The following is a 56,790-nucleotide window of genomic DNA, read 5'->3' as shown; positions in this document are numbered from 1 at the left end:
GCTGCGCGGTGGCGGCGGTGAGCTCCGCGACGGGCAGCACGGGGGCGGAGAGCCTGGGCGCGAACGAGGGCGCGGGAATGGCGGCCAGGGTGTCCTGCCAGGCCGTGGAGAAGTGCGTGAGGAGAAGGTCGGTGACGGCTCCCGGCTGCTCGACCGGGGCCAGGTGCGAGGCGCCCGGGACGAGGGCGAGCCGTGCGTCGGGTATGCCCGCGACCAGGGTCCGGGCGTCACCGGGGCCGGTGACCTGGTCCTCGGCGCCGACCAGGACGAGCGTGGGTACACCGATCCTGCCGAGCTCGCCGCGGATGTCGAAGGCCGCCAGGGCCTCGCAGGCGGCGATGTAGCAGCCGGGGTCGGTGGTACGGACCATCTGGACGGCCCACTCGACGATGGCCGGCTGAGCAGCGGCGAAACCCGGCGTGAACCAGCGCTCGGGCGCGGTGCGCGCCATCGGCTCCAGCCCGTTGGTACGGACGATCACCCCGCGCTGACGGAACTCGTCGGCACTGCCGAATCGGGCCGAGGAGGCGACCAGGGCCAGCGAGGCGACTCTCTGCGGGTGCCGCAGCGCGAGGTCGGCACCGATCGCGCCGCCGATGGAGCAGCCCGCGTAACCGAAGCGCTGCACCCCCAGCCCGTCGAGCGTCGCCATCAGCCGGTCCGCGAGCTCCCCGACGGCGGTGGCGGGGTGCGCGGGCGCACCGCCGTGCCCCGGAAGGTCGTAGCGGAAGACTCTCCAGTGCTGGGTCAGCTCGGGTATCTGCCGATCCCACATGTGCCATGTGGTACCGAGGCTTGGTCCGAGCACCAGCACAGGCGCATCCTCTGGCCCATCTACCTGGTACTTCAACGTTTTGTTGTCTATCTGGCTCACAGTCCTACGCTCCCACGTCTCACAGCCGTGTCACACACCCCCCTCCTGAGCACTGTGAAGACCCCGCCATGTCGCAGCGGCTCCGCGAAGATCCTCTACGTCCGGCTTCACGTACCAACGCTTGGTGGTCTTGACGTTGGTGTGCCCCGCCCATCGTGCCAGCAAGTGATCCGGCACCCCATGGTTGGCCAGGTAGGTGAAGCACGACGCACGAGCGTCGTACAGGCGCACACGACGCAATTCCGCCTCTTCCATGAGCTTGTACGCACGGGTGCGGAGTTGCTTGGTTGTGCGGACCTCTCCGGCCTCATTCACGCAGATGTAGCCGGAGTCCAAGTAGTCCTCCCCCAGAGCCAATTTCTCAACCGCCTGGAGAGCCTTGAACCTCTTCAAGGCTTCTTTTACAGGGAGAGGCAGTGGGAGCGCGCGTTCCCCTGCCATGGACTTGGTGTCCTTCTCCACCACTTCCTTGTTGCCCATCATGGTCCGGGTGTTGGCCACGGTGAGCGCGTCAGTGGTCAGGTCGATATCCGACCAACGGAGTCCAACGACTTCCGCCGGACGGAGACCCATGAGCGACAAGAGGAGCGGAGCGTAAAGCCTGTCGCTCTTCACGTGACCTACGAACGTGTGGACTTCCGTGACGTTCCACGGGACCAGTTGAGCCTTGGTCTTCCGCTCAACCTTTCGGGCCTTACGCGGGATGCTCAGTTCCGATGCCACGTTCATTGTCACGAGCCGCTTAGTCACGGCGCGATTCAGAACGTCCTTGAGCCGGGCAAGGCTCATGTCCACACTGGTTACTCCGAGACCCGATCCAGCTTTTGACCCACGAACGCGACCGGCCTTTAGAGACCAGAGCATCCACGCCTCCACATCTTCCTCGGTCAGATCTTGGAGCTTGATGTTTCCGAGCCTTCCTCGACACCTATCCAGAGTGATCCGGTAGTTGTAGATGGTGGTCTCTTCCAGGTCCTCCGCCTTTTTGTCCAGCCATTGATCAATCCACTGATTGACCGTAAGCAGGTGAGGCGGAACGAAGGTTCCCGTGTTCTGCTCGTGCTCGATACGGGATATCTCCGCCTTTACCTCTTTCGCCGTGTCCTTAGTGATGGTGAGTTGCTTACGCTTACCGTTCTCATGCTTTCCGATTCCGATAACTGCGCGATACCGAACTGCGCCGGACGCTAGGACGATCTTCTTCGGTTCGGGCATCAACCCCACCTTTCAGAGTGTGTACTGCAACCCATCGACGTGGCTGCATTGCATCCACAAAGAGCATCCAGTTGACTGCTCGCCAGGCAAGGGGCCGCCTCACGCTGGGCGAAGGACCCCTTCGGCTCCGTCCTTCGCCAGGACGGCCTGGCGCCCTCCATGTTCGCGACGATCGCCGGTTTGGCCAACCGGCGATCGTCGGCTATGTTCCGCGGGCCAAGCCGCAGATCGGCTATCAAAACGACTCCTCAGATACCCCTTGGTGAGCCGCTACCAGAAACCTTCTGTCCGGAGATGTTGTACGTTGACATACCTTCGGAAGGTGTTCCAGTTCTTTGCAGCTCTTCCTCGTCTGCCGTGGGCGAACGACGCTGATGCCCCGAGGCTACTCAGCGCGATGGGAACAGACTTTCCACTCCTACTCGTGGAATCTTCTGTGCGCAGGCACTGGGCGCCTGGGAGTACGAAGGTGCTGCCCACGCAACCGCCGGGTGGAGCAAATGACGCCATCGACGCCAGAGGGTCAACCCATGAAATTCATGAAACCTGCTCCTGCCCGAACTACGCGGACCCCCAGGGCAAGGCAGGACGACCAGCCGCTCACTCGCGCGCCGAGCCCTCCAACTCTCGGGCGGATTTCCCGCCGGTTCGCCGACCTATTCACCAGACGGACCGTGAAGGCACGAGCCTCACAGCATGCATACGCGCGTGGAAGCCATTGCCATCGAGAACGGGAGGATTCTATTGCGTCACCAGGACACCGATGGGCCGGCACTGACCCTTAGCTTGACTCTGCCGGGGATCTTCGAGTCGCCGAGGTCAGCTGCCCAAGGTTCGCCAGGACTTCAGCCGGGGAATGTCGCGTTGGTCGAGGTAGTCCTAGAAGGCGGTCGATCGGCGGGGTGCGGTGGTTTGCTCGTCCGGCGGTAGTCCGCTGAGGCGCTCGATGTTGACGGCGATGGCGGTCAGGACGTGCTGGATGTGGGCTTTCCCTTATCCGCGGTAGCGGCAGCGTCTCATGCCGTGGCCGTGGGCGAACTCGTTGACCGTGCTCTCCACTCCGGAGCGGACCGCGTAGCGGGCCTTCCACTCGGGCGTCTGCTGCTCGGCCGGGCATGGGCGGCACTGGCTCTTGGTGAACCGGGCCACGATCAGAGGTGCCGCGGTGGGCGAGGAGGTCGGGTAGGGGCCGTGCCAGCCCGTGCTGACCTGTCCCTGGGGGTAGGTGACCTGCTGGCGGTCGTAGTCAATGTGGAAGTTGTCCCGGGCGAAGCCCTCGTTCCGACGGTGCTGGAGGGCGGGATTGCTGTTCAGCGGCCCGGTGACGGTGACCTGGTGTTCACGGGCGGCTTGTGACAGGTGGGGCAGGGAGGTGTAGCCGGCGTCGACCAGATGCTCGGCGGGCAGCAGCCCGCGACGCGCCAGTCGGGCGTGGATGCCGGGCAGGACCTTGCTGTCGTGCGTGGTGGCCGCCGTGGTGACCACGTCCGTGATCACGTTTGGGCTGTCGGGTACACAGGTCTCCGTCAGATGAGCGGAGAACCCCTTCCAGCTGATGATGTGCCCGTGGCATGCATAGCGGGCCGAGGTGTCGTAGGGGGAGACGATCGCCCTTGACGAGGGCGGCAGTCCGGGCCCGTCTTCCTTCTCGGCGGTGCGCCCAGCGCAGGTGTCCCGCAGCGTCACGGTGGTAGTTCTGCACCACGATCCGCCGCAGGGCCTGGACGTGCGGGTCGGCTGTGCGGTCTGTTCCGTGCCGGTAGAGGTGTTCCAGGAGTTGGACGGCGTCGTTCCCGGTGGCGAGGATTCTGGTCTTGGGCTTGGTGGGGTTCTTGCCCAGGCGGACCGGGCGGCCGTAGCGGCGCCCCCAGTCCTCGTCGACCAGCTCGTCGAGCAAGTGAGGGGAGCTGCCGGCGACCTCGTCGAGTGCGGCACGGACTGCATCGGTGATCAACTCCAGCCGGGTCCGATCGCGCACGGCGGCCAGGACGTGGGTGGAGTCGGTGCGCTGCGTGGTGCGCTCGCGCACCAGTCCGGCCTCCTTGAGGCGGGCCAGCGGGAGGTCGAGAAGACGGTCGGGCCGGCCGTCTTCGGCGAGGCGATCACGGAAATCGGCTAGCACGCTGTGGTGCAAGCTGGGGTCGTCCAGCTCCATGGCCATGGCGTACTTGAAGTCGATGCGGCAGCGAACCGCTTCGGCGGCCTGCCGGTCCGACAGGCCGAGCAGGAACTGCAGTACGCAGACAGTGGCCAACTGAGCAGGCGAAAGCACCGGCCGCCCGTCTCTGGGGTACCAGTCGGCGAAGTCCTCATCGCACCGAAGCCCGTCCAGCCGGTCACGTACCCATATCGCCGTCGTGCCACCGGGATTGCTCGCAGGCGCGATCCGCGCGGTCAGAGGCGGAACTTGCTCACCGGAACGGGGGCGAAGGACACCGGGCACCTCGACAGCTGCATCGGTCGGCGAAACCACCCGAGCATGCCCGTCGATCATGGTGCCGCACCGGGAAACTCCAAGATCCCCGACGGAGTCAAGCTTAGATTGGTTCCGCCCGGCCCTGTTGCGGCTCACCCCCGACGGGGCGGAGCCCAGTAGTCCGTCAGCATCTGTCCGGGCCAAAGGGGCTCGTGGAGTTGACCACGCGGCCCCATCTCCTGAAAGTATGGCGACAGATCGTAGATCTGCGTGCCCACCACAGCGTCCAGATCAGACACATGGAGCCTTAGTCCGTCGATCTTCAACAGCCGTGGAAAGCTCTGCGCCAACTGGTTCGGGCGCCGGTGGTTGCGATGGGCAAAGGTGCCTGTGGCTGGCCAATCCGGATTCCCGCGAGGGCTACGCGCGTGGTACTCGACATCATCAGGTGATGCCTGGTCAAAGTGCCAGACGACCACCAGGTGGGAGAACTCCTCCAGGCCCTGAACGGAGTCAATCGGAAGCTCGGCCTCGTCGAGCTGGATCACCGACTCAACGCCGCCCCAGTAGTCATCGGCCACCTCAGTGCGCCCTGCAACGACTTCCCCGATCGGCTTGATCTCCAAGACCATGAGCTCAACCCCCAGAATCGAATGTACGGACGCCAGCGATCAATCTACTTGAGCCAGGTAGGAAGCCGCACGGGCATCGAGCTCACCCACCGCGGGGATGCCACGCTTGCGGAACGGCGACAGCAAGTGCCGCATGTCAACGACACTCTGCCGCGCCCTTCCGGAGTAAATCCCGTCCTCCATCGCGTCGAGGACGCTTGCCCACGTTGCGCACGCCTCTTCCACGCCGCCCTGGGCTATCTGCGTCGCCCCCAGGTATCCGAGGGTAACTGCGTGCGTGCGACGGAACGCAGCACCACGCGTGCGCACGGAGCGTCGAAACTCCCTGACTGCGCGCCGATGATCGCCCAAGTCCCGCAACGTGCAGGCAGTTTCGTGGGCTAGCGATGCCTCTCCAAAGAAGAACGTCCGGTCGGGTTCCCTGACCCCGTCACGCGCATTGGCGAGATCGTCCTCAGCCCGCAGCAGGGCTTTGGCGGCCTGGTCGTTGTGGTGATTCGCAGCTAGGGCCCGCGCGTGTACAACCCCCAGGAGAGCTCGCTCCCGGGGGGTAGCGGCTGCGTACCGCTCCCCGCGCACCGACGCCTGAGCGATTTGTAGCGCTTCATGGCGAAATCCCATGTCGAGTGCCTGATGGGCCATAGCTCGCAGGATGTGTCCGCTCAGGGGCGCATCACCGGACCGGGCCGCCAGTTTCACGGCGATATTGAACCGTTGGAGCGCGACGGCGTGCTCGCTGTTATCGAATGCCATCCAGCCCGAGACGTAGGCAAGCTCGGCGGAGGCGGCAAACATGGCGCGACGGGTCCCCTCGTCCGCGAAGCGACCCCGGAGGAATCCGTGGGCTTCATGCTTCAGGTACTCATCGACGGCCCGTCGGCCGTGCCCGCCCCCGCGCCGTTGGTCCATGCGAGAGAACGCCAGGGTCAGTTCCCGTACGGTCTCGACGTCTCCGTGGCCGACCCGTTTCCGAGCCACGGACTCCTCGGTCGGCGGTTCGGCCATAGCCTCCCACCATGTAGCGTCCGGCAAGATCAGGGCCGCCGCAGAGTACACGCTGCCTGCCAGCCATCGCCGCCGGTCCGTGTTCACGTCATACCCCAAGTCGCTCAGCGCGATCAGAGGATCGACGCGCCAGTCCAGCGCCTCCTGCGCTGGCAAGGTGGCAGCTGCGAACCCCGTCTCCTGTGGCGTGATCTCACGCTTCAATCGACGGGTCAGTGCCTGGCACAAGATAGCGGGAGCGATCCCTGATGGCTGAACGCCGCCCACCCACATGCTGACGTGGGAGCGTCCGATCTTGGAGTTCTCCAGTACTTCGCCGTTCAGCGTTTCGACGGCGACACGGTTATACGCCGCTGTGGCCTGAGCTCGTGACCAGCCTGCTTCCAAGAGTAGCGAGGCCAGTCGCTCATTTCTCTCGCGCGCCATTCTGCGCCCCCGGACCAGAAGGTGATCTTTGACCACGTTGACCGACCTGCCTCGGCGAGATAACAACGGACGGTCAGGCAATCAACGTAGTACCCAACTGACGCTCGGTGCAGGGAAGGTGTCGCAATGTCCCATGCTCAGCGTCGTCACTCCGACGCCACGGATCGCAGTCAGCCAGTCGGGCGGATCATCACTGCGAGGCGGGGCGAGGCAGGCGAGGGCTGGCTGTAACCGATGGTCATGTACCCCCACCTTTGGTAGAGGGCTTGCACTTTTCCGTCGCCGGCAGCCTCATTGACCATGAGGGTCACGTACCGCTCGTCGCGGGCCGCAAGAAGCGTGTCGTGGATCCGTCGGGCTACGCCCATACCCCGCCAATGGGGGCTCACACCGATCTCCTTCAGCGCCAGGGCTGGCTGCGTCGTGTACTTCTTGCTGGGCGCCGGGCTTGTGCGCTGCCAGTACCGGTCTCCGTCTTCGATGCTGTTTCCGTAGGCATAGCCGACGGGGTGCTCACCTTCGTAGGCGAGTACGGCCTCAAATCCGGCTTCAGAACCGTGCCGGTCCAGTCGCTCGCCGAACGAGGAGATCGCGTAGTTCGCGAGGTGCAACAGCGGGGCGCGGACTACGGCGTAGACGTCGAGCAAGTCGCCGCGCACGGAGTCCAGCTCGGTAAACGATCGGATTTCGGTGACGGGTGTTGAGGTCACGCTGTAGCCCTCCAGGCGGTGGTGTGCTCGGTCCAGGTGCGAACGCTGACGCTGCCCGGCGCTGTGGCACGCAAGGCGGCGCCGAACTCCTGAAGCATGCGCGATACCCGCGCGTGTTGGGTAGCGGCCTCCGCCGGAACCTGCATAGCCGTGTGGGTCGCGGTGTCGATATCCCCCTGGGCAAGCTGGGCATGAGCGAGACGGCTGGTTGTGATCGCGCGTGAACGCCGCATGTGCGGCTTGAGCGCGGCTAGACACTGGTGGGCGTGGTACTCGGCGGTGGACCATTGGCCGGCGGAGAGATGAGCTGTGAGTGCGAGCGAATGTAGCTCCGCTTCGCCGTAGAAGGCCATCAGCCACACCGGACGGAAGGCAGCTGGGTCGGCTCGGTCAAGAGCTTCCCACGCCTGGTCGAAGGTTCGGGGAAGGCCCGTTCGCTCGTGAGCGATGCCTTGGATGGCCAGCTGCCGGGCCATGCCGAGCGAAGCGAACATCGGGTCGCGCCGGGTGATGTGCAAGTTGCGCGCGACATCGTTCGCGGCGCGGGCATCAGCAGGGAGGCCGAGGTGTCGATAGAGGCTCCCCGCGTGTGACCAGATGCGGAACTTGATGGCCTGGTCACCCGACAATTCAGCAAGGGCCTGCGCTTCACGCATGTGCGGGACGGCGTCCCGGAATCGGCGACCGTCGATGGCAGCCCACATCGCCGATGATCGAAAACTTGCGGCCGTAGCGTAGAGACTGCTGCGTACGCGTTGGGTGGCGCTACCGGAATTCTGCAGGTTCAGGGCCCTGTCCGCGAGGGCAACAGCCCGGGTTTCGATGCCGAGCTGTCCGCCGTGCTTGTGGTCGCTGGCGACCACTGCCTCGAACTTCTGCTGCAGACGCCCGACGTCGGCCATGCCGATTCTGCGGGTTGACGCGGCGCCTGGGGCGGCGGCTGCCACCGCCGCCGAAAGCGATCCGGCGACGAGCGTGCGGCGGTGCATGGGGTCCTCCTGCGGTGGGGCTGCCGTGGATGAGGTTGTGCCCCGTGGCACGAACCCTAATTCGGCGGCAGTACGCCCGGAGATGTACTCAAGGGCTTTCCGCGTGATCGCATTGGGCCATCGGACCCGGCCCGCGCGCCACTCGCGGACATGGCGTCCGTCATAGGTTCCAGGTCTGCCTGCTATGTGCTCCACAGCCGCGTTTGCGGCCTTGGCGAGCCCGTTGGCGCTGTACTGCTGATCGGCCATCCACGCCTCAAGAGCCCTGTTCCGGGTGGCTTCCATGCCCGCAGAGTAGACCTTCGAGTACGCATCGTTAGGCAAAGGGCTCACCAAAACCCCCTAGGGGCCGTGCCGCGATGGCGCCCGAATCCCCTAACCAGCCTCCCTGAAAAGGGGGTTACCTGTTTCAGGCGGCGGCAGCGAAAGGCCGTCGGGCGGCCGAGAACGATCTTTGACCACCTTGACCAGCCCCAAGCCCTTGACCCCATTCCAGGCACCACGGAATAGCGGTTCTCTCTTGTAGGCCAACTACTCGACGAGCGGGAGCACTCCACATGAACGCCTCCACTGGCACATTCGACGCCATAGGCGCCGAACGCCAGGCCATCGTCGACCTGCCGCGGAACCACGTCCTGCTGGGGAGGCCCTAAATGCCCCTCGCCCTTGCCGACAAGCTGACCGAATACCTGGACAGAGCCGCATACGTCTACCAGTGGCCGTTGTGCACCCCGTTGGAACCCTGGAGTTCAGAGCCGGCCCGGCCGCGCAGGACGCCGGCATGGATGGAAGCCGAGCGCCGACCTCCTGAGCCGTGGCGCACGAACGAAGTTCGCATCACGCCCGAACCGATCTTGAGGCTCGGGATCGCGCGACGCGAAGTCCTTGCCCACCGTCTCACGCACCTCAATGCTCACGGGCGAACACCCCGCGTCGCCCTGTACTCCTTGAATCCGCTACGGGAGCGGCCGGCACTCGCGTTCGCTGGGCACCGCGCATACGCGACGGGCGAGGGGTGGCGGATCGCCGCCGACCATTGCATCGCGGACCGGATCCGTAGGACGGACCCAATGCACCGTCCAGGCTGGCGCTGGGCCCTGCACCTGGAACACGCCGGGCCCGTCGATGGCGTCGTGACTGCGGCGCCGACGTGCATCAGCCCGCACCTGGACGAGTACGAACTTCAGCTCGATCTGATGTCCCACTACGGCGGCTTCGTAGCCCTCGTGACATCGGAGAGCTTGATGGCGAAACGCCGAGCGACCCGGCCGGTGGACGCACCCGAGGTCGCGTACGAAGTTGCCGACGGAGAGATGCGTAGTGGGCAACTCAACGGCGCCGCGCAATCTAGCCTCTCCCACGCCCCTCTTCCAGGAGGAGCACAATGAGCCGCGCAGCATCACCGGTCGTCGCTACGGCGTGCGAGAAGCAGTCGGATATCGGCCCTGGATTTTCAGTCGCTTTCGCTCCCGACAAGTGCCAAGTCGCGCAGATGCGCAAGATCACCGCGGTTCACCTGCGGCGGTGGCGGGTGCCGGAGTCGACCGTGGTCGACGTCGTCGTCGCGGTGTCAGAACTGGTGACCAACGGCATCCAGCACGGCCACGGTGCGATAGCGCTGAAGGCGCTCTGCTCCGACGGCGTACTACGGGTCGAGGTAACGGACGGCAATCCGAGCCCTGCCAAGCTCACAGCAGCGGGCGATGACGATCTTTCGGGACGGGGCCTCTTTCTCGTCGCTGTGCTCGCCCACGACTGGGGAGTCGGCGACGGCGGCCGCACCACTTGGTGCAAATTCCGCCTTCCCTCGGGGAGGACATGGTGACCGCCCTGATGTGCGAGAGCTCTGCGCCGCTACCCGTCGCGGCAGTCCCGGGGCTAAGCCGCCATCTCCTGTCGCATGCGGTCGAGCGCTTGCACCGCAGTGCCCCGCACCGTGGGAAGCCGGTGGCCGGCCGTCCGCACGATTCGTTGCAGTTGGTGGGGCAGACGCTGGACCACAGCTTCGGCCAAGGCGGTGTTCAGGAACTCGGCTGCCCCGCCGAAATCGGCGGCGAGAAGTCGCACGTGGGCGATGGTGACCAATTCGATCACTCGCCATTGCGGTGCAACCGTGGTCGTCGAGGCTGGCCCGTGATCGGCCAGGCGTATCGCGAGGGCTGCTCGCCCCGTGCTGACGAGACCACGCAGGCGGATCTCGTGCAGGGCATACGGGTTGAAGAGCGAGGTGTGGGCGGCGCTTTGGAGAAGGTCGTCTGCCTCCTCGATCACGTTGTCGAAGAGGCGAGAGTCCCCGAGTTGGCCTGCGGCACGCGCGTACAGCGGCAGCACCGCCGCTCGAGTCTCCGGGTTCGGTGCCAGGGCAGCAGCGTGGCGCAGTCGGTCGACAGCGGCCCCCGTGATGCGGGCCTTGCGCAGTTCATTTCCGTGCATCCGCAGGGTGTAACTGCGGAATGCTGGGTCGTCGAAGTGGGCGGCGATGCCGAGGCTTTTTCCGGTCCAGTGGGCTGCGGTGGCCAGCCGTTCCTCGGGCAAGATGTTGCCGAGCGCGACGCCGAGCCCCACCCGGGCGTGTGCGAGCAGTCGAAGGACGTCCCTCTCGGAGTGCCCGTCCTCCAGGCGCGCTTCGAGGCGGGCGACCAGGGGCCACAGTTCGGCGACGGCGTCGGAGGCGTGGCCGCTCTGGCGGGCGATCTCGGCGAGGCGGACCGTGGACTGGCCGAACTGGAGCATCGCCCTGTGGTCGGTGTCGGCCGGGTCGGTAACACCCAGGACGTGCGGCGGCAGGCGCAGTTGCTCGGCGACGCGGCGCAGCGAGCCGATGTCGCCCAGCGTCTTCTTCCTGAGTTCGAGGGCCGAGATGTATGTCTTGTCGTACCCCAGGAGCGTGCCCAACTCGGTCTGGTTGAGCCTGTGAACGGCGCGGTGAAAGCGCAGGATCGCGCCGAGGTCGCCGCTGTCCAGAACCGTGCGGGCCTGTGGGGTGGCCCAATGCCACACCACGTGCTGGGCCGAGGGGCGAGGTTCGGGCGTGGCCATGGCCGGCTACATCCGTCCGTACCACGCTGCGATGGACTGCTTGTAGCCGTCGGGCATGGTGAGCGCGGGGACCTCCGCGGCGGTGAACAGTCCGATCTGCTGGTGTTCGTGGCTGACCACCGGTTCTGCCTCCGGTGTGAGCACGGTGCAGCCGTAGGTGATGATCACGACGCGGCGCTCGGGGCGGGTCTGGGGCAGTGGCTGGTAGATCCACGTGTCCAGGAGTGGCCCGGCCTTGACGCGCCAGCCCGATTCTTCGTGCAGTTCGCGTTCGACGGTGTGCTCGGGTCTGGGATCTTCTGGCTCCAGCCGTCCGCCGGGCAGCTCCCACTCATCGCGTTCGTTCTTCAGCAGCAGCACCCTGCTGTGCCTGTCCAGGGCGACGCCCTTTACGGATACGGGCCAGGTGGGGGGCGTGTAGGTCATGCGGTTCCTCGTATTGCGGGGCGGTGCCAGCGATTTCGGACCGTAGCACGAGGCGCGCAACTCTCAGCGGTGTCAGGCGATTTGCCCGAGTCGACAATCTGTCGCTTTACCCGCCGAGCCACCGCTCTCAACAGTGGAACCACTGACTGCCGACGAAGGAGCCCGACGATGCGCCCCGGTGATCTATTCGCTGCGCGCTACCTCGATCACAGAGCCCCGGGCGCTTCGGCCCAGATCGCCGAGCAGCTGCGCGAGGAAGGTCTCGTCACCCTCGACCAGCTCGCTACGCGCAACAACGTACTGGCGTTCTCCTCCCGAATCATGACGATGTCCGCACACCGCGACAGCGACTGCGACGGACTGACCACGATCCGCTGCATCCCACGCCACGCAGGCCGGCCCGGATATGCCGGACTCGGAAACGGCGAACTCGCCCCGCACACGGAACGCTCCGGACTCCCACATCCCCCACGCCTGATGCTGTTGGTCTGCTCCCAGCCCGCCGAGAGCGGAGGGGAATGTCTGCTCAGCGACGGGCTCCGTGTGCACACGGACCTGCTGGAGCACCAAGCCGGTGAGACCGCGGAGGTCCTCGTCCGGCCGCGTACGGCCTACTTCGGCGCCGGTGACGGACATCCGACTCAGGTCTTCACCCCTCATGTCGACGGGCGCGTCTCCATGCGGTTGCGGCTGGACGCGCTCGCCAGGTGGAGCCCTCTCGTCCTACCGCACCTGTCCGAACTCCAGGCAGCAGCCCTTCGTCATCAACGGCCCGTCCGTCTGGAGCCGGGTCAGGCGTACCTCCTTGACAACGAGCGATGGCTGCATGCCCGCACCGGGTTCGACGGAGATCGGGTGCACTTGCGTGGCCTGGGAGGCCCTCGCTTCGTCCTCCCCCGCGGATTCACGCCGGCCCCACCAGCCTCTCGACCCGCCACACGCCCGGAGGTCCTGTCATGGGCGTGACCTCGGCTAGAGGTGAAGTCCCAGAAGTTGCCGTGGCTCCGTTCGAAGGACGCGAGCCTGCCGTCCTGGAATCTTCCCTTCCCAACAAGGTCGAGGTCCTGGCACTCGTCGGGAAGGCACTGTCCTGGGATCCGACCAGTGCCGATGTCCCACCCACTGATGAGGCGCTCGAACTGGCGAGGGTGTTCACCGCCTACGGCCGAATCGTCGCCAACGATCTGAGCGCCGTCCTCGCCGGCATGCCATCCGACTCACCTGATGTCCGTTGCGCACAGGCAACGCTCAGCGAGGCCGGTAGACGTCTCGGCTTGATGCCGCTGGGCCCCACCGTCGCCCCTCGTACGGCCGTGCAGCGCGCCCAGAACCTTGCCCGCCTGGTCCACGCCCTGAACCGTTCGGTCGGCCAGATCAGCGAAGCGCAGGTTCACCCGAGCCCACAATCGGTTCGGCATCAAGGAGCCGGTCCCTCCGCGAGGGCACCGTCAGCTCAGAGCTCTGCCATCCGGCATTCCCTCTAACCCCCTCTTCGGTGGCCTCGACACCCCCGTTCCCCCGTCGGCCACCGAAGAGGGCCTCAACCACACCACCACGTCCGAGAGGACCAGCACCATGTGTCCCCACCAACCTCGGTGCCCCGACGCCGAGGCATCCGATCGCGAAGCAGCCAGATCTGTTCACCGCGATGACCGGGTGGGAGTTGTGGAGCTGTGCAACGGCGTACTGCTCTGGGACGACACCGGCGAGCTGCTTCCAAGCGGGCGGATCATCCCACCGCGACGCCCCATGGACAGTGCGGCATGAGGACCGTCAGCACGCCGGTCCCACCATTGAGGAGTCGGCACTTGCGATGGCTGTACTCCCGCAGGGTGTGGCAGGCAGTCAGCTTCGGAATCGCGATCGGAATGTGCATCCTCGCCGCAGAGACGAGGCGTCGATGACCACCCGCCGTGCTCCCACCCCGCGAAGCGGGAACTCGCAACCACGCGGCACGCATAGGGGCAGGACCGCCACGGCCCGCGCGGACCGGGCGTTCCCCACTCCGGTGATCGCCGCGTTTCCCGACCGCTCCCGGCCGCTCCCGGCCGCTTCGGCGGCTCTGACACCACCCGGTATCCACGGGACCTAACGGAGATCCACACGATGAAACGCCTCCCACTCATCGAGCAGTACGGCTTGATTGGTGACTTGCGGACCAGCGCCCATGTCTGCGACGACGGTTCGATCGATTGGCTGTGCCTGCCCCGCTTCGATTCGCAGGCTGTCTTCGCGGGCCTGCTCGGCACTCAGAAACATGGCACGTGGCAAATCACTCCGGCCGCGTCCGCTGGCCGATCAGCGCCCGACGCGGTTGCCGCGCGCCGGTACTGCGGTGACTCGCTCGTACTCGAATCGGTGTGGCCCGGCCCGACCGGCTCGGCACGCGTTATCGACTTCATGCCGCCTGGCGACGGGGCACCGCAGGTAATCCGGATCGTCGAAGGTGTGACCGGCGAAGTGCCGATGATCTCGGTCATGCGTCCGAAGCCGGGATACGGCAACGTCAGCCCGTGGATCCACGAAGTCGGCGATCGCATGGTCGCAGAGGCCGGCGCGGACGCTTTGTGGCTCGACACCTCGGTCCAGCAGATGGAGAAGGACGGCGTCGTCGTCAGCAACTTCACCATCGCCGCCGGGCAAAGGGTGGCGTTCGTGCTCAGTTGGGGCCCATCGCACGCAGCGGAACCGAAGATCCCTGACCCGGAAGCCGCGCTCGCCAAGACGCTCACTTTCTGGCAGGACTGGGTGCAGGAATGCACCTACGAGGGGCCCTACCGAGAGCCCGTGGTCCGGTCCCTGATCACCCTCAAGGCGATGACGTACGGGCCGAGCGGCGGGATCGTTGCTGCGCCGACCACCTCGCTGCCCGAGGAAATCGGGGGCGGCAGGAACTGGGATTACCGCTTCACCTGGCTGCGCGACGCTTCCACCACCCTCGCCGCTCTGCTAGGGACCGGCTACCGGCAGGAGGCACAGGCATGGAGGCGGTGGTTGCTGCGGGCGGTGGCCGGTGACCCGGAGAACCTGCAGATCATGTACGGAATCACCGCAGAGCGTGATCTGCGGGAACGTGAGCTGCCCTGGCTGCCGGGGTACGAGGGATCAGCTCCAGTGCGGGTCGGAAACGGGGCCGCGGACCAGCTGCAGCTCGATGTGTACGGCGAGGTGATCGAGACCCTGTATCTCGCGCACCGAAGCGGTGTGGCCCATTGCGCCGACACTGCGGTTCTGCACCAGCGGCTCATCGAGCACCTGGCGCAGCGCTGGCAGGAACCCGACGAGGGGATCTGGGAGATCCGCGGGGCACGCCGGCACTTCGTGCACTCCAAAGTGATGGCCTGGGTTGCCGTCGACCGCACCATCCGCCAGATCGAGGCCGGTGCCCTCGATCTGGACCTGGTCGCCCTGGTTGAACTGCGCGAGACGATCCACCGGGAAGTCTGCACCAAGGGTTTCGACCCGGCACGCAACACGTTCACGCAGTCCTACGGCTCCCCGGAGCTGGATGCTGCCGCACTGCTGATCCCTCAGGTCGGTTTTCTTCCCCCCGAGGACCCGCGTGTCATCGGCACCGTGGAGGCGGTACACCGAGAACTGTCCACGCCGGACGGGCTCGTGCGCCGGTACCCAACCGGCGGCGACCACACCGGGGTGGACGGCCTGAAGGGAGATGAGGGCTCCTTTATCCTCTGCTCCTTCTGGCTCGTCGATGCCTTGGCTCTGATTGGCCGTGTCGACGAAGCCCAGGCCCTGTTCGAACGACTTCTCGCGCTACGCAGCGACCTCGGGCTGCTTGCCGAGGAGTACGACCCGGTCCAGCAGCGCCAGCTCGGAAACTTCCCGCAGGCGTTCAGCCACATGGGCCTGATCCAAAGCGCCCGGCTTCTCCATCTGCTGTCCACGCAATCCTCCCCTCCCCGAGGCCCCGTCGCAGTTCCGGCGCCCCGCTCCACCACACGCGGGCCGCGCCCGGCCAGCAAGGACCTGACGTCGCAGCATGCCTAGCCTGCCCTCCCCACCAACGAGGATTGCCATGTCCGACAGCACCTATTCGACACGGCCGGCCGCGACCGGCCACCGCCGACGGCGGCCCCCACCGATCGACGTCTTCACCCTGCGCTGCGTGCGCCATGCCGTGCTGCTGCCCCTGCTGCTTCTTTCGGGACTGCTGGGCGCCGCCTTCGCCCTCTGGTCGGCATCCGCCGTGGCGCTCGGCTGGCTCCTGGCCGGTCTCGCCTGCGGGCTGACGGCCATCGCGATGCTGTCGGCCCGTGGAGCGCGCACCGCAGCTGTTGCCCTGCAGACGGCCGCAGAGGAGCGGCGGGCAGCGGAGCTGACCGCAGTCGCGGGGGTTGCCGCGGCCGTCGAGAAGTCGGTGCAGTGGTCGGCGGACGAGCTGTGCCGGGGGGCTCGCCCTCCGCTGCCGGACATGCACGCGCCGAAGTCGGCCCGTGCGACCTCGGAGATCGACAAGGCGTTGAGTGCACTCCAGGTGCAGGCCGTCGCCGCGCTGATACGCGTGCACGACGAGTCTCAGTCCGCCGTCCTCCTGGAAGTGCTGCGCCGCCTGGCCATGCGGGAACACTCCCTGGTCGGAAAGGCTCTGGAAGCACTGACCCAGCTGGAGAGGCTGACCGACGACCCGGAGCTGCTCGCGAAGATCTTTGAGATCGATCACCTCGTGACACGGGTGCGCCGTCAGGTGGAGAGCACGGCGGTGCTGGGCGGGCAGTCCCTGCGCAGCGTGCGCCGGCCGGCTTCCGTCACGACCACGCTGCGCGGTGCGATCTCCGAAGTGGTGCAGTACCCGCGCGTCGTGGTCGCCGCTGGTTCGGTGGGCGCTGAGTTGGGACTTCCGGGGCATGTAGGTCCGGACCTTACGCATCTGCTTGCCGAGTTGATCGAGAACGCCTGCGAGTGCTCCGATCCCGCGACGAAGGTGACCGTGCGGGCGCAGCGGGTGCCGAACGGGCTGGCGATCGAGGTCGAAGACCGGGCCATCCACATGCATCCGCAGACGCGCGCACAGATGAACCGTCTACTCAAGGCGCCCCACGACGTCGACGTCAGCGGGCAGGTGCGAGCCGGGCAACTCGGCCTGCTGGTCGCCGCGAAGATCGCCCAATCGCATGGGTTGTCCGTTCTCCTGCAGGAGAACGTGACAGGAGGCACCACCGCCCTGGTGGTCATCCCGACACGGCTCCTCGTAGCGATTACCCCCGTCGGTGACGCGGACGCCCGAAGGCGGGAAAGTCACCCCTCCGTGCCACCGCCTCGGCAGCCCGCCGCGCCGGCCGAGCCCTTGGCTGGCCAGGTCAGACGTCCGATAGGTGCAGAGGGGCCGTCAACCGGAGAGGCTGTGCATCCTGCTCTCGCCCCCGACCTCCCCAGGCGCATGCGCCAGGCCGGCTCATTCCGTCCGCCGAAAGAGCGGGAGCAAGCCCCCGCAACTGCGGCAAGCCCCGGACTCGCAGGCGCCTTCCGCAAGGGCATCCAAGCCGGCGAAAACGCCAGCTCGCCCCCCGATCCGGCCAGGCAGCCCCAGCACTGACGCCCATCTCTCCCTCTGCGATCCCAGTGGTGCTCCTAGCGCATCCGTCATCCCATCCCCCGTCTGGAGCGATTCCCATGAATACCCACCCTGAGATGACCAACGTGACCGGTGGCGCGTCCGAACCGGAGACCGAGGTGACGCCGAGCGGAAAGCGGGGCGACATGCTCTGGCTGCTACGGCACTTCGCCGACGAGGTTCCGGGCGTCACGCACGCTGTCCTGCTGTCGCGGGACGGGCTGCGGCTGTTGGACAGCGAAGTCGACAAGGACTGGGCGGACGAACTGTCGGCGGCACTGAGCGGAGTGGCCTCCCTCGCGTCAAACATCACCGGCCCCAGCCACCAGAAGCGGCCGTCCCGGCAGGTCATCATCGAACGAGACGACTGCCTGTTCTTCGTCCAGAGCGCCGGCCACAGCACCGCCTTCGACAACCACCCCGGCAGCCGCGGCGTCGTGGAAACGATCCTCGCCGTCGTCGCCGCCACGGACGCCGACGCCGGCAACGTCGGGTACGAAACAGGGCGCTTGGTACAGAAGTTCGCCCCGTACATGCAGATCCCCGTCCGAGTCGGCACAGGTGAAGAAGTCCGGTGAGCGCCCACGGCGACGCGGCCGAGGACTCGATGTTCGTCCGGACCTACGCGCTGACTCGCGGACGCACCAGACCGCGCCACCTCATGGCCCTGGACACCGTGCTGGACACCGGCCCTGGACGGCCCGGCCCGGGCCAGGCCGCGGAATGCGAAGAGATCCTCGCCCTGTGCCGGGAGCACCGGCGCTCGGTGACCGAGCTGGCCGGACGGCTCAGCCGCCCCGTCACCGCCGTCAAGATCCTCGTCTCGGACCTCCTGGACGCCCACGCTCTGGTCGTCTCCTTCACCGATGCCTATGACTCCTGCGGCACCGAACCGGACGAACGTCCCACCATCCACCTATTGGCGGCCCTCTCGGCGGGCCTGAAGAGGAAGTGGCCCAATGCCACCAACTACCCCCAGGCCAGATAACCCGGACATGGCTCAGCGGAGCCCTTCGCACCCGCAGTCCGCTGCGCCGACTGTGCTGAAAGTCGTGATCGCCGGTGGTTTCGGCGCGGGCAAGACCACCGCCGTGGGCGCGGTCAGCGAGATCACGCCGCTGAGCACGGAGGAGTACCTGACCGAGGCCGGTGCGGACGTGGACAGCCTGGAGGGCGTGGAAGCCAAGCAGATGACGACGGTCGCCTTCGACTTCGGCCGCCTCAGCCTGCCCGACGCGCCTGAGCCTCTGGAGCTGTTCCTGTTCGGCACGCCCGGCCAGGACCGGTTCGTCGACCTCTGGTACGACCTCTCCCGCGGGGCCGTCGGCGCGGTCGTCCTGATCGACACCCGCCGTCTGGAAGGCAGCTTCACCCCCGTCAGCTTCTTCGAAGACATCGGGCTGCCCTTCGTCGTCGCCGTAAATCACTTCGACGGAGCCCACCGCTACCACCCCGAACAAGTCCGCACCGCCCTCGGACTGCACTCCTCCGTACCGGTGGTCTCCTGCGACGCCCGGAACCCGAGCCATGTTGTCGGCGTCCTGCTGACCCTCGTCGGCCACGCCATGAAGAAGGCACTGGCAGGACCCGCTCACCCCACATCCGCAACCACCCTCCAGGACGCCTGATGTCATATCAGACCAACGCCCCTCACCTCGTACCGCGGCCCGCCCCATCCGTACTGCCCTTGCCACAACGCGGCTTACTCAACAGCTCCCAAGGGCTTTCCATCTCATCCGGCACCACCGTCACCGGCGCCCAGCCTCAGCAGGCGAGCGAACTGGCCCAGCGGTACGCGCTGCTGGAGCGGCTGGGCGTGTCCGCCGCATCCAGTCAGGACTTCGATGAACTGGCCCGCGACATGGCCGAGAAGGCCGGGTTCCTGTACGGGTTCGTCAATCTGTTCCTGGAGGAGCAGACCTTCGTCGGACTGCACCAGCCGTCGGCGAACAGCGGATACATCATCGTCACCCGCACCATGAGCCGCGACCACGGCTGGTGCCCGGAGGTCGTGGCCCGCAAGAAGGCCCTCCCGCTGCATGACGTGCACGCCAGCCCCCGCTTCAGCGGCAACCACGTGGTCGACGCGGTCGGAATCCAGTCCTACTTCGGCGCACCGCTCATCCACGAGAGCGGCACTGTGCTGGGCACGGTCTGCGTCATCGACCCCGAGAAGCGGCCTTTGAGCGACGCCCGACGGATCAGAGACATCACCATCAACGGCGGCGCACAGGTGTTGGACCGCATCGCCCCCGCGCCCGTCCGCCGCTAGGCCCGTTTCACCGCCCCCACCCGGGAGCCGCTTGCGATCCCCGGCCGCTCCACCGCGCGCACTTCACCCAGGGAGAGGGAAACGACCATGCCCGCCACACCGCCTCCGGCGCTGCGCCCCTATCTCACCGCCCGCCACGAACTGCTGTGGAACGAGGCGGACGCTTTCGCGGCCGAGCACGTCGCGCCGCGCGCCGTACGGATGGGAGCCGCTCCGGGCAGGGTAGAGCGCAAGGTCGCCGATCTGATGGCCGGACGGGGCTGGTTCGCCGTCACCGTCCCGGCCGCCTTCGGCGGTCTGGGCGCCGGACACGTGGCCAAGACCGTCCTGATCCACCGCATCGCCCGCGTGTCGGGCGCTGCCGCGGCCATCCTGCAGGCCACCCTGATCCCCGTCGGCGCCCTGCTGCACTTCGCCACGCATGAGCAGATGACCCGCTGGCTGCCGGGGGTGGCAGACGGTTCGCTGCTCTTGTCCATCGCGGTGACCGAACCGGACGCCGGCGGGCACATCGGTGGCATCGAGACCACCGCCAAGCGTGCCGGCAACCACTGGGTGATCACCGGCAGCAAGGCCCACATCGGCAACAGCCATCTGGCGGGAGCCCACCTCGTGCTCGCCCGGACCGCCGAGGCGGGCGTGCGCACCTCGCAGGCGCTGACCGCGTTCATGGTCGAATCCGACCGCCCCGGGCTCTCCGTCGCCAAGCATCGTCCTGGCCTCGGTCTCCACGGCTTCTCCGCCGGCCGCCTCGACCTCGACCACGTGCCCGTCCCAGCCGACAACGTGGTCGGCGAGATCGGTGAAGGGCTGAGCGTGGCCCAGAGCAGCAGCATCCTGTACGGCCGCCCCAACCTGGCCGCCGTCAGCCTTGGCATCCACGAGGCGGTCGCAGCCACCACGACCTCCTACCTCAAGGCCCGACCCCGCTACCGGCACGCCCTGTCCGATCTACCGGTCCTGCGGGACCGCATCGGTGGCATGGAAGCCCGCCTGCGCGCCGCACGCATCCTGGCCTACCAGTCCGTACACCTCCTCGACCAGGGCCTGTCCTGCGACGCGGAACTGATCAACGCGAAGTACCTGGGCCACCAGTGGGCCATGACGTCCGCCCAGGACGCCATGGAACTGCACGGCGCCCACGCCCTCGACGGCGAGTACGTCCTCCAGCGCATGTGGCGCGACATCCAGCACACCTACCCGCCCGCCGGAACGGGTGAAATCCAGCGAATACGGCTGGCCGACGCCGCCTTCCAGGAGGACGACATCCAGTGGTCCGAGCGCCTCGCCGCCAAGACCGCCTGGACGCAACCCGACCCAACCGCCGCATGAACCCCCGTGCGCGGCACCCCGTAACTCCCAATCGTCACGCACGGGCCCGTGTCGTCGGCTCCCGTCCCCCGCGGGGGCCGGCGGCACCCCTTCCGGTGACCGTCCGCACAGCCGAGAAAGAGACACCAGTGACCTCATCCATGACGAAGAGCGCACCGATCACACCGCTGAATCCGACTCACCAACGCGTCGCCCAGCACCTTGTGGACGGTCACAACAACCACGACATCGCCACAAGGACCGGGCTGACGCCCAACACGGTCCGTCAGTACGTCCGCGACATCCGGTTGAGCGTCCACTGTCCGCCTCACGGCAAGCCGCAGGTGCTCGCGCATCTCCTGCTGGAAGCAGAACAGGTCGCGCCGCCCATCCCGGAGCGGCCGGCGCCCGAGCTCAAAGCGGAGCAGCTGCAGCTGCTGAGGGCGGTGGCCGAGTACAGCACCCCCGGCGACATTGCCCTAGCTGCCAGGATCGCCCCCGCCGATCTCCGCTCCGCTCTCGACGAACTGCTCGACGAGGCTGGCGCCGCCGACGCTCTCCACCTCGTCGTCCTGTCTCACGCGTGGCACCTGCTGGGTACCAGGTCGACCAGCACGGCGCAGAGCGGAGCGAACCAGTGAACACATCTCCCGCGCAGATGCAGCAGAGTGCGCCAAAGTTGCCAGCCGTGTACGAAATGCGGACTCTGTGCACGGATGCCGAGCGGGACGAGGCCGCCGCGCTCGTCCAGGACCGTCAGCGCTGGCTCACCATGCGCGGCCTACCGGTAACCGCCCGAGCCGATGTCCCCGCCCTCGTCCGCAACCCGCACGCGAAGCTGGCCGGACTCTTCGAGGACGGGCTGCTGCTGGCTTGCATGATCCCGCAGCACGCGCCCGACCTCGGATGGGGCCAAGGATCGTGCCTCTTCCTGAGCTGCATCCACACCCTGCCCGACCGCTCCGACGACATCATCCAGCTGATCACCCTGTGGGCCTCCGACTTCGCCGCACGATGCGAACTGCCCGTCGTGCGCGCCGAAGCCCTAGCCCGCCAGCCCTTCGACGATGATCCGATCGCCCCCTTCCTCAGACGGCTCACCGACATGGGCTGGGACGTCCGAGGATCGGGGACCGGCCAGCACGAGGAGCGGGTCGCTCGCCTCGAACTCATCGCCGAACAACGTTCTGGACTGAGCGCACTCATCGCCTGCCGGGTCCACGAACCGCAGTCCGCCACAGGCAGCCGGAGCATCGCGTGACGGCCGCCGAACAGCTGCGACCGGACCTCGCACGCGAACTCATCGACCGAGCTATGAAGGCGGCAGCGCGAAGAGCCAAGCGCCTGCGCAACGAGCTCGACGCCGTCCATCTCGGCCAAGACCGTCACGCCGACCACGCCGACACCAAGATTCTGCGCCGTCTCCTAGCCGAACACGACTGGCCCGGCCACCGCCTCGTCGGTCCCGACGCGGCACGTGCCGCCTGGAGCCTGGCTCTTCACGCCGACGACGACGCCGACTTCCAACGGGCGGCCACCACCCTGCTGGAGCGCGCAGTCCACGACGGCGACGCGCCCATCCAGCACTGGGCCCACCTCTACGACCGCACCCTGGTCAACAGCGGTCGCCCCCAGGAGTTCGGGACTCAACTGAGGTTCACCGCAGTAGGGGTTGAGCTGTGCCAGGTGCGCACGCCCGACTTCTTGGACCAGCGAAGGGCCACCGTCGGACTGTCACCGATCGCCACGGCCTTGGAGACGGTGCGTCGCCGGTGCGCCCAGGATCACCAGGCCGAGGACTCCTCGACCGTCGTACTCGCGGCGGTCGCAGGGCCCAGCGAGCCCCGTCCACTCCACCGACCCACTGCACCCACCCATTCCCCTCATGCGAAAAGGACCGTTGCTGCATGAAGCTCACCACCGCCGTACTCGCTGCTGGCACCGCAGTCTCCCTCGCGACCCTCGGGGTCGGAGCCGCCCGGTTCCGGCAGGACGCGCGGCATCAGACCGAACGGAACGAGGCGCTCCTCGCGGGCAACCAGCTCGCGTGGCTGGCGCAGGTGTCCACCCATCCTGACCTCGCTGAGATCTGGAAGCCCGAGGACGTGGAGACCGAGGAGTACATGCGGCTCATGTCGGCCAACCGGCTCCTCTGCATGCTCAGCCTGCGCGACCGCCTCGGCTTCGTCCCGAAGGGGCACCTGCCCTTCCACGCCGCGTGGATCATGAAAAGCGACGTCGGCCGCCGGTACTGGAAGCACTTCGGTGACCTCCGCGCCCAGGAGGCCGAGGGCGACGAGCGGGCCGAGCACTTCACCCGGGTACTGAGCCACGCTGCCGAGAACACCCCGCTCACGCCGCCCGCTGCACTCTGACAGCCCGCAGACGCTATGGGCCAATCGACTTCGTCGGCCTGCTCGTCTGGCATCAGACCCCGGGGCCCGACGGGATCCCGGTAGCGCACCATCCACCCCTTACAGGAGGCAAACATGACCGCCACCCAGGCCGAAAGGCCGACCGCTCCCTCGCAGGCCGACCTCGTGAAAACCGACGAAGACCCGTTCGGGCTCGACATCACCTTCATCGAGGGAACGCCGGCGACCGAGACGGTCCTGATGTGCGGCACCGGTGACAACTGCGGCAGTTCCTGCCCCAGCGCCTGCACCACCTCGTAAGCCGGGTCACACCGGTTTCGTGGGCCGGACGGGACTCCCCCGTCCGGCTCGCTCCGCCCGTCACGCCCAGAAGGATGAGGAAAGCGCTGATGACACGGCAACGGCTAAGCCTGTACGAGGCCGCGGGGCAGGCCATGCTGCGCGCTGCGGTCCACACGACCGAACCCGCTATGCCGCCCTGGCCCGCGCGCACGGCACCCGTGGAAGCGTGGCGCACGTGGCTGAGCACGGTGTGGTCCGACGCTGACTTCCGCCATACCGTGTCGCAGGCGAGCCCCCATCTGACGGACCAGGTACAGGCCATCATCGACGGCCGCACACCGAAGGCACGCCGGATACGCCGGGCAGCGCTGTCCACCGCCCGCTATGCGATCCGCTATGCACGTCGCTCTACCCCCTTTGGCCTGTTCGCTGGCGTCGCTCCGCTCGGCTTCTCCCAGACCACGTCCGTCCGCATCGGCGACGAGCACCAGGCCGTGGCCCGCCCCGAACCGACCGGACTCGATGAACTGCTCAGCAACTGGGAGAGCGACTCCGCGCGCATGGCCGATGCGGAGGTCTGTGTCAACACCCTGATCCAGCAGCGCGACCAGTACATCCACGTGCCTTCCGAGGGCGACGCCGAATTCCGCCTCGCGCTGAACCCCGCATTGCGTCTCGTTCTCGGTCTGGCCCGATCACCGATCGGGTACGGCCAGTTATCCGACAAGCTGGCCGCGGAGTTCCCCTCCGTAAATGGCGCCGCGCGCAACCGGCTGCTCGGTGAATTGCTGCGGGTCCGGTTGCTGCGCTCGTCGCTGCGCGCGCCCGCCACCATCGCCGACCCCACCGAGGTCCTGCCGCCCGCGGCGCGCACTCAGGCAGCTGGCCTGCGGACCGCGTGCGACCTGCGGCTGGACGCCGACGTGCGGCTGCCCGAACAGGTGCTGACCGAAGTAGAAACCGCGGCGACCATCCTGGCCCGCCTGGTCACCCACCCGGCCGGAACGCCGACATGGCAGCGGTGGACCGAGCGATTCATCGAGCGCTACGACGAGAACACCATGGTGCCGGTGGACGTGGCCACGGATCCTGACCGGGGCGTGGGCTTCCCGGCCGGGTTTCTCACGGCGAGCGAACCACCCCGGCCGATGTCCCGGCGCGACCGGCTGCTGCTGGAGCTGGCTGGCACCGCCGCCACCGAAGGCAGCCGCACCGTCGCACTCACCGGGGCGATGATCGAGGAACTCGAAGCCGCGGCCGGCGACAAGTCCCACGAACCAGCACCCCACCTCGAACTTGCTGCACAGGTCCACGCCTCGTCCATCCCGGCTCTGAACCGTGGGGACTTTCGGCTGCGCGTGCTGACTGTCTCCCGCTCGGCCGGATCGATGACCGGCCGGTTCTGGCACCTGCTGCCGGGCACTGAGGCGGCGTACGCGAACCTGCCCACCGTCGATCCGGAGGCGGAACTCGCACAGCTCTCCTTCCACGCCGGACGGGTATCGGCCGACCTGCTCACCCGCGCGCCACAGGCCCTGCCCCGCGTCGTCAGCGTCGGCGAATTCCGGCGCCCCGACCCGAACGTCCTCTTCCCCCGCGACCTGTCGGTCACCGTCGCCGACGGCCGCCCCCAGCTGGTGGAGACTGAGACGGGCAAGCCGCTGGAACTGCTGGCCCCCACCGCGCTCAACTTCCTGTGGAACAACTACACCCCGCCGATGGCCCGCTTCCTCGGCGAGATCAGCCGGGCCGCGTCCCCGCAGGTCACTTGGTTCGACTGGGGCGCCGCCTGGGCTCTGCCCTTCACCCCGGCCCTCACCTACCGGCGCACCATCCTCGCCACTGCCCGGTGGAAGATAGACAGCCGCATCCTTCCTGCACGCACCGCGCCACAGCAGCAGTGGACGGACCAACTCCATGCCTGGCGAACCCGGTTCCGAGTGCCGGAACATGTGCTCCTGGCGGAGGACGACCAGCACCTCGCTCTTAACCTCACCCGAAACGTCGACCTGGACCTGCTGCGCGCGCACCTGGATTCCGCCCCCGTCGGTGTCGCCACCCTGCACGACGCTCCCCCGCAGGACGCCGATGGTTGGATCGGCGGCCGGGCCCACAGCATCGTCGTCCCCCTGGCCAGGCGCTCATGACCACCACGATGACCGTGCCCCTTACGCAGGACCTGTCCGAGGGTGCCCTGGGCATGGCCCTGCTCGACATCGAGCGCCATGACCTGTCCACGGCCCGCCGCCACCTCTCCCAGGCCACCGCCCGGGGCGTGAGCACCGGCAGCAACGCCAGTCTCTTCCACGGCGCACCCGCCCTGGAGTTCGTCCTGTCCCGCGCCCACGGGGCCGGCGACGACGTCCGCGCGGCTGTCGACCGCGTCGTGGACGCCCGGCTCGCCGCCGCCCACCGCCGTCAGGCCGGCGGCGCGCTGCCCCACCTCGCCGAGTGGGACCTCATCCGTGGCCTCACTGGGCTCGCCGCCCTGCTGCTGTCCCGCCCCGGCGCGCCCCGGCTGCCCGACGTGCTCGCCTGTCTCGTCTCGCTCGCCCGCCCCGCCCGCGGTGACGGCCGGATGCTGCCGGGGTGGTGGTCGGCAGTCGCACCCGATGGGATGGAGATGGCCGGCGGGCACGGCAACAACGGCATGGCCCACGGGATCGCGGGGCCCCTGGCCGTGCTCGCCCTCGCCCAGCGCGCGGGAGTCAGCGTCCCCGGCCAGGAAGAGGCCATCGGCACGTTCGCGATCTGGCTCGACCGGCACGGCACCCACTACTGGTCTACCGCAGCCCACCTGGACGTCGGCCAGCCGCCAGTCGCGGAACCGGCGCGCCAGTCCTGGTGCTATGGCCGGCCCGGCATCGCCCGCGCGCAACAGCTCGCCGCGCTCGCCCTCGGCGACCCCACCCGGCGCCATGCGGCCGAGGACTCCGTCGAGACCATCCTGACCGACCCACAGCAGCTCGCCCGCATCACCGACTCGACTCTCTGTCACGGCTGGGCCGGACTGTTGACCCTCGCCCGCGCGGTCGCCGCCGACAGCCCCGTGCCCGCCCGCTTCACGCCGATCATCCAAGACCTGCACCGACGGCTGGCCGCCGATTGGGAGCACCTGCCCAAACCTGGCTTCCTGGAAGGCCGCGCCGGAGCCCAACTCGCCTTGCACGACACCGGCACCGCCAGTTGGACCCGCGCCCTCCTGCTCACCTGACCCCCACCCTGCCGCCTCGCAAGGAGTTCACGGCCCATGCCCTTCGACGACGAGAACCTGCCCATCCCACCGGACACCTCCTGGTGGCACGCCTCCGTGGCCTTCCCCGAACCGCGCCACGCCGCCGCCCGGGCCTTGGCGACCGCGCTGTCCGAACGACGGTTCCACTTCCTGCGCAAGGACGCCGGCGTGCGCCTGCGCACCGAACAGGCCGCCACCGCTTTGCTGGACCAGCTCGTCTCCGACGGTGTGATCACCGGCTGGACGGGCGGGATCTACGAGCCGGAGAGCTATGCGTTCGGCGGCCCCGAGGGCATGGCGGTCGCGCACGACGTGTTCTGCGCCGACAGCCCGGCCGCGCTCGCCGAGACCGGTACCCCCGGCGCCCGCGAGCGCAGCGTGATGCTGCTGGCCGCCATGATCCGCGCGACAGGGCTGGACCCGTTCGAAGCCGGAGACGTGTACGCGCGGTGGGCCGCCCTGCGGCACCCCGTCAACCCGCCCCAGGGCCCCGCGCTGGAGAAGGCCGTATCCGCGATGCGGCGGCTGATGAACGCGGACGCCGCCCTTCGGCCGCAGCCGGAAGTGGGCTGGGGCGAGCGCGTCGCCGCGTTCGAGGACGCCGGCCGCCGCCTGCGCCGGCTCGCCGCCGACGGCCGACTGATACGCGGGCTCCGGGGTGTCCTCGCCCATCACGCCATCTTCGCGTTCAACCGCGCGGGCATACCCGTTGACGCGCAGGCCGCCACCGCGTGGCTCGGCCGTCACGTCGCTTTCTCCACCGGAGAAGGCGCAGACGTGTCTACCCGCAAGTCCGCACCGGCGGACCCTAACCTCCCTCGAATGGAGACCACCGTGACACCTGCGAACGACCCCGACCAGCTTCGCGAAGCCCTCGCCCAGCGACTCGTCGACAGCGGCCACCTGCGCAACCAGGCGGCCATCGAAGCGTTCCGCACCACCGACCGGCACGCCTTCCTGCCCGGCGTCGACCTGGAGCGCGCGTACAAAGAGGACGCGGTCCCGATCAAGCACGACGAGCACGGGGAGATGATCTCCTGCATCTCCGCGCCGTCCGTCGTCGCCACCCAGCTCGAACAGCTCAGCGCCCAGCCCGGTCACAAAGTCCTGGAAGCCGGGGCCGCCACCGGATACAACGCCGCCATCCTCGGCCAGATCGTCTCGCCCGGCGGGCAGGTGTGGACGCTCGACGTCGACGAGGACCTCATCGCCGGCGCGAACAAGAACCTTGCCGAAGCCGGCGTGCAGAACGCCACCGCGGTGATGGCCGACGGGGCGGCCGGGCTGCCCGAACATGCCCCCTACGACCGCATCCAGTTCACGGTCGGCGCGGGAGACGTCCCGGTCAAGATCCTCGACCAGCTCGCGCTCGGCGGACGCCTCGTCCTGCCGATGCGCATCCGTGGCAGCATCTCCCGGTCCTTCGCCTTCGAACGCGACGGGGACACGTGGAAGACCGTCTCCTGCGAGATGGCCACCTTCGTCCCGCTCCGCAAGGGCGTCTGCGACGACGTGTACACCCTCGTCCCCATGTCCGGCGAGGGCAACGTCCGCCTGGAGACGTTCAGCGAGCAGGACGTCGACCGCGAGGCGCTGCGCACGGTCCTCGACGAGCAGCAGACCAAGCAGTACACCGGGGTGAAGTTCCGGCAGGGTTCGGCGTGGGAGTGGCTGTACCTGTACCTGGCCTGCGCACTGCCCAACGGTCTGTCCCGCCTGCCGGGCCAGCGCCCCGGGTTCACTCCCCACTTCGGGTGGGGCTCCATGGCCGCCCTCGACGGCGGGGCACTGGCCTACCTGACCATCCGCGAGGGCGAAGACGAGAAGGGCCGGTACTGGGAGGTCGGCGTGATCGGCCACGGCAAGGGCAGCGGCGACCTCGCCGAGCGCGTCGTGACCGAGATCCGCGCCTGGGACACCAGCGGCGGCAATGACGCCCCCGAGCCGGGCTTCCGGATGGCCGTCGCCGGCTCCCGTGACCGGCTGCAGGTTGACGAAGCTCGCTTCGTCGTCGACAAACCCTACAGCCGACTCGCCGTCGACTGGGCGCGCAAGGGCTGAGCCGATGGTCCCTGCGATAGCCAGCCGCATTCCCCTGGTCCGCCGTACCAAGGCGCCCGCGCTCCCCTTGGAAGAGCGCATCAACCACCTCACCGGGCTGACCATCGCACCCGCAGGTGCGAGCCACCACGACCTGGTGGCCCGCACCTGCAGCATCCTCAACTACGCCGCGCTTATCGCCTCCGACGTCGGCCTGCCCAACCTGGCCACCGACCTGTGCTGGAGCCAATACCAAGTTTTCGCCTGCGCCGGACGGCAGAGCGGGCCGATCGCCGTCATGTCGCTGATGTCGCTGGTCAACCTCTCCCGGCTGCTGACACGCGACGGCCAGGGCGAGGCGGCCTATGACCTCCTCACCTGCCTCAACCACGCCGCCCGTCAGCGAGGAAGGACCGAGATACACGGGCGCACCGTCGACTTGTCCTCGCTGACCAGCACCGAGGCCGATCACCGACAGGTGTGCCAGGAGCTGTGGGTCACTCTGCTCGTCGACGGCGCCCGCGCTCTCGCCCGCATCGGCCGGTGGACCGAGGCTGCCGACGCCATGGCTCAACACCGCGGCATCGGCAACCGGCTACTCGACGGCCGCCAGATCAAAGTCATGGCCCTGATGGAGCAGGGACGAAGCCAGCAGGCCCTCGACCTGATCGACACCACCCAGCCGACGGAACCCTGGGAAACCGCCATCGGCCTGCTCCTGCGCACTCACTGCCGTGCCGCCGGCGTACCGATTGCGCCGACCGACCTCACACACACCATGGACGAAGCCACCGCGCTCCTCGCCCCTCCCGATCCGTCGACCGCGGTGTTCCAGACCCGGTCGGGCCTGACCGCCCTCGAACTGGCCCCCGACGGGCAGTACGCGGACACGCTGCCCAAATCCATCGTCAAGGTGGCCCGGCTCGACGCCTATGCCGCCCGCGACGTCCTGCACCACCCCATCGCCGCGTCCGTCCTGGACGCCGGTTCGACCCGCGCGCTCCACGCGGTGATCGCCGCAGCCGGACTGGGATCCGGCGCCCTGCCCGCACACGAGCACCAGGCACTGGCGGGCGCGGTCGCCCACGCCTGTGCAGAGCTGGAAAGGCTGCTGAAGACCGAACCCGAACCCCATTAGGAGCGGACGACCGGAGAAACCGCCGGATCGTCCACGCCGCGCGGCAGTGTCGGCGATTCGGCCAATTCCCGCCCGGAGCCGCTCCAAGCCCGACCAGGGATCCCGCACCCGCCAGCTTCCTCACGCAGGAATTAGCGGGCTTCCCCGCACGACCGAATGACGTGTGTTCGATATCGCAGCCGTGTCGTTAGACCTCACGACTCTGCCGCAGTGACCGTCCTAGGGGGAACCATGACCTCGGCCATTCCACAGGACCAGCCGCCGCAACCACCGAAAGGGACCACGCCGCACGAAGAACCGCAGGAAGCCAGTGTTCGAGAAGAGGAATACCTCTACCGCGACGAGTCTCGGCTCCAGGCCGGCTCCCAGCTGACCTCCCGCACCATGGCTCGGCGCCTGCCCTCGCTCGTGCAGCGCTCCGTTCAAATGGCCTGGCGCGTGGACCGCGGCGCGACCATCGGACTGCTGGTGTGCCAGATCGGGACCGGCGTTCTCGCGGCCCTGGGCCTTCTGGCCGTCACGGGCACAATCACCGCGCTGATCTCCTCGGGCAACATCACCGAGCGGTTATGGGACGCCGCCCCGCAGCTGGCCGTGATCGCCGCTGCCACCGGTCTGCGCGCCGTGCTGGGAATCGTAGTCGTCTGGCTCACCGGCAGGCTGCGTCCGGTACTCGGCCGGGCCGCGGAGGTGACGATGGTCGAGGCCGCGCTCGGCGCGGAGCTGGCCGCGAACAACAAGCCCGGCTACAACGACGCCTACGACATCGCCGACCGCGGTGCCCAGGTCACCCCCGACCTCGTCGAGGAAGCGCAGGACGTCCTCGCGGCCACCGCCACGCTCGCGGCCGGCGCCACTGTCTTGACCGTCTTGCATCCGCTGCTCCTTCCACTGCTCTTCCTCGCGTGCCTGCCGCAGGCCGCCGCGTACGTCCGTTCTGCCCGGGTGGTCTATCTCGCCGGTCTGGAGACCTCCGGGCGGCGCCGGATGCTGGGCAAGCTGCGCTGGCACATGGCTTATCAGGAGTCCGGTGAGGAGATGCGCGCCTGCCTGGCCGGTCCGTTCCTGATCGGCCGGTACCGGCGGCTGGCCGCTTCCGTCAACGCCGCCGAACGCACGGCTGCGAACACCGGTGCCCGGATGGGACTGGCCGGAGCCGTGGCCGGCGGGGTCGCCTCGATCGCCGTGTGGGCGGCGCTGCTGTGGCTCCTGGCGTCGGGACGGATGAGTCTGGCGGCCGGAGGCGGCGCCGTCTTCGCCCTCCAGACCGCCACCGGCTCGGTGCGCGGCATCATCAACGGCGGAGCGCGGCTGGTGCGCACCGGCTGGTACGTACAGGACTGGCAGAACTTCCTCGACAACGCCCACGGCCAGGCCATGGCCGACTCCCGTGGCACCACTTCGCTGGCCGCCGCCCCGCAGCGCTTCGAGGTCCGAAACGTCACCTACCGCTACGACGGCGCCCCGAAGGACAGCCTGAGCGACGTCTCTCTGCACGTGCAGCGCGGCGAGATCGTGGCACTGATCGGGGAGAACGGCTCTGGTAAGACGACCCTGTCCCGTCTGTTGTGCGGGCTGCTGCTCCCGACAGAGGGCGACGTGGCCTGGGACCACGCCTCCACGACGGACCTCGACCCGTGGGAGTCATGGGAGCATGTCGCGCTGGTGCCGCAGAAGTTCACGACTCTGCCGCTGACGATGCGCGACAACATCACGTTCGGGCAGGGCGACACCACCGACGCAGCCCTGCTCGCCGCGTGTGAGGCGTCCGGTGCCGCGGAAATGCTGTCGGACTTGCGGTCCGGCTTGAACACCCTCCTGACCAGCGAATGGTTCGGAGGCCAGCAGCTCTCCGGCGGGCAGTGGCAGCGACTCGTCCTCACCCGAGCTTTCCACAGGCAGGTAGCGCTGCTGGTGATGGATGAACCCACGGCCGCCCTCGACGCCCGTGCTGAACACCGGATCTTCGCCGGCCTACGCGAACTGGCCAAGGACCGCGCAGTCTTGCTGATCACACACCGGCTCACCAACGTGGCTGTCGCCGACCGGATCGTGGTTCTGGACGAGGGACGGATCGTGCAGGAGGGCACTTACGCCCAGCTCACCCGGGAGCCGGGGCTGTTCCAGTCCTTGTGGGAACTGCAACGCCAGATGAGCAGCGGCGCCGCCTGATCACGCCGGCCCGCGTCAGACACACTTCCGCCCACAATCCTGAAAGGCAGCGACACGTGGCCTCTTCCGTCCCCCCTTCGAATCACGTCGCGACGGGTACCGACCCGTCCGTGACGCAGTTCGCCGCTTCCCGGCACGCGGTGTGGCTCGGCGCCGCCGCGATCATCACCGACGAGGTCGGCCGGGTCCTGCTGGTCCGCCCGACCTACCGCAAGGACGACACGTGGCTGCTGCCCGGCGGAGTCGTCGAGCCCGGCGAACACCCGCACGTCACCTGCCGGCGCGAGCTCACCGAAGAACTGGGACTGGCGGACCTGCCCCTGGCCAGAGTGCTCGCCGTCCATTCCCTCTCCTCGCACCACCACAACGTCCAGCCCGGTCCGAGCGGCCCCGGAGAGGTCCGGTTCGTCTTCGACGGGGGAAGCCTCACTCCCGACCAGGTGAAGACGATCCGCCTGCCGCGCGAGGAGCTGTCCGAGTACGCCTTCCTGGAGACCCGGGACGCGGTACAGCGGCTGCGGCCCGTGGACGGGAAGATCATGCTCGCCGCCTACCGTGCTCGGCTCGGGGACACCGCCACCGCCCACCTCGCCGACGGCCGGCACGTCCTCGGCATCCCGGCGCTGGACCGCCTCGACGTCCACGTCCGCTACCGCCCTATGTGGGACAGCCCCCTCAACCGCGGCCCCGTCCCGACGCATCTACCCGTGCAACAAGCCTGGGCTTGGTGCTTCATCCCCGATGGCCGGGTCGTCGTCGTGGCCGATCCCGGCCCGCGGGGGGCCCTGCCGATGCTGCCCGGCGGCACCGTGGAGAGCGCCGACACGACACCCGAGAACACCCTTCACCGCGAAGCGGCCGAGGAAGGCCAACTCACCCTGGCCGATCCGGTGCGACTGGGCTGGGTGCTGGACAAGACCGGCGAGGTATACGGCGGAGTGGGCCCCAACGCCCGGCTCCGCCTTGCCGCCCGGATCACCAACATCGGGCCGGCGGCCGTCGACCCCGCCACCGGCCGCCCCTTCGCCCGACTGCTCGCCGCCCCAGCCCAGGCAGCTGCCCTGCTGGGCTGGGGGCCGCCCGGAGCGCGGCAAGCACAGCTCGCCGTGGAGACAGCACGGGAGCGGTGGGGGCTGCCCACCGCTCGCGCCGCCGCCATCGAGGAGATCCCTGCGGAGGGGGTGCGGCTGAGCTGACCGGAACGACCACCCCGTCTCGTCTCGTCCTGCTCCACGCACCTCTGAGGTAGCTGCCCATGCCGTTGTCACACGACCACATCCGCACCGCCGTCGAGACCTACCTCGCTCACCACCCTCACGAGCGGCCACAGCTCGGAGGCTTCCTGGAAGCCCTCGACCGGGAGGCCGACATCGCCTGCCGCTCCACTTTCTCCGGACACGTCACCTGCGGCGCCATCGTCGTCGACCACCTCGGCCGCGTCCTGCACGTGCTGCACCTGGGGAGCGGGAAGGTTCTCGCTCCCGGCGGACACGCCGAGCCCAAGGATGAGTCCCTGGCAGGGGTGGCCCTGCGGGAGCTGCACGAGGAGACAGGGATTCCGCCCGACGCCGTGGCACCGTGGCCCGGCTACGAGACCGTGCCGTTCGACGTCGATATCCACGACATCGACGCTCGCCCAGGCAAAGGCGAACCTGGCCACCAGCACTTCGACGTCCGCTTCCTCTTCCGCGTACGCACCGCGGCAGAGGTGCCCGTGGTGCTGCAGGAAGAGGAGGTCGGCGGCATCGAGTGGCGGCCCCTGGACCGGGTGGCCTCCCCCTCCCTGCGCGAGAAGCTCATGAAGCTGACGCCCACTGTCGAGCCAGGGGCCTCCAACGCCTCCGCCCTGATCCACAACGACCGCGGCGAGTACCTGCTCCATCTGCGCGACTACCTCCCCGGCAAGATCTGGGAGCCGGGCATGTGGTCCCTGCTGGGCGGCGGCCGAGAGCCCCAGGACACCACCCTGGAACAGACCGTACGGCGCGAACTGGCCGAGGAAGCCGGCCTCGACATCCCCGACCTGACCCCGTTCGGCACCGAGTACGCCACCGACGCCGCCGGTACGACCGTGCCCATCGCGATCTACGCCGGCCGCTGGAACGGTGACCCCCGCGAACTGCGACTGACGGAAGGAGTGATGCTGGCCTGGTTCTCCCCCGCCGATCTCCACCGCCTACGCATCGCACCCACCACCAGCGACCTCGTACGGCGTCACGCCGCCAGCAGTCCGGCCGGCACCCCCGCAGAAGGGCTGCCCGTGCCTGCCGAGGAGACCAACACCGCGGCCTGGCAGACCTACGGCCGGAGCCAATTGGCCCGCGCCTACACTCCCCCTGTCCCCGACCAGCTCTCCTGGACGTCCTGGGAAGGGGTCGGACCAGGAGCAGAAGTCCTCGGTGACATCGCGGGCCGCCGGGTCCTGGACATCGGATCCGGCGCGGGCCACCACGCCGTCCATCTCGCCCGGGCTCACGGGGCCCGCGTCACTGGGATCGAGCTGTCCCCGACCCAGCACGAGCGCGCCGTCTCCACGCATACGGACCTTGACGGCATGGAGTTCGTCCAGGGAGACGTGGCCGACTACCTGGCCGGAGCTGAGCCGTTCCACGCCGCGTACGCGATCGGGACGCTCGCCTTCATCGACCCACACCGCTCGCTGCCGGCTCTGCGCGACGGCCTGCGTCCGGGCGCCCCGCTGATCCTCTCGCTCCTGCACACCGACCTCCACGGCCGCGGTCCATCCACGGAGGTGGCTCCGCGCGAGCAGATGATCCTCCTGCGCGACGACCCGCCACTGCCGACACAGATGTGGGTTCTGGCACCGCATCTGTGGGAGGACCTGCTCACCGAATACGGCTTCCGCGTCGAGGCCATCGACGTGCTGAAGCACCCTGACGAGAACGCGTCAGTCATCCAGCAGCTCATCCGCGCCCGCCGCCTGCCCGCCCGTCCGGTACGGGTTTCCAGCCGCCCCCGACCGCCGGTCGCGCACGCGGCCGTAGGCGTCGGAGCGATCATCGTGAGCGAGCAGGGATTGCTGCTGGGCCGTCATCATCGCGGCACCATCGAGCTTCCCGGCGGAACTGTCGAGACCGGAGAGTCCTTCGAAGCTGCGGCGGTCCGGGAACTCGGCGAGGAAACCGGTCTGACCGCGCGTTCCGAAGACGTGCAGCTCCTGGGCACGCTCCTCGACCATGTCGAAGGAGTCCTACGGGTCACCGTCGGGGCGCTCGTGCACGTCTGGCAGGGCCAACCGGCCACGCAGCCGAACGAAAGTATCGGCGAATGGGCGTGGTACCCCCTCGATCAGCTCCCGGACGGCCTGTTCGTGTGCAGCGCTCAGATCCTCACCGCCTGGCGCCCCGACCTGAACATCGACCACACACCCGCGCATTTCACGCCCTTCGCCCACGGCTCACAGCCCTCGAAACCGGTGGACGGCCTGCTATGACAACGAGTTGTCGCAGTCACCGGATGGCAGGGCTCCTCTGCTCGGCCTTCGTGGTCACCGAATCAGATCACGGCAGTGACCGTGATCAGTTGGGCCTCGGCCGGGGACGCACATTCGACCAGGCGCCGACTCGCCAGACCACCCAGTGCCTCGTCGACCGGAGACTCCCATGAGGACGCATAGCCCTCTCAGGGAACGCATTCTGGTGGCCGTCGACGCCGGTCGAGATCCGATCTCCTACGCCGGCATCGTCGGGCAGCTGACGCAGAGTACCTCGGTCAAGATCACCTCGTTCAACCACGAACCGGATGGGCCGCCCCTTCGAGTTGCCCTCGTCGTCGCAGAGACCGTCGACGAGGAGCGCTTGAGCGTCCTGCGCCGCATTCAGCGGACCACCCGCGCCCAGAGCATCCTCGTTATCGGTTCGATCACCGAGCAGGCTCTGCGGCCCGCCCTCGCAGCCGGAGCCGTCGGCGTCATCCTGCGCGAGCAGGCGACGCCCGACCACCTGGAGAGCGTGATCAACGTGGTCGCAAACCAGGGAGCGCACCTGCCCCCGACGCTCCTCGCCAACCTCCTCGCCACAGTCGGCCGCGTACAGGACACCGTGCCAGCACAGCGAGGACTCGCCTTCGCGGGACTCCAGGAGCGAGAGATAGATGTGCTGCGGCTCGTTGCCGACGGCCTCGAAACTGCAGAAATCGCAACGAGGCTGGGTTGGTCCGAACGCACGATCAAGAACATCATCCAAGGAATCACCACCCGCCTTCAGCTGCGCAACCGAGCCCACGCGGTGGCATACGCCATGCGCGAAGGACATATCTGACCACCTTCAGCTTGCAGGCCGGCCAGCCCAGACCGGCCACGCAGCCGGAGGAGAGCGTCGGCAACTGGGCATGAAATCCGCTCGGTCAACTCCCCGACGGAGTAGGCGCTGCATCAGCACAACGGCCGACACCGGTGATCGCCGCGTCACAACGTATGTGCCGCGCTCCCCTAGCAACACACACCACTCAAGATCAAGTTGGAGTCCTCCATGCCGCATCTCTCCACGCGCCGGCCCATATCTTCGGACGGCGCCGTCGGCACCGGGCGGTTGCATGACCTGGAGCAGACCGCCCTGCGCCACAACGTCCCCGTCGAGGACGTGCTGCTGATCGCCGTCAACCTGTACGGGATCACTTCGGACCAGGACCGTCACCGGGCCAGGGTCAGCCTCCGCCTCGTGCGCCGCCCCGATGTTGCCTGGCAGATCATCGTTCCGCTGAACCAGCCGGCCAGCCCGTTCCGGCTCCGGGGCGACGAGCTGTCGCTGAACGGCGAGGTGATCGCGCACGTCGAGCGCATCGACGCCGACGAGGCGGTCGGAGGCTACTTCCGTAACGAGGGGCGTGCCGCGACCCTCAACCCCAATGCCCGCAGCCGGTGCGTCGGCTGCGGCTGGTGCCCGAACACCCTGGAGGCCGCCGCCGATCCGAGGATGCAGGAGGACCAGGGGCTCGACGCTCTGCTGCGGGCCCTCGGCGAGCAGCACCCCCGCCGCAACCTGGCCGAGTTGGAGGAGGTCACCGTCTCCACCGGTTGCTTCGAGCGCGAGGGGGCCGCCGTCGCGCACTTGACCGCCTTACGCCCCGCTCTGGAGCGGGCCGGTGTCACGGCACGGATCGGCTTCCTCACCTCCGTGCTGCGCACCGACGAGGCGTTCGAGACCATCGCGTCGCAGGTCTCGCCGTTCGTGCTCAGGCTGACGGCCGAGCATTTCACCCGGCGCGAGGCCCTGATGAAAGCGACTAAAGCTGATCTTCGACCGTCGCAGATGCCGGGCCTGCTGGCGCGGGCGCGGAGGGCAGGGCTGGACACCTCGTACACGTACATCGTCGGCCTGGACCCGATGGAGGACCTCATGCGCGGGGTGAACGGGCTGGCGGGCGAGGTCACTGCGTTCCCGAACGTCCAGGTCTTCCAGGCACACACGGTGATCATGCAGGGGATGCGGACGCCGGGCGCGGAAAGCCTGGAGTACTACCTGCAGGCACGTACGGTGATCGAGCGGGCCATGGCGAAGACTGGGCTGCGGCCGGTGTCCTGGGAATGCTACCGGCCGCTGTGGTATTTCACCTACGCGGGAGAGGGCCTCGTCGATGGGCGTCGCTGACTCGGTCATCGACCGGGTGAGGGTCGAGCGCCTCGACGAGAACGTGGCGGGCCCGTGGGAGGCCGGTGACAGCCAGTTCGCGGTGGTGGTCGAGTCCGGCGGGCTGGCCGGAGTGTTCGCTCCGGTTGACGAGCTGCCCGCCGCCTTGGTAGCCACCCGGCTCGGGCAGAGCGCTCTGCACCACCCGGTGGTCGACCACGATGGTCTGCTGCGCAGACTCCTGGCCGAACTCGGTCCGCACGCGGCGGGACTCGGACGCTGGGCGGTCGGGGCGCTGGATTGCGCGGTATGGGATCTGCACGGGCACCTCGCCGGCCTCCCCGTCGCGGCCCTGCTCAGCGACCGTCCCGCACGGCAGGTGCCGGTGTACGCCTCCTGGCTCTCCCTGGACCTGAACGCGGATTCGGCCATCGAGTCGGTCAAGGCCACCGCGGGCCAGGGGTTCGCCTTCACCAAGTGGGCGCTGCGCGAGGCAGAAGCCGACCAATTGGTACTGCTGGCCGAACGGGCTGCGGAGTGGGCGGGGCAGAACGTGGCGGTGGACGCCCTGGGCACTTGGGGCCCCACACGGTCCCGGGAGGTTGCACGACGACTCAACCCGGAGGCCGTGCGCTGGGTGGAGGACCCGCTCCCACGGACCGATCTGGACGCTTACACGCTTCTGCGCCGGCAGACGAAAGGTCTACCGGTCGCGGTGGGCGAGCGGCTTTCCTGCCTGGAGGAGGTAGCAGTCCTGCTGAGGCGCTGCCGACCAGAGGCGTTCACGTTCGACGCGGTGTGGTGCGGCGGCATCACCGAAGCACGGGACTGGGTGGGCGTCGCTCACGTTGCCGGGGTGCCCGTCCATCTGCACGGGCGGGCGTTCCTGCCCGCCGTGCACCTGGCCGCAGCCTTCCCTCACGCGGCCGGCGCGGTGGAGTACCAGGTGGTGTGGGAGCCACGCCGGCAGCGGACGCTGCGCGGCACGCTCCGGCCGGAGGGCGGGCATGTGGCTCTTCCCGACCGGCCCGGTCTCGGGATGGAGGTGCGCTGGTAATGCCCAGGCACACAGGGGAGTTAGTGGTCCGCGGACGGCTGGAGCGGCGCGAGGGAGCCGTCCTGCTCGTCGTGGACGAGCGGCTGAGCGGACACGACACGTTTCTGTCGACAACTCTTCGCCTCGACCGGCCGGTGCGCCTGCCCGATCTCCCTGTCCGGATCCTTACGTTCGACGACGTCACCGTCCTGGCACCCCTCGTATCTGTCCTGCCCCAGTCGCAGGACGGGGACGAGTGGGGCGGCACCTTGCTGATTCCCCACGGCGCCCGCCCGCCGACGATCCCCGACGACCTCGCCCGTGCTGCTGCCGAGGCCGGCATCGACACCAGCGGCTGGTCATCGGCCGAAGCCCGGCACCTGCTGACCTTCCTTAGCGAAGCAGTCCCCGGCCCTGTACGTACCGAGCGAATCGGCATGATCATCGCGGCTCTGGCTGGTCCGTCGTGAACGCGGGCGGGGTGCGGCTGGTGAGCCTCGACGTCGGATACACCCTGGGCGAACCGTCGGGGACGACACTGACGCAGCGCCTGGTGGAGCTGTCCCCGCTCCCGGCCCGTGAGGCGAAGCGGGTCGCCCAGGGGATCCTGCACGCCCTGGATCCCCGCCGTGATGCGGCGGGGCCGCAGACGGTGTGCGCCGCTCTGGGGATCGCACCGTCTGCCTTCCCCCACAACCACCGCCCACCTCACTTCGCTCTGTGGCCCGGCGCGGTGGTGGCGGTGGCGCGGATCGCCCGGGTCGTGCCGGTGGTCACCCTCTCGAACGTGAGCCACTGGGACGAGCGGCAGACCGACGTCGCCGCCCTTCTCGCCCCCCACCTCCGGGCCCACCACCCCTCGTGGCAGCTCGGGTTCTCCAAGCCCGACCCACGCGCTGTGCAGACTGTTGCCAGGCTGCACAGCCGGGATCCCGCAGAGGTACTGCACGTCGGCGACAGCCTCGACTACGACGTGCGCGGCGCCCTTGCCGCCGGAGCCCAAGCTCTGTGGATCACCCCGCACCCGCCGTCGGCCGAAGCCCTCCGGCTGCTGGCCGAGCACCCCGGGCGGGTCACGGTCGTACCGGACCTCGCCCGCGCGGTCCGGCACATCGAGCGAACCGTCCTTCCGTCACCCCGCACGATCAGGAGAACCACCCCGTGAGCCAGTTCGACACCACCGCCCCGTTCTACGCCGCCTACCGGCCCGGCATCCCGAAGGATGCCGTCGAGCTGCTCGCGCGGCGGGTGGCCGGCAAGGACCAACGGGTCCTGCTCGACCTCGGGTCCGGCACCGGCCAGGTCCCCCTCGCCCTGGCCGGGACGGTGACGGAGATCGACGTCGTCGAGCAGGACGCGGGCATGCTCGCCGAGGCAGACAAGGCGCTTGCCGGGCTGCCGGTCACCGTCCGCCTGCACAACGCCTCGGCCGAGCAATTCACGCTGCCCTCCTCCCCACTGGCCGACCTGGTCACGGTCTGCCGCGCGTTCCACTGGATGGACCAGGGCATGGTGCTGTCGCGTCTGGAGGGCATGACCGCGCCGGACGCGACCGTCGCGGTCATGGGCGACGGCAGCCTGTGGACCGCACGCACCGAGTGGACCGACTCCCTGCGGGCCCTGATCCAGGAGTACCTGGGCGAGAAGCGGCGAGCCGGAGTGGGCAGGAAGTACGAGGCGCACGACCGGCCCTACAGCGAGATCCTCGCCGAGTCGGCCTTCGGCCAGGTCGAAGAGCACACCATCGCCGTCGAGCGAGAGTGGACCACCGACACCGTGATCGGCTACCTGTACTCAACTTCCTTCGCCGCCCGGCCGCTGTTCGGCGAGCGAGTCGAGGACTTCGAGCGCCGTGCCCGAGCTCTGCTCGACGAGCACACTGCCGCGGGCGGGCTGATCGAGCACGCCTCCTTCCAGGTCGTCCTCGGCCAGCGCGGCTAACCCGCTCCTCCCTCTTCGCCGGGGCGGCCCCCTCCCCGCCCCGGCTCGGTTTCCCGACCCCCTCCTGAAGGAGAACCACGATGCCCCGACCTCTGACGTGGAGCTACGACGAGCGGCGCCGGTTCCTCGACGACGGCGTCCTCATACGCCGTGGTCTGATCCACGGCGAAGTCCTGTCCCGGGCCCGCGACCTCGTCAACGACTGGTTAGCCGAGGCATACGACCCCGCGCGGCTCACCGCCTACACCGAACGCAGCTTCGCCCCCGAGCTGGAGGGGCACCCCGACCTCCTCGCCGTCTACCACCACAGCGGCCTGGCGGAGCTGGCCGGAGATCTCCTGCGGCCTGCGAGGGCCACCCCGGTCACCCGGGCGCAGATCCAGATCCGGCTGCCCCACAGCACGCAGCAACCGGTCAAGCGGATGCACGTCGACGGCGTCTCCTGCCCCCACCTGGAACCCCGCGACCTGCGAACGTTCACGTTCATCGTCGGCGTCGTCCTGGACGGCAGCGGCGCCGCAGACGCCGGTGCTCTGCACTACGTGCCCGGCGGGCACCACCGGATGGCCGACTACTTCGCCACGGACTGGGCCCTGGGACAGCCGGCCCAGACCCCCGCCGACATCGACGCCCAGAACGGCACCGCCTTCACCGCCGAGCCCGGCGACGTGATCGTGATGCACCACCTCGTCCCGCACCGGGTCGGCATCAACACCAGCAGCGCCCCGAGGGTGATGGCGTACTTCCGTATCCACCACGCCCAGCACAACGACCTCGCCCTGGCCGCCCTGTCGGACCCGTGGCTGGAGTACCAGGCACTCGCCGACCTCGCCCACCCCGGCACCACGTGAGAAGGCGGAGCACCGTGGACGTCCTCACCCCCGACCAGCTCCCCGCAGGCGCCCGACTCCTGGCCGCCGGACAGGTAGTCGCCGTGCCCACCCCCCGCTGGTACATGCTCTGTGCCAGCGCCGCCGACCCGGCCGCCACGGACGCGGTCTTCCGCGCCAAGCAGCGCCCGAGCACCAAGCCGCTGCTGCTCCTGCTCGACTCCCCGGCCACGGCCGAGGACCTGTTCGACCTGAGCGGCGACGCCCGCCTGCTGGCCGCGGCCCTGTGGCCGGGAGACCTCGCGCTGCGCCTTCCGTGGAAGCCGGACACGAAGAGCATCGCGGCGGTCGGCTCCCCGGCGCTCGCCGGATGCCCCGACGGAACCCTGGGCCGCCTCGTCGCCCTGGCCGGCGAACCGCTCGCCGCCGCCGTGTGCAGCATCTCCACCCCCGTCGCCGGCGAGAGGGACCACCCGGCTCTCACCGCCGCCCAGGTCACCGCATTCGACCGGATGACGGGGGCCGGTATCGCCGCGGTCGTCGACGGCGGGATCTGCCCGCACGGCCGGCACATGACCATCGTCGACTGTCCAGCGGGCGTCGCCGCGCGCTTGGAACGGGAGGGCACCGTCCACTCCCGCGCTGTCGAAGCCGCTCTCGCCCCGGCAGGAGGACCGCATGTGGGCTGAACTCGCCCGCCGGACGAACCGTCTGGTGCCCGACGCTTCGGTGGCCGCCGTCATCGACGCGCTCGACTACCTCTGTCTCGCCCAGCTCTACCTGCGCGACAACCCGCTCCTGGCCCGGGCCCTGACTCCGGGCGATGTCACGACGCGACCGGCTGGCCACTGGGGAGTGTGCCCGCCTGTCAACCGGATGCTTGCCGCTCTGGGCCCGCTCCAGGTGGCCGTCCCCGACGGTTACGAGCTGCACGTCCTGCACGGCGCCGGGCACGCCGGGCCCTCCGCCCTCGCCCATGCCTACCTCACCGGCCGACTCGGCCATGCCCATCCTCACCTGCGCCAGAACGCGGCCGGGCTGCGCGAACTCGTCACGGGTTTCCCCCTGCCCGCCATCGGCGGGGAGATCACCCCGCTGATCCCCGGCCACCTGCACACCGGAGGCCAACTCGGGCCCGCGCTCGCGATCGGACAGGGCACCGTCCTCGACGCACCCCACCGGCTGTCGGTGGTCCTGATCGGCGACGGAGAATGCGAGACCGGGACGACCGCCGCCTCGTGGCTCGCCGCCCGCGCGCTGCGCGGTACGGGCAACCACGGCACCGTCCTGCCCGTCATCCTGCTCAACGGGCTGCGCATGGGCGGGCCGAGCGTGCTGTCCACCCTGGACCGCGCCGAACTCACCGCCTATTTCACCGGCCTTGGCCACCGGCCCGTCTACAGCGACGGGCTCGACATCGGCCAGCTCCGCCAGGCGGTAGCCGAAGCACTCGGCGCCGCCCAGCCCCTGGGCATTCCGGGGCCCTCCAGTGTCCTGGTCCTCACCCTGGACAAGGGGCATGGCGCCCCCGCCTGCCTCGTCGGCACCCCGGCGGTCCACAAGACGCCGCTGCGTAACCCAGCAGATGTACCCGCCGAGTTCGACGCGCTCGCCGACTGGCTGGCCTCCTACCAGCCCGCCCAACTCCTCACCTCCAACGGCCGGCCCCGACCGCATCTGCTGCCCGCGCTCCCGCCGCCGCGGCCGGATCGCGACTGCCTGCCAGCACCGCGCGGCTGCGTCGCCGCCGCCGCCCAGGTCGCCGCCCACGCCGTCGGGCGCCCGTTCGCGCAGGTGGTCCCCGAGGTCCTGCGGACCCGGGCCGAGCAGGGACCGTTCCGCGTGTTCAGTCCCGACGAGCTGACCTCCAACCGCCTTGACCTCACCGACGAGCACGGATGCCCGGTGCCGTGGGCGGTGGAAGTTCTCAGCGAGGAGCTGTGCCACGCCTGGGCCCAGGGCTACACGGAGACCGGCCGGCACGCCCTCGTCGCCACCTACGAGGCGTTCGCGCCGATCACCCTCAGCCTCATCCAGCAGCAGCTCAAGCACCGGTCCGTGCGCCGGCACGCCGGGCTCGCCCCGCTGCCCAGCCTGGTCTACCTGCTGACCAGCCTGGGCTGGCACAACACGTTCACCCACCAAAACCCCAGTCTGACTACGGCACTTCTGGCCAACGGCGACCCCACGCTTCACGTCCTCACCCCCGCCGACCCCGGGCGCGCCGCCGCCGCCCTCACCTTCGCCCTGCGCAAGCTCGACCGGTGCACGATCGTCGTCGCCGACAAGCACACGGCCGTCCACCACCCACTGGAGACCCTCGACGAGGAACTGCGGCAAGGCATCGCAATCTGGCCCCACCTGACCCATCCCGGCCCCGGCGAGCCCGACCTGATCCTCGCCTCCGCCGGTGACCTCCCCGCCGAGGCCCTGACCAACCTCGCCCGGCGACTGCGCGCCGAACGTCCCAGCCTGCGCCTGCGATACGTACACGTCCACGACCTCACCGCCCTCGCCGAAGACGGTGCCCACCCTCTCGCCCTCGCCACGGACGCATTCGCCCGCCACTTCGGCACCCGGGCACCAATCATGCTGGCCACCAGCGGACACCCCGCCGACATCCACGCCCTCCTCGGACGCCGCCACCCCGGCCCTCGACTCACCGTCCACGGCTACCGCGACCCCGGCCGCCCCGTCTCCCAGGAACACCTCCGACAGTTCTGCGGCCTCGACGAACCCAGCCTGTGGCAGCTGGCCACCACCCTCACCGACCTCCCGAAGGAGATACCGGCATGAGCACCCTGCAACCGCCCGGGGCCCCCGACGCCGGCACCCTCGACACCTTCGAACGCGATGGGTACGCGATCGTCCGCGACGCGATCACCCCGGAACTGCGCGACCGGCTCCTGACCGCCGCCGAGCGGCTACTGGCCAGCGACATCACCCAGGGCCGCGACCAAGGTGGCGACGGGAAGGATGGATTCCGCGGATGCCTCAACCTCGACCGCGCCTTCCTCCCGCTCCTCGCCAACGTGGCCGTCCTACCCACCGTCGTCCAGCTCCTCAGCCCGAACATCCACCTGTTGTCGGCCCACCTCATCGCCCTGCCCAGCGGTCCGCCGCGCACCATCCGCGTCCCCGAGCGCCACGGATGGCACCGCGACATGTACGGCGTCACCGCCGACCTCGGCTTCCCCCACACCCCCCGCATGGCAATCAAGGCAGCCCACTACCTCACCCCCCTCACCCCCAACTGCGGGCTGACCATGTTCCTCCCCGGCAGCCATCGCCTCACCGAAGAACCTGTCGTCCCCGCCGGCACCATCGACCCGCCCGGCGCCGTCACCCCCGACATCACCTCCACCGACACAGTCCTCTTCGAGAACCGAACCTGGCATACCGGAGGCATCAACCTCTCCGGCCATCCACGCATCGCCCTGATGCTCCAGTACGGATACCGCTGGCTCCACCCCATCGACGACCCTGCCACCGACCTCCGGAATGACTCTGCTCTCACCGCGATCGAACAGCAGCTCCTGGGCCTGCCCGACCGCCATCCGGACGGATCCCTCGCCAAAGGCAGCGGAGCTGCCCCCATCCGCTCGTGGTGGAAGACCGGTCCAGCGACTTCCGTCCGGTGATGCTGCCGCGCTCGCGGATCCATGGCGGCTACTTCCTCGAACTGCGGGCGGACCTCCGGCGGGTGGTTCTTGAGGAACCGTCATGGCTCCGGCCGTCGCCCGGAGGGGCATTACAGCGCATCACGCCTACAGATCGACCTTGCACTTCGGCAGCAGCCGGGCCCAAGAGGCCCCCTGGCGCAGGATCGCCAGCCGTCGCGCACAGAACACGGGGAGCGCTGGCTCCAGTTGCCGCAAATTCGCGGCAGACAAAACCTCAACGTAGCTACACTGAGGCTCAATTACCTCCATGCACCCTACCGCCTAGCCGCATCTGATGACCCCAACTTGCGTATGCGCGGATCCCGTGACCGCACATCACATTGGGCCGCACTTCAGACGGTTAATCATGACTCGCCATCAAACACGACATCATTCAGTGCAGCGGAAGATCGACGTCGGGTCCACTAGCGACGGCATTGAAAGTTGATGACCAGCAGGCAATCACCTACACCACACCCACCTACCCGAATGTACCGAAAGCACCCATTTTTCGCCGCACGGCGCCCACTCAGCGCAATGCATAGTTTTTCGTGAGAGTCAGGTCTCGCAACGAGCGAAGCGAATGCGTGATACGTCACACCCCATTCACCTGCGGCTTTCGATACGGCATGGTTGCCACATGAATGCAGTCCTCTCAGCCGAGTTCGCGATCATGGATTTGGCCAAGCGCCTTACGCTCCGTCCCTCGCGGCGCGACGGATACTCCGCGTACTACTCGGCGTCGGGACCGCTTGCCATGCAGCGAATGATCAAGGACCTCATCACGCAGCTCGGCCAGCCGTCGCAATACTGTGGCGGGGTGGGCCCCATCGTGCGGTGGCACACCGGCTCTCACACGGTGACCCTTGATACGGGAGAAGGCCACGGGGTCCGGCTGTCCGCGTGCCAGACCCACACCCTTGAGGAGGCCGAGAGGGCGCGATTCCTAGCCCTGGCAAGGCGCGGCTCCCTCACGGATGAAGTACTCCCCTACCTTTGGCGCTTTCAGCCCTCCGGGGAGTTCAGCCCCGCACCGGTCACCCCGCTCGCGCAGGACTGGACGGAGCTCGAAGTAGCCCTCGAAGCACTCCTGCGCGACTGGTGTCAAAGTTTGGAGCTGTTGCTCGGTAACTCGGCCGCAGGATTCACCATTGACCATGGCGATGGCAATCTGGTTCTCATGGTGGACCCGGGCGACGGCCTGGAGAACTCCGGTGACGGCGTCGCAGTATTCGCCGACAGCAGGGATGACACAGACCGAGATCACCCTCACCGGACCGCCATGAAGGCTCGCGGGTGGCAGTCATTCCTTCCGGTGCTCTCGTACTGGGAGGCGTATTTCGACCGCACTCGGGACGGTTCTGCGGCCGCGGCGCAACTAGTCGTGAATGAGCTCAAGGCCCGCGGGGTGGACACTCCGGGCAGCCTCCGCTTGATCCGCGCTTCTGCCGGTACCCCCGAATACGGCAAGCTGGACGTCCCGGGCGTCGGCATTGCCCCCGGGTCACCTCAGTAGCCTTTCCATGGGGTCAAATCAGACGAAGCGGAACCTCGGCCACCCCTTGCATTCATTACATCAAGGCATGCCTTATCGTCACTTCACGAGCATCTGCTGAATGAGAGTGATGATGAGGTTGCGGAGCGAAATGCGACGACTGCTTAGACAGTCCGAAAATCGCCTTGCCGGACTTCCAGGGCACGTCAGCAGCATTCCTGAACTAGTAGCCGCGGTTGAGGAATCGCAGGGGCGAAGCATTCAGCTGATTCGCATAGAGGGTGCCCAGTCCCTACATGACACATGCGGCATGCGGGCAACTCTGGACAAGACGACACATATCCTCTATCACCCCAGGCCGACGCCACACCAGACCGAGCATCTCATCCTGCATGAACTGGCACACGAATGGCTCGGCCACGATCTGGCTGGCGATTCGGTGCCAGTCACGTTGACCGATTCGGTGCAGCAGCGTGTTGGCGCGGGAGTGCCTGCACGACAGTTGGTACACGAGGAATTCCGGTATGCCCGGGCTACGGAGCGGGAGGCCGCGATGTGCGCGTACTTGCTGGCGGCCCGGATAGGGGCGCCGACCTCGGGGACGAACCTGATCAGTCGCCTGGAAGCCACACTGTCGCGCCCCCTCGGTCGACACCGTACCCACCGGGGGATGTGACAACAGCATGCTCTCCGTACTGCTCTGGGTTGTACCGGTCGTGATGACGGCGACGACGGCATGGAGGCTGCCGTCTCTCTGGACCCCTGACGTGCTGCACCGGCACCTGTGGATGTGCTGCGCGGGTTTCGCAGCTGCCTTGTGGTGCCGAGTTCCTCCCGTGAAAGAGGCTCTCGACAGTTCCGCCGTCACCGACGTTTCCGCCTTGCTGAAGTACACCTTCTCCTTGGCCGCGATCTTGGCCGGGCTGAAGTACATCATCGGGGTCTACGGCGAAGCGGGGCCGTCCCGGCACGTCTCGGTGAGCACATGGGTCAGCCGCACAGCCCACCGCCTCGCGATCACGTGGCTGGGGCTCCTCGCAGTCCTCTTCTTCTCGGTGGTGGACCGGTCCGAGCCGAGCGTCGACTTCACCACGGATCACGCCGGCCAGTGGGGCGCCGGGCTCTTCCTGACAATCGCGTACACCTACCTTGCAGCCGGTTCAGGTGTGGCCTGCTTCCAGTGGTGGCGGGCCGGCCGTCGAGCGGAGTACCGGTCGTTGCGCCTCGGATTGATGCTCATGTCGGCAGCCATGCTGATCTATGCCGTCTACCCTGCGGTACGCATCATCACGGTTTGGGCGCCAACAAGCGCCAGCGACGTCACCATGCGCACGGTCGCGGACAGCGTGACTCTCACCGTGGCGTTTCTGTGGGCTGCCGGAGCCGCGATCCCCTGCACGGTCGTGCTCACCGACCGGTGGACCGCATGGCGCATGCATCGGAAGCTCTATCCGCTGTGGGCGGATCTCACGCAGCAGTTCCCTCACCTCATCCTGCGGTCGGCCGGAGCGCGGCGTCGGGAGACCCTCCGAGTCTGGGGCCCGCTGAGCCTGCGCCTCGACCAGCGGGTCCACGAGATCGCGGATGGAATCGAGAAGCTGCGCCACTTCGCCACGCCGCAGCTCCTGCCCTGCGCCCAGCGGCTGACCGAGAACGACCTCGACCCCGAGCCGGCGACCGAGGCGCACTGGATCGCCACCGCCCTGGACAACGCGAGGACCGGCCGGGCCGCAGTCAGCTCCGCGCGGGCACTGCCGGCCAAGCCCCTGTCCGACACTCGAGCCGAGGCGTACTGGCTGACCCTCGTCACCGACGCCTACGCCCAAGTGACGCCGAATGCCGTACGCGCCCTCCACGACCGGGCCGGTCGCCCCGGGGCAGAAGCAGATTTCACGTCGGCAGCCGTGGCAGCGACCCTGTAGAGCAAATGGACCTGGTGTCCGGTCAGGTCTCCTGACCGGACACCAGATCATTGAGCACGGCGAGCATCGCCGCCGACAGCCCGCCCCTCGGCGAAACGAGAGCGACACCACGGTGATCTGCGAGACGCTGGAGTTCGGACAGCGTCTGGCGCTCGATGTCTGCGAGCGGGTGTGGTCGCGGCGGCGCAGCTGCCGGGTCGAACATGCCGAAGGTTTGGTCTTGGGCTGCCTCCAGCTCTCCGGGGCCTAGTCCGTAGAGCGCCGAGAGCGCTTCGAGGATGCTGGGATCCGTCAGGCGCCTTCGTCCCCCTTCCGCATCCCCCAGAGCATGTCGGGTAAGCCCCTCGACGGCATCGGCGGCGGCACCCTGGGCGTAACCCGCATCACAACGCAGGTCGACGAGGTCGCAGGGGCCTTCGCGCGGAAAGAGAATGTCGACGGGCACGCCGAGGATGTCGGCGATCCGGACCAGCTTCTCGGCCGGCGGAAAGCGCTGCCCCTTCTCCCATCGCGCGACGGCGACGTGAGCCGTGAGCCCCAAACCCGCAGCCACGTCTTGCTGTGTCAGGTCGGCGTTCCGGCGGGCGGTTCGCATCTCTGCACCGGAGAAGCGACGTGGTGGCACAAAGTCTCCCGAAGGTGCTGGTCAGCAGGATGATCGGCATCCGATTGCTCCTTGCCACCAGACGGTACATCACGTAACGTCTCGCCAGGAAGCTGTGGAGGCCACCCCTCCGCTATCCGCACCATCTCTCCACGCCCCCCTGCGCGCAGGATGTGACGCGCGGGGGCGGCACAACTACTACAACGTTGTAGAACCAATCCTGGACTTGCAACGCACGCTCTACGTATGTTCTTCGTCGTCCGCCTGACCGCCCTCAGCAGAACGTGACACACACGAGGGAACCACGAAAAGGCCACCACCCACAGCAATGGCGCCCGAGAGTTTGCACCTCTCGGGCGCCCGCTGCCAACGGCAAGTCCGCCCCGGCAAGGGCGGAGGTTGCCCACCATCACCACGTTGATCCCTTGCATGGGGCGTCTCAACGTGGCAACACCAGAGGGGATTGTCGCATGCGCTCTGCCCTGCGCAAAAGGCCCGGCTCGCCGGATACAGTCCGCCCAAAACCATCCGCTGTCCGCCTGAGCGGCACCGCACACACGCTCCGCCCGGCAGCCAGGAGCAGCCGATGAGCGGCCAAGCACGCGACTGGGTCTGGGAACACAGCTCCAGCCGGGGAGCCGCACGCCTGGTGCTGCTGTCCATCGCCGACCGAGTTTCCGACGACCAGTGCATCTCCTGGGCCTCGCTGTCCAGCCTGGCCAAGCGCACCCTTGCCTCGGTCTCCACGGTGCGCGAAGCCGTCGAGCGCCTGATCCTCGCCGGCGAGCTGGAAATGCTCGACGACCTCGTAGGACCGCAGCGCAGCACGGTCTACCGCCTGCCCCTCGCCGCAGAGGCCGTCATACAGGCCCGGCAAGAGCAGCACGAGGACGACAGCGACGCCGCGGTGTCCGACAAGCCCGACGCTCCGGCGAAGCTCCGCCTCTCGGCTCTCCGGCGGTACGGAATTCGCCCTCGCGAGGTGCCGAAATCCCCCGCGAGGGGCCGGAAACCGGCAGCACCGGAAACCGGCAGGTCCAGACGGAAACCGGCACCCCGACGTACCGGCCACCGGCACAGCGATGTACCGGCCACCGGCACACAGAACCGTAGTGAACCTGATTTGAACCGGAGGTACAGCAGTAGTGGTGCTGCCGTCACCTCCGCTGCCGAGTGGCAGGTCGACTCAGCAACCCACGCATGGCTCCGTCAGCAGGGACACCTCGACCGCCTCGGCGAGCAGGGCCTCCAGATCGCCGACGCGAAGTGGCGCGCCTACCGCGCCGACTCCAAGCCGAGGCCGGCGGACGTTTGGGCTGCCGACTGGAGATCCTGGATCGCCCGAGAGCACGCCCCGGGCCGCCCGAACCTCCACGCCGTACCCGGCGGCAAGGGCAGCACCGCACCTGGCGGGATGACGCGGGCCGAGGCCCACGCCGCCGCGCTTCTCGCCGCCCTCGACGAGCCGACCGGAACGGAGGGCTGACCATGGACCGCCGGGAAATCGCCGCCCTGTTGGCCTGCATCGGCCGTCTCGATCCCCGCACCATCCGCACCGACCAGGGCGAAACAGGAGACCAGCTAGCCCAGTGGCACGCGCTGCTCGGCGACGTGCCGCCGACCACCCCGCACGGCTGGGACGCGCTGGTCGCCGCCCGCCAGCACATCCGCACCTCGCCGTACCCGATCCTCCCGGCGGATATCGCCCGACCGTGGGAGAGCTACCGGCGCGACCGCCTGGCACGCCACTCCGACCCGACGCCGTCCGCCGATCCGGACGACCAGGCCGCCTGGACCGCCGAGCTGGTCGGCACCCGGCACGCCGTCGCCACCGGCACCGCACAGCCCGCCCAGGCCCGAGCGATCACCACCGGTCGCGACGGGGTCAATCCACGGCTGAAAGCGAGGCTGCGGGAGATCGGCTCCTGCATACCTCCCGCCACCCGATCCGCCCTCGCGCCTTACCGGCCCGCCCGAGCGGCACGCGAGGCAGCCGTCGCGCAGGGCAAGGCCGACGCCCTGAGCGTCCCGTGCGGGTGGTGCCTGGCCCAGCCCGGTGAGCCGTGCCGCCGCCGGAGGATCGGTCCCGACGGCGGTGCCCGTGGCATCGCCCCGTGCGCAGCTCATCCCAGCCGCCTCGAACTCGCCACCACCCAGCAGGCCGAGCAGGTCCAGCAGCCCGCCGTGGCCTGACCTGCGCGCAAGACCGGAACACCGCTGTCCGGTGCACCGCTACTCACACCACCGTCCCGCCCCGGCTGCGGCGCACGCTCTGGCGCCGCAGCCGGCACCCAACGCCGCGTCCGCCCCGACGGCCCGCGCGTCCGACGCGGCAGCACATCGGAGATCCCCTTGCGCCACATCACCACCCACGACGCGCCACCCACCGGCCTGCGCGGCATCGGAGACACCAACTGGCACACCCGCGGTGCGTGCCACGGCATGGACATCGAGGATGCCGACGCGGTGTTCTTCCCCGGCCCCCGGGACCACGAAGACATCGCAGAGGCGAAGGAGCTGTGCGGCTGGTGCCCCGTACGAGGTGACTGCCTCGACTTCGCCCTGGAGAACGTCCTCAAGGAGGGCGTCTGGGGCGGCCTCACCGAGGCCGAGCGGCGTCCCCTGCACGACGGTCTGGCTCAACGCCTCGACTACCGAAGAGTGATGGCCTTCTTCCAGGGACGCGACGTCCATCTCACCGAGGCCGAGCGGCAGGTCGTCATCGACCACGCCTACGTCCGCGGCTGGAGTCCGTACCGCCTCGCCGCCCCGCTGCAGATCAGCCGCAAGCATGCCCGTGACCTGCTCCGGCAGTCCGCCAACAAGGTCCTCGACCGTGACCGAACCTACGGCGTGCCACGGCCCAAGAAGAAGCGGAAGAAGACCGCCCCGGAAGCAGGCGGCCCCGCGCCCGCCAGGCCCGGCAGCGATCAGCCCGTACACCGCCCGGCAGCGTCGACTGCGGCGCCCGCCCCTCTCGGAAAGGCCGCATGACCCTCACCGTTCTGGCCCTCGGTGTCGCTCCGGACCTCCCTCTCCTCCTCACCGCCGTTGTACCTGCCGCCGCCCTGGTTCTCGTACTGACAGCCTGGACGGTCCGACGCCGGGGAGGCCGCCCACAGAAGAGTCTCGGCGGTCCGGCGGTCAAGGTCGCAGCCCTCGCCGCCCTCGGCTGCACCGCCTACAGCGCCGACACCAGCTGGCGCTTCGCCGCCGACTACCTCGATATGGCCGGCACCACCGAGCGAGCCGGCATGTTCGCCGCAGCCGAGCTGGCGCTCTTCGCCACCGCGCTGATGGCCCGGCAGAACCTGGCCACCCAGGGAGCCCCCGGCCTGCCGGGCACGCTGGTCTGGGTGATCACCGGCGTGCAGGTAATCCCCGCCTACGCCGAGAGCGGCCCCGTCGGCGGCACCGTCCGCGCCTTCGTCGGACCGATCATGGCAGCGATGCTGTGGCACCTCGCCATGGGTATCGAGCTGCGCCTGCATACCCCTGGTGCCGCCTCCCACGGGCTCATCGCCCTCCTGGGCCGAGAGACCCGGGAAAGGCTTCTATCCCGCCTTGGCATCGCCGCGCGAGACCGCGACGCCGCGCAGATCACACGGGACCGAGCCACCTCCCGCGCGGTCACCCTCGCCGCCAGGCTCGCCGAGCGCACACCCCAGCAGCAGCAAAGCCGACGTGGGCGGCGGCTTACCCGGCGCCTATCGAAAGCGGTCGGAAGGGCTTCGGTCGGCACCGACCCGCTGCAGCGCACACAGCTGCTCGACCAGCTCGCCGCACGACGGCACGCACTCAAGCTTGCCACCATCCCGCTGCCCTCTCCCTGGTCCCCGGAGCCCAGCACCACATCGGCAGCCACCGTCCCCCCGCATCCGACGTCGACTACATCGGTCCCCGTGGACGGTCCCCACGGTTTCGACGAGCCGAACGGGGCCCGCGGACCGAGCAACGTGAAAGGGCCGGTCCCCGAAGTCGAGACCTTGAAGGCGCCAGAACACCCGGGGACCGAGGACGAGAACGCGGGGACCAGCGTGGGGACCAAGACCCCAAAAACCGGCGCGGTCCCGGGGACCGGTCCCGCCAAGCCGGAGGGGACACAGGAGGACACCGCAGGTATGGGAACCGACCACCCCATGCAGGAAGTGCCTGCTCAAGGCCCTGATTCGTACTGGGGACCGACCACCACCGACACGGGGACCGAACCCACCGGGGACCGGGGACACAAGTCCCCTCTCCGTCGGAAGCCAACCACGAAGCCCCGGCCGAAGAACAAGGGGAAGCGCGGTCGGTCCCGTGCCCCTCAGACGCAGCGACAGCCACGAGAGCTGGACCTGCCGGAGCTCCAGCTCGTCCGGACGGTCCGTCCCCACGTCCCCGGCCTGCTCGCACGGGATGGCAACGAGTCCGTCACTCGGGTCCAGCTGCGGGAGATCATCCGCCGCGAGGGCCTGACGGGCTGCCGGAACGACCGAATCACCCTCGTCCTCCAGGAGCTGCGGAACGACGACACCACAACAGCAAGGAGCACCGCCCGATGAACACCTGCCGCAAGTTCGACACCGTCCGCGGGGAGTACGAGCGGGAGATCGGCTACATGCTCGCTCACTCCAAGCGGTACGAGGGCAGGCCGGCGGCGAAGTCCAGCGCAAAACAGGCAGCCTCGACGAAGCAGCGGATGGCCCGGGCGCTCAACAGCCACATCGGGCGCTGCCCCGAGTGCGGCTGACCCGGCAACAGCGCAGCTCATCTCCTCAATCCGTATGGGTGGCCCGGCTCCGTGCCGGGCCACCGCCACCCCTCCGGGAGCCACGTCGTGATCCCTCGCTCATCCGAGCCCACCGCCGCCGAGGCCAGCGCCTGGGCAGATGTCCTGGTCCGCCGACGGCTGCTGCACGCTGCAGTTCTCACGCCGACCGGCCAGTGGCTCGTCCAAGCCCGACCCCACGAGGCCGTCCGCGCCCTCTCGGGGCCGGCCGACCTCGTCGCGCTGGCCGAAACCATTCAGAACCGCACCCGCTCCACGAGGTCCGAACCCAGATGACGAACACACCCCAGAACGGCACCACCCCGGAGCCCGACGTCGACCCCAACTCGGTCCCGGGGCGAGCAAGTTGGGGCGGAAGCGTAGCTTCCACCGAACCCGCCCCCGAGGGGGCGGGAGAGGAACTGCACCGGGGGGCGCAGGTCCTTCAGGCTTCGACCGGGGGCGGATCGAAGCCGGGGCAGGAGGAGCAGCAGAACACGTCACGCGCACGCCGCCAGCGCACCCCTCGCGCTCGCCAGCGCCCGCGTCAACCGCCTGAAAAGAAGCGCCTGCATCAGCCCAACACACGTTTCAACGATGATGAGTTCAAGCTGATCCAGTCCGCCGCCGCCCAGTGCCATCTGTCCGTCGCCGGGTTCCTCGCCCGTTCCGCGCTCACCGCCGCCCGCGACCTCGACCGCACAAGCGCCGAGATCGCCGACGAACGCGAAGTGATCACCGCCCTGTTCGACAGCCGCCGTCGGCTCGGCTGGGCCGGCAGCAACCTCAACCAGATAGCCAAGGCAATCAACTCCGGCGCGGACGCTCCCCAGCTCGAAGCGGCCATCGCCGCCGTACGGCGCGCCGCCGACACCGCCCACGACGCCGCCACGCGCGTGATCGAGGGCAACAACTCATGATCCCCAGCGTCAATCCCTCCGGGTCGGACACCCGAGGTCTCCTCTACTACCTCTACGACACCGGCAAGCACGAGGACCACACCGACCCCCATCTCGTCGCCTCCTTCGACGGTATGTCCCCCGACCCCGGACGCGACCCGGACGCCACCCTCACCGACCTCACGAAACTCCTGGATCAGCCGATGATGGCCCTCGCCCGGCACGCCCGGCCGGCCAAGCACGTCTGGCACACCTCCGTACGCGCCGACCCGGGCGACCGGATCCTGTCCGACGAGGAGTGGGCCGGCATCGCCCGCCGGATCGTCGCCGCCACCGGGATCGACCCCGGCGAGGGGCAGTCCGGCTGCCGCTGGGTCGCCGTACGGCACGCCGATGACCACATCCACATCGTCGCCACCCTCGTCACCGAGGACGGCCACCGCCCCGACGATTACCGCTCCGGCGCCCGCGCCCAGGCCGAAGCCCGGCTCATCGAGAAGGAACTCGACCTCCATCAGGTAGCACCCGGTGACGGCACCGCCGCACAGCGGCCCACAAGCGCCGAACGGCACAAGGCCAAACGTCAGGGCCGCGAACGCACCGCCCGCGAAACACTCCGCGAGACCGTACGGCGGGCGGTGACGGGCGCGAGGAGCGACGAGGAGTTCTTCGCGCGGCTCGCCGCAGCGGGCCTGTTGATCCGCAAGCGCACCGCTCCCTCCGGTGACCTGCTGGGATACAAGGTCGCGCTGCACGACGACCTCAACAAGGACGGCGAGCCGGTGTTCTACCCCGGCGCGCGCCTGGCCCCCGACCTGTCGCTCCCCCGCATCCGGGAGCGTTGGTCCGGCGACCCGGCCTCCGACCAGGACGACACGGTCGTTACGAGGCCGAGCACCCCGGCCGCTGCCCGGCGGGCCACAGCATCGGCGGCGTGGCAGGCCGTACTCGTCGTCGAGCACGGCGACGACGCCCTCGCCGCCGCCCACATCGCCGCCGCCGGCGAAGTCCTGGACGCCCTGGCAACGACGTCCGCCGCGCACACACGTCGCGAACTCCGCGACGCCGCAACAGCCTTCGAGCGCGCCTCCCGTTCCCACGTACGCGCTGTACGGGGCCACGACCAGGCTCTGCGTCAGGCGGCCCGCGATCTCGTCCACGGCGGCAACGCCCTGGGCCGGGGCGAGGACGGCGCGAGCACCGCGATGGCGATCGACATGCTGTTCCTCCTGATCACCGTCGCCGCGCACTGGCACGCACGGAAGGGGCACGCACAGCAGGCGGAGGCCGCCGCCCGGGCCGCCGAGCACCTGCGCGCCGCCTACCAGCCCGCCGCCGCCCAGCCCCTCGGCGCGCTCTACGCGCGAGGCCGGCGGCTGAGCAGGCCAGCGATCCAGCGACAGACCGCACTACTGCGCGAGGCCCTGCCGAGCCTGGCCGAGCAGATCCTCGCCGAGCCCGGCTGGTACGCCCTGGCCGCGACCATCACCGAAGCCGAAGCCGCCGGCCACGACCCAGCCCTCCTCCTCTCCGACGCCGTGGAGCGCCGGGAACTCGACACCGCAGACCAAGTCAGCGATGTCCTGGTGTGGCGGCTGCGGCGGGCGGCCGACCTGCCCGCCGACGCCTCCGTCCTGCCCGAGACGGGCACGGCAGGCGCCCGGATCACCACGCGCAGGCCCACGACCCGGCCCTCCACGCCGGGCAGACGTCTCAGCGGGCAGGAGACACCGGGTATGGCCCGATGAGCCCCGCCGTGCGGCACCGGCCCACGCCGTCGGCAGCTCGGCGATACGGAAGTCGGCGCTGTGGAATTTGTGAATTGAAACCGCCGTGGACCTAGGGCGTGTATCGGAAGTGGCTTGAGAGGCTGCTGGTTCGTTAGTCCCGCGACGGGGCGGCGAGCCAGCGGTCATCCTGGAACTCGGCTGGGA

General features: G+C 68.7%; 55 protein-coding genes and 2 pseudogenes (1 of these 57 only partly in view). 46 read left to right on the top strand and 11 right to left on the bottom strand.

What is annotated here, in order from left to right; genetic code table 11:
- The 3 genes from ACIQMX_RS13915 to ACIQMX_RS13905 all read right to left on the bottom strand — a co-directional run.
- Window positions 1–874, bottom strand: partial view of an alpha/beta fold hydrolase gene (locus tag ACIQMX_RS13915; RefSeq protein ID WP_402477665.1) — the 5' portion only. 404 nt of this gene lie to the left of the window's left edge; 874 of the gene's 1,278 nt are visible here — the first part of the coding sequence; its start codon is at window positions 872–874; the stop codon falls past the left edge of the window.
- A 30-nt stretch (window positions 875–904) separates the two neighbouring features.
- Window positions 905–2,089 (bottom strand): tyrosine-type recombinase/integrase, encoded by a 1,185-nt coding sequence (locus ACIQMX_RS13910; protein ID WP_402477663.1) that lies wholly within the window; start codon window positions 2,087–2,089, stop codon window positions 905–907.
- A gap of 993 nt (window positions 2,090–3,082) precedes the next feature.
- Window positions 3,083–3,775 carry a transposase gene (locus tag ACIQMX_RS13905; protein ID WP_402477660.1) on the bottom strand — a complete coding sequence of 231 codons (693 nt, stop codon included), beginning with the start codon at window positions 3,773–3,775 and terminating at the stop codon, window positions 3,083–3,085.
- Between the two features lie 67 nt (window positions 3,776–3,842).
- Between ACIQMX_RS13905 and ACIQMX_RS13900 the strand changes: the two genes are divergently transcribed.
- A complete protein-coding gene (locus tag ACIQMX_RS13900) occupies window positions 3,843–4,208 on the top strand; it encodes a hypothetical protein (protein WP_402477657.1) in 366 nt (121 codons plus the stop codon).
- A 12-nt stretch (window positions 4,209–4,220) separates the two neighbouring features.
- Here the strand turns inward: ACIQMX_RS13900 and ACIQMX_RS13895 are convergent.
- From ACIQMX_RS13895 to ACIQMX_RS13875, 5 genes and pseudogenes are all read right to left on the bottom strand, one after another.
- Window positions 4,221–4,583 (bottom strand): annotated as a pseudogene (locus ACIQMX_RS13895) (transposase); the annotation flags it as partial.
- A gap of 74 nt (window positions 4,584–4,657) precedes the next feature.
- Window positions 4,658–5,137 (bottom strand): TrmO family methyltransferase, encoded by a 480-nt coding sequence (locus ACIQMX_RS13890; protein ID WP_402477654.1) that lies wholly within the window; start codon window positions 5,135–5,137, stop codon window positions 4,658–4,660.
- 39 nt (window positions 5,138–5,176) lie between these two features.
- The gene (locus ACIQMX_RS13885) at window positions 5,177–6,568 is read right to left on the bottom strand and encodes a Tat pathway signal protein (RefSeq protein WP_402477651.1); all 1,392 of its coding nucleotides are present in this window, start codon (window positions 6,566–6,568) and stop codon (window positions 5,177–5,179) included.
- Between the two features lie 170 nt (window positions 6,569–6,738).
- Entirely contained in the window at window positions 6,739–7,278 is a 540-nt protein-coding gene (locus ACIQMX_RS13880; RefSeq protein WP_402477649.1) for a GNAT family N-acetyltransferase, read from the bottom strand.
- The gene (locus tag ACIQMX_RS13875; protein WP_402477646.1) at window positions 7,275–8,552 is read right to left on the bottom strand and encodes an XRE family transcriptional regulator; all 1,278 of its coding nucleotides are present in this window, start codon (window positions 8,550–8,552) and stop codon (window positions 7,275–7,277) included. The genes ACIQMX_RS13880 and ACIQMX_RS13875 overlap by 4 nt, the downstream gene beginning before the upstream one ends.
- Window positions 8,553–8,920: 368 nt before the next feature.
- Here ACIQMX_RS13875 and ACIQMX_RS13870 point away from each other — a divergent pair, with 368 nt between their 5' ends.
- Together ACIQMX_RS13870 and ACIQMX_RS13865 are read left to right on the top strand one after the other, a co-directional pair.
- The gene (locus tag ACIQMX_RS13870; protein ID WP_402477643.1) at window positions 8,921–9,655 is read left to right on the top strand and encodes a hypothetical protein; all 735 of its coding nucleotides are present in this window, start codon (window positions 8,921–8,923) and stop codon (window positions 9,653–9,655) included.
- Entirely contained in the window at window positions 9,652–10,092 is a 441-nt protein-coding gene (locus tag ACIQMX_RS13865) for an ATP-binding protein (RefSeq protein ID WP_402477641.1), read from the top strand. The genes ACIQMX_RS13870 and ACIQMX_RS13865 overlap by 4 nt, the downstream gene beginning before the upstream one ends.
- A gap of 53 nt (window positions 10,093–10,145) precedes the next feature.
- Here the strand turns inward: ACIQMX_RS13865 and ACIQMX_RS13860 are convergent, their stop codons facing one another.
- Window positions 10,146–11,306: a helix-turn-helix domain-containing protein gene (locus ACIQMX_RS13860; RefSeq protein WP_402477638.1), complete on the bottom strand. Its 1,161-nt coding sequence runs from the start codon at window positions 11,304–11,306 to the stop codon at window positions 10,146–10,148.
- 6 nt (window positions 11,307–11,312) lie between these two features.
- On the bottom strand, window positions 11,313–11,732 hold the full coding sequence (locus tag ACIQMX_RS13855; RefSeq protein WP_402477636.1) for an NUDIX domain-containing protein: 420 nt from the start codon (window positions 11,730–11,732) through the stop codon (window positions 11,313–11,315).
- Between the two features lie 168 nt (window positions 11,733–11,900).
- Here ACIQMX_RS13855 and ACIQMX_RS13850 point away from each other — a divergent pair, with 168 nt between their 5' ends.
- From ACIQMX_RS13850 to ACIQMX_RS13675, 36 genes and pseudogenes are all read left to right on the top strand, one after another.
- A complete protein-coding gene (locus tag ACIQMX_RS13850) occupies window positions 11,901–12,698 on the top strand; it encodes a TauD/TfdA family dioxygenase (protein WP_402477633.1) in 798 nt (265 codons plus the stop codon).
- A complete protein-coding gene (locus tag ACIQMX_RS13845; protein WP_402477630.1) occupies window positions 12,689–13,216 on the top strand; it encodes a DUF6415 family natural product biosynthesis protein in 528 nt (175 codons plus the stop codon). Before ACIQMX_RS13850 ends, ACIQMX_RS13845 begins: the two co-directional genes overlap by 10 nt.
- Before the next feature lie 91 nt (window positions 13,217–13,307).
- A complete protein-coding gene (locus tag ACIQMX_RS13840) occupies window positions 13,308–13,499 on the top strand; it encodes a DUF5999 family protein (RefSeq protein ID WP_402477628.1) in 192 nt (63 codons plus the stop codon).
- Between the two features lie 339 nt (window positions 13,500–13,838).
- Window positions 13,839–15,740, top strand: coding sequence for a glycoside hydrolase family 15 protein (locus tag ACIQMX_RS13835; RefSeq protein WP_402477625.1), 1,902 nt, complete (start codon window positions 13,839–13,841; stop codon window positions 15,738–15,740).
- A 28-nt stretch (window positions 15,741–15,768) separates the two neighbouring features.
- The gene (locus tag ACIQMX_RS13830) at window positions 15,769–17,286 is read left to right on the top strand and encodes an ATP-binding protein (protein ID WP_402477622.1); all 1,518 of its coding nucleotides are present in this window, start codon (window positions 15,769–15,771) and stop codon (window positions 17,284–17,286) included.
- Between the two features lie 77 nt (window positions 17,287–17,363).
- A complete protein-coding gene (locus ACIQMX_RS13825) occupies window positions 17,364–17,882 on the top strand; it encodes a roadblock/LC7 domain-containing protein (RefSeq protein ID WP_402477619.1) in 519 nt (172 codons plus the stop codon).
- Window positions 17,879–18,292: a DUF742 domain-containing protein gene (locus ACIQMX_RS13820; RefSeq protein WP_402477616.1), complete on the top strand. Its 414-nt coding sequence runs from the start codon at window positions 17,879–17,881 to the stop codon at window positions 18,290–18,292. The genes ACIQMX_RS13825 and ACIQMX_RS13820 overlap by 4 nt, the downstream gene beginning before the upstream one ends.
- A gap of 7 nt (window positions 18,293–18,299) precedes the next feature.
- A complete protein-coding gene (locus tag ACIQMX_RS13815) occupies window positions 18,300–18,932 on the top strand; it encodes a GTP-binding protein (protein ID WP_402477613.1) in 633 nt (210 codons plus the stop codon).
- Window positions 18,932–19,576: a GAF domain-containing protein gene (locus ACIQMX_RS13810; protein ID WP_402477610.1), complete on the top strand. Its 645-nt coding sequence runs from the start codon at window positions 18,932–18,934 to the stop codon at window positions 19,574–19,576. The genes ACIQMX_RS13815 and ACIQMX_RS13810 overlap by 1 nt, the downstream gene beginning before the upstream one ends.
- Window positions 19,577–19,663: 87 nt before the next feature.
- Window positions 19,664–20,908, top strand: a complete 1,245-nt coding sequence (locus tag ACIQMX_RS13805; RefSeq protein ID WP_402477607.1) for an acyl-CoA dehydrogenase family protein — start codon at window positions 19,664–19,666, stop codon at window positions 20,906–20,908.
- A gap of 128 nt (window positions 20,909–21,036) precedes the next feature.
- Complete coding sequence (locus ACIQMX_RS13800; protein ID WP_402477604.1) at window positions 21,037–21,528, top strand: DNA-binding protein; 492 nt, start codon at window positions 21,037–21,039, stop codon at window positions 21,526–21,528.
- Between the two features lie 56 nt (window positions 21,529–21,584).
- Complete coding sequence (locus tag ACIQMX_RS13795; RefSeq protein ID WP_402478458.1) at window positions 21,585–22,148, top strand: hypothetical protein; 564 nt, start codon at window positions 21,585–21,587, stop codon at window positions 22,146–22,148.
- Complete coding sequence (locus ACIQMX_RS13790; protein WP_402477601.1) at window positions 22,145–22,798, top strand: DUF6624 domain-containing protein; 654 nt, start codon at window positions 22,145–22,147, stop codon at window positions 22,796–22,798. Before ACIQMX_RS13795 ends, ACIQMX_RS13790 begins: the two co-directional genes overlap by 4 nt.
- Window positions 22,795–23,262, top strand: coding sequence for a DUF6082 family protein (locus ACIQMX_RS13785; RefSeq protein ID WP_402477598.1), 468 nt, complete (start codon window positions 22,795–22,797; stop codon window positions 23,260–23,262). Before ACIQMX_RS13790 ends, ACIQMX_RS13785 begins: the two co-directional genes overlap by 4 nt.
- A 114-nt stretch (window positions 23,263–23,376) precedes the next feature.
- Window positions 23,377–23,562: an FxLD family lanthipeptide gene (locus tag ACIQMX_RS13780; protein ID WP_402477596.1), complete on the top strand. Its 186-nt coding sequence runs from the start codon at window positions 23,377–23,379 to the stop codon at window positions 23,560–23,562.
- 89 nt (window positions 23,563–23,651) lie between these two features.
- Window positions 23,652–25,691 carry a lantibiotic dehydratase family protein gene (locus ACIQMX_RS13775; RefSeq protein ID WP_402477593.1) on the top strand — a complete coding sequence of 680 codons (2,040 nt, stop codon included), beginning with the start codon at window positions 23,652–23,654 and terminating at the stop codon, window positions 25,689–25,691.
- Window positions 25,688–26,758 carry a lanthionine synthetase C family protein gene (locus ACIQMX_RS13770; protein ID WP_402477591.1) on the top strand — a complete coding sequence of 357 codons (1,071 nt, stop codon included), beginning with the start codon at window positions 25,688–25,690 and terminating at the stop codon, window positions 26,756–26,758. The genes ACIQMX_RS13775 and ACIQMX_RS13770 overlap by 4 nt, the downstream gene beginning before the upstream one ends.
- 36 nt (window positions 26,759–26,794) lie before the next feature.
- A complete protein-coding gene (fxlM, locus tag ACIQMX_RS13765; RefSeq protein WP_402477589.1) occupies window positions 26,795–28,840 on the top strand; it encodes a methyltransferase, FxLD system in 2,046 nt (681 codons plus the stop codon).
- Between the two features lie 4 nt (window positions 28,841–28,844).
- Entirely contained in the window at window positions 28,845–29,957 is a 1,113-nt protein-coding gene (locus ACIQMX_RS13760; protein WP_402477586.1) for a hypothetical protein, read from the top strand.
- A gap of 231 nt (window positions 29,958–30,188) precedes the next feature.
- On the top strand, window positions 30,189–32,129 hold the full coding sequence (locus ACIQMX_RS13755) for an ATP-binding cassette domain-containing protein (protein ID WP_402477583.1): 1,941 nt from the start codon (window positions 30,189–30,191) through the stop codon (window positions 32,127–32,129).
- A gap of 110 nt (window positions 32,130–32,239) precedes the next feature.
- The gene (locus tag ACIQMX_RS13750; RefSeq protein ID WP_402477580.1) at window positions 32,240–33,325 is read left to right on the top strand and encodes an NUDIX hydrolase; all 1,086 of its coding nucleotides are present in this window, start codon (window positions 32,240–32,242) and stop codon (window positions 33,323–33,325) included.
- 59 nt (window positions 33,326–33,384) lie between these two features.
- A pseudogene (locus tag ACIQMX_RS13745) lies at window positions 33,385–34,326 on the top strand (NUDIX domain-containing protein); the annotation flags it as partial.
- Between the two features lie 63 nt (window positions 34,327–34,389).
- Window positions 34,390–35,583, top strand: a complete 1,194-nt coding sequence (locus tag ACIQMX_RS13740; RefSeq protein ID WP_402478456.1) for a bifunctional class I SAM-dependent methyltransferase/NUDIX hydrolase — start codon at window positions 34,390–34,392, stop codon at window positions 35,581–35,583.
- Window positions 35,584–35,788: 205 nt separating this feature from the next.
- A complete protein-coding gene (locus ACIQMX_RS13735) occupies window positions 35,789–36,409 on the top strand; it encodes a response regulator transcription factor (RefSeq protein WP_402477577.1) in 621 nt (206 codons plus the stop codon).
- A 210-nt stretch (window positions 36,410–36,619) separates the two neighbouring features.
- On the top strand, window positions 36,620–37,738 hold the full coding sequence (locus ACIQMX_RS13730) for a hypothetical protein (protein WP_402477574.1): 1,119 nt from the start codon (window positions 36,620–36,622) through the stop codon (window positions 37,736–37,738).
- Complete coding sequence (locus ACIQMX_RS13725) at window positions 37,725–38,774, top strand: enolase C-terminal domain-like protein (RefSeq protein ID WP_402477571.1); 1,050 nt, start codon at window positions 37,725–37,727, stop codon at window positions 38,772–38,774. Before ACIQMX_RS13730 ends, ACIQMX_RS13725 begins: the two co-directional genes overlap by 14 nt.
- 71 nt (window positions 38,775–38,845) lie before the next feature.
- A complete protein-coding gene (locus ACIQMX_RS13720; RefSeq protein WP_402477569.1) occupies window positions 38,846–39,223 on the top strand; it encodes a hypothetical protein in 378 nt (125 codons plus the stop codon).
- Window positions 39,224–39,243: 20 nt separating this feature from the next.
- On the top strand, window positions 39,244–39,918 hold the full coding sequence (locus ACIQMX_RS13715) for an HAD family hydrolase (protein WP_402477567.1): 675 nt from the start codon (window positions 39,244–39,246) through the stop codon (window positions 39,916–39,918).
- Window positions 39,915–40,694 (top strand): class I SAM-dependent methyltransferase, encoded by a 780-nt coding sequence (locus tag ACIQMX_RS13710; RefSeq protein WP_402477564.1) that lies wholly within the window; start codon window positions 39,915–39,917, stop codon window positions 40,692–40,694. Before ACIQMX_RS13715 ends, ACIQMX_RS13710 begins: the two co-directional genes overlap by 4 nt.
- 80 nt (window positions 40,695–40,774) lie before the next feature.
- Complete coding sequence (locus ACIQMX_RS13705) at window positions 40,775–41,545, top strand: phytanoyl-CoA dioxygenase family protein (RefSeq protein WP_402477561.1); 771 nt, start codon at window positions 40,775–40,777, stop codon at window positions 41,543–41,545.
- 14 nt (window positions 41,546–41,559) lie between these two features.
- Window positions 41,560–42,213 (top strand): L-threonylcarbamoyladenylate synthase, encoded by a 654-nt coding sequence (locus tag ACIQMX_RS13700; protein WP_402477558.1) that lies wholly within the window; start codon window positions 41,560–41,562, stop codon window positions 42,211–42,213.
- Window positions 42,203–44,320, top strand: coding sequence for a phosphoketolase (locus tag ACIQMX_RS13695; protein ID WP_402477556.1), 2,118 nt, complete (start codon window positions 42,203–42,205; stop codon window positions 44,318–44,320). Before ACIQMX_RS13700 ends, ACIQMX_RS13695 begins: the two co-directional genes overlap by 11 nt.
- The gene (locus tag ACIQMX_RS13690) at window positions 44,317–45,165 is read left to right on the top strand and encodes a phytanoyl-CoA dioxygenase family protein (RefSeq protein ID WP_402477553.1); all 849 of its coding nucleotides are present in this window, start codon (window positions 44,317–44,319) and stop codon (window positions 45,163–45,165) included. Before ACIQMX_RS13695 ends, ACIQMX_RS13690 begins: the two co-directional genes overlap by 4 nt.
- Window positions 45,166–45,826: 661 nt before the next feature.
- The gene (locus ACIQMX_RS13685) at window positions 45,827–46,702 is read left to right on the top strand and encodes a hypothetical protein (RefSeq protein WP_402477551.1); all 876 of its coding nucleotides are present in this window, start codon (window positions 45,827–45,829) and stop codon (window positions 46,700–46,702) included.
- A 289-nt stretch (window positions 46,703–46,991) separates the two neighbouring features.
- Entirely contained in the window at window positions 46,992–47,357 is a 366-nt protein-coding gene (locus ACIQMX_RS13680) for a hypothetical protein (RefSeq protein ID WP_402477550.1), read from the top strand.
- 7 nt (window positions 47,358–47,364) lie between these two features.
- Window positions 47,365–48,603 (top strand): MAB_1171c family putative transporter, encoded by a 1,239-nt coding sequence (locus ACIQMX_RS13675; protein WP_402477548.1) that lies wholly within the window; start codon window positions 47,365–47,367, stop codon window positions 48,601–48,603.
- Between the two features lie 22 nt (window positions 48,604–48,625).
- Here ACIQMX_RS13675 and ACIQMX_RS13670 read toward each other — a convergent pair whose 3' ends face one another.
- On the bottom strand, window positions 48,626–49,198 hold the full coding sequence (locus ACIQMX_RS13670) for a helix-turn-helix domain-containing protein (RefSeq protein WP_402477545.1): 573 nt from the start codon (window positions 49,196–49,198) through the stop codon (window positions 48,626–48,628).
- A gap of 595 nt (window positions 49,199–49,793) precedes the next feature.
- Here ACIQMX_RS13670 and ACIQMX_RS13665 point away from each other — a divergent pair.
- The 7 genes from ACIQMX_RS13665 to ACIQMX_RS13635 all read left to right on the top strand — a co-directional run bounded on the left by ACIQMX_RS13665 (window position 49,794) and on the right by ACIQMX_RS13635 (window position 56,604).
- Entirely contained in the window at window positions 49,794–50,693 is a 900-nt protein-coding gene (locus ACIQMX_RS13665; protein ID WP_402477542.1) for a helix-turn-helix domain-containing protein, read from the top strand.
- 2 nt (window positions 50,694–50,695) lie between these two features.
- A complete protein-coding gene (locus ACIQMX_RS13660) occupies window positions 50,696–51,400 on the top strand; it encodes a hypothetical protein (protein ID WP_402477541.1) in 705 nt (234 codons plus the stop codon).
- Window positions 51,401–51,559: 159 nt separating this feature from the next.
- A complete protein-coding gene (locus tag ACIQMX_RS13655; protein WP_402477538.1) occupies window positions 51,560–52,201 on the top strand; it encodes a WhiB family transcriptional regulator in 642 nt (213 codons plus the stop codon).
- Window positions 52,198–53,751, top strand: a complete 1,554-nt coding sequence (locus ACIQMX_RS13650; protein WP_402477535.1) for a hypothetical protein — start codon at window positions 52,198–52,200, stop codon at window positions 53,749–53,751. Before ACIQMX_RS13655 ends, ACIQMX_RS13650 begins: the two co-directional genes overlap by 4 nt.
- Window positions 53,748–53,939, top strand: coding sequence for a hypothetical protein (locus ACIQMX_RS13645; RefSeq protein WP_402477533.1), 192 nt, complete (start codon window positions 53,748–53,750; stop codon window positions 53,937–53,939). The genes ACIQMX_RS13650 and ACIQMX_RS13645 overlap by 4 nt, the downstream gene beginning before the upstream one ends.
- A gap of 311 nt (window positions 53,940–54,250) precedes the next feature.
- A complete protein-coding gene (locus ACIQMX_RS13640) occupies window positions 54,251–54,877 on the top strand; it encodes a plasmid mobilization protein (RefSeq protein WP_402477530.1) in 627 nt (208 codons plus the stop codon).
- Window positions 54,874–56,604: a relaxase/mobilization nuclease domain-containing protein gene (locus ACIQMX_RS13635; RefSeq protein ID WP_402477528.1), complete on the top strand. Its 1,731-nt coding sequence runs from the start codon at window positions 54,874–54,876 to the stop codon at window positions 56,602–56,604. Before ACIQMX_RS13640 ends, ACIQMX_RS13635 begins: the two co-directional genes overlap by 4 nt.
- The last annotated feature ends 186 nt before the right edge of the window (window positions 56,605–56,790 follow it).

This window comes from Streptomyces sp. NPDC091416 (assembly GCF_044756845.1).
GTDB lineage: Bacteria > Actinomycetota > Actinomycetes > Streptomycetales > Streptomycetaceae > Streptomyces.
Note: the sequence above shows the minus strand (reverse complement) of the source record. Positions and strands in the feature narration are given on the sequence as shown.

Bases quoted from the DNA above. Each gene is read 5' to 3' on its own strand.
- ACIQMX_RS13755 (WP_402477583.1), top strand. From the start codon at position 30,189: ATGACCTCGGCCATTCCACAGGACCAGCCGCCGCAACCACCGAAAGGG.
- ACIQMX_RS13815 (WP_402477613.1), top strand. From the start codon at position 18,300: ATGGCTCAGCGGAGCCCTTCGCACCCGCAGTCCGCTGCGCCGACTGTG.
- ACIQMX_RS13695 (WP_402477556.1), top strand. From the start codon at position 42,203: ATGTGGGCTGAACTCGCCCGCCGGACGAACCGTCTGGTGCCCGACGCT.
- ACIQMX_RS13685 (WP_402477551.1), top strand. From the start codon at position 45,827: ATGAATGCAGTCCTCTCAGCCGAGTTCGCGATCATGGATTTGGCCAAG.
- ACIQMX_RS13645 (WP_402477533.1), top strand. From the start codon at position 53,748: ATGAACACCTGCCGCAAGTTCGACACCGTCCGCGGGGAGTACGAGCGG.
- ACIQMX_RS13910 (WP_402477663.1), bottom strand. From the start codon at position 2,089: ATGCCCGAACCGAAGAAGATCGTCCTAGCGTCCGGCGCAGTTCGGTAT.
- ACIQMX_RS13760 (WP_402477586.1), top strand. From the start codon at position 28,845: ATGGTCCCTGCGATAGCCAGCCGCATTCCCCTGGTCCGCCGTACCAAG.
- ACIQMX_RS13805 (WP_402477607.1), top strand. From the start codon at position 19,664: ATGCCCGCCACACCGCCTCCGGCGCTGCGCCCCTATCTCACCGCCCGC.
- ACIQMX_RS13825 (WP_402477619.1), top strand. From the start codon at position 17,364: ATGAATACCCACCCTGAGATGACCAACGTGACCGGTGGCGCGTCCGAA.
- ACIQMX_RS13675 (WP_402477548.1), top strand. From the start codon at position 47,365: ATGCTCTCCGTACTGCTCTGGGTTGTACCGGTCGTGATGACGGCGACG.
- ACIQMX_RS13830 (WP_402477622.1), top strand. From the start codon at position 15,769: ATGTCCGACAGCACCTATTCGACACGGCCGGCCGCGACCGGCCACCGC.
- ACIQMX_RS13730 (WP_402477574.1), top strand. From the start codon at position 36,620: ATGCCGCATCTCTCCACGCGCCGGCCCATATCTTCGGACGGCGCCGTC.
- ACIQMX_RS13705 (WP_402477561.1), top strand. From the start codon at position 40,775: ATGCCCCGACCTCTGACGTGGAGCTACGACGAGCGGCGCCGGTTCCTC.
- ACIQMX_RS13785 (WP_402477598.1), top strand. From the start codon at position 22,795: ATGAAGCTCACCACCGCCGTACTCGCTGCTGGCACCGCAGTCTCCCTC.
- ACIQMX_RS13640 (WP_402477530.1), top strand. From the start codon at position 54,251: ATGACGAACACACCCCAGAACGGCACCACCCCGGAGCCCGACGTCGAC.
- ACIQMX_RS13780 (WP_402477596.1), top strand. From the start codon at position 23,377: ATGACCGCCACCCAGGCCGAAAGGCCGACCGCTCCCTCGCAGGCCGAC.
- fxlM (WP_402477589.1), top strand. From the start codon at position 26,795: ATGCCCTTCGACGACGAGAACCTGCCCATCCCACCGGACACCTCCTGG.
- ACIQMX_RS13870 (WP_402477643.1), top strand. From the start codon at position 8,921: ATGCCCCTCGCCCTTGCCGACAAGCTGACCGAATACCTGGACAGAGCC.
- ACIQMX_RS13860 (WP_402477638.1), bottom strand. From the start codon at position 11,306: ATGGCCACGCCCGAACCTCGCCCCTCGGCCCAGCACGTGGTGTGGCAT.
- ACIQMX_RS13690 (WP_402477553.1), top strand. From the start codon at position 44,317: ATGAGCACCCTGCAACCGCCCGGGGCCCCCGACGCCGGCACCCTCGAC.
- ACIQMX_RS13855 (WP_402477636.1), bottom strand. From the start codon at position 11,732: ATGACCTACACGCCCCCCACCTGGCCCGTATCCGTAAAGGGCGTCGCC.
- ACIQMX_RS13795 (WP_402478458.1), top strand. From the start codon at position 21,585: ATGCGGACTCTGTGCACGGATGCCGAGCGGGACGAGGCCGCCGCGCTC.
- ACIQMX_RS13635 (WP_402477528.1), top strand. From the start codon at position 54,874: ATGATCCCCAGCGTCAATCCCTCCGGGTCGGACACCCGAGGTCTCCTC.
- ACIQMX_RS13660 (WP_402477541.1), top strand. From the start codon at position 50,696: ATGGACCGCCGGGAAATCGCCGCCCTGTTGGCCTGCATCGGCCGTCTC.
- ACIQMX_RS13810 (WP_402477610.1), top strand. From the start codon at position 18,932: ATGTCATATCAGACCAACGCCCCTCACCTCGTACCGCGGCCCGCCCCA.
- ACIQMX_RS13835 (WP_402477625.1), top strand. From the start codon at position 13,839: ATGAAACGCCTCCCACTCATCGAGCAGTACGGCTTGATTGGTGACTTG.
- ACIQMX_RS13775 (WP_402477593.1), top strand. From the start codon at position 23,652: ATGACACGGCAACGGCTAAGCCTGTACGAGGCCGCGGGGCAGGCCATG.
- ACIQMX_RS13865 (WP_402477641.1), top strand. From the start codon at position 9,652: ATGAGCCGCGCAGCATCACCGGTCGTCGCTACGGCGTGCGAGAAGCAG.
- ACIQMX_RS13670 (WP_402477545.1), bottom strand. From the start codon at position 49,198: ATGCGAACCGCCCGCCGGAACGCCGACCTGACACAGCAAGACGTGGCT.
- ACIQMX_RS13840 (WP_402477628.1), top strand. From the start codon at position 13,308: ATGTGTCCCCACCAACCTCGGTGCCCCGACGCCGAGGCATCCGATCGC.
- ACIQMX_RS13770 (WP_402477591.1), top strand. From the start codon at position 25,688: ATGACCACCACGATGACCGTGCCCCTTACGCAGGACCTGTCCGAGGGT.
- ACIQMX_RS13890 (WP_402477654.1), bottom strand. From the start codon at position 5,137: ATGGTCTTGGAGATCAAGCCGATCGGGGAAGTCGTTGCAGGGCGCACT.
- ACIQMX_RS13725 (WP_402477571.1), top strand. From the start codon at position 37,725: ATGGGCGTCGCTGACTCGGTCATCGACCGGGTGAGGGTCGAGCGCCTC.
- ACIQMX_RS13665 (WP_402477542.1), top strand. From the start codon at position 49,794: ATGAGCGGCCAAGCACGCGACTGGGTCTGGGAACACAGCTCCAGCCGG.
- ACIQMX_RS13650 (WP_402477535.1), top strand. From the start codon at position 52,198: ATGACCCTCACCGTTCTGGCCCTCGGTGTCGCTCCGGACCTCCCTCTC.
- ACIQMX_RS13875 (WP_402477646.1), bottom strand. From the start codon at position 8,552: ATGGAAGCCACCCGGAACAGGGCTCTTGAGGCGTGGATGGCCGATCAG.
- ACIQMX_RS13845 (WP_402477630.1), top strand. From the start codon at position 12,689: ATGGGCGTGACCTCGGCTAGAGGTGAAGTCCCAGAAGTTGCCGTGGCT.
- ACIQMX_RS13850 (WP_402477633.1), top strand. From the start codon at position 11,901: ATGCGCCCCGGTGATCTATTCGCTGCGCGCTACCTCGATCACAGAGCC.
- ACIQMX_RS13680 (WP_402477550.1), top strand. From the start codon at position 46,992: ATGCGGGCAACTCTGGACAAGACGACACATATCCTCTATCACCCCAGG.
- ACIQMX_RS13885 (WP_402477651.1), bottom strand. From the start codon at position 6,568: ATGGCGCGCGAGAGAAATGAGCGACTGGCCTCGCTACTCTTGGAAGCA.